Below are 56,010 nucleotides of genomic sequence, written 5' to 3'. Positions count from 1 at the left end.
CTGTCGATGTCGATTCAGGCGGCGAAGAAGCAGGGTAAATACGTCGGTATCTGCGGCCAGGGACCTTCCGATCATCAGGACTTTGCTGCCTGGCTGATGGAGCAGGGCATCGACAGCCTGTCGCTCAACCCGGATACCGTGGTGGAAACCTGGCTGAGCCTCGCTGAGCTGGACGCGGCCAAAGCGTAATCTGTTATACCTGCCTGGTGCCCGGCAACCGTCGGGCACCTGTCCCTTATCCCATCCCACTTTTCACAACATAAGATTGCCATAAACCCAGCGCTGACGGCGTTCGCCGCCGGGCCGCTCTGTTTATCGCTGAATTGCAGGCAAAAAAAAGCCCATCACAGGGGATGGGCAAAGACTACACACAGCAATTCTTCACTTTACTCAGGGGAAAAAGGTTGTTTAAAAATCAGTGGCTTGATTTAAAACATAGTGAACATGTTATTCACCGCAGCCGCTGGCGTCTTTAAGAATCCTCTTATTAGTTTAAAGCTGATAATCTTTCATTACGTTTTATGACCCATCCGGCACAGGAATCAGTGCGAAAAATAATCATTTTATCGGTGCGATCGGGCTTAAACGCTGAAAAGTGCGTTTTTTCTTAAAAATCACTAATGGAAAAAATTATTGTGCCGCGAAATTAAGTGGTACGGATTAATGAGTGTTAACCACGGCTGACTAATGCAAATCGCGATGGGTGCGGAGAGGGAAAAGCGGATAAGCAAACCGGGCCTGGGGCCCGGTTATGCGCCGGAAGCGCGTTACGGCTGCGGCTCTTCGTGTTCGGCCAGTGCTTCGATGGCCGTTTCCGGATCGTCATCCGGTGCCGGCGCTTCATGCATCCACACCGAAACCAGCCGGTAAGAGACCGCCAGCACGACCGGACCGATAAACAGTCCAATCATACCGAAGGCGATCAGCCCGCCGATGACGCCGGAAAGTATCAGAATCATCGGTAAATCAGCGCCCATGCGAATCAGCATCGGACGCAGCACGTTATCCAGCGTGCCGACCACGCAGCTCCACACCAGCAGCACCGTGCCCCAGGTGGTGTCGCCGCTCCAGTAGAGCCAGATAATTGCCGGCACCAGCACAATCAACGGTCCAAGCTGCACCAGGCAGGTAAGAATCATTAATACGGTCAGCAGCGTGGCATACGGAATGCCGGAAATCGCCAGACCGATGCCGCCCAGCACGCCCTGCACCAGCGCAGTCACCACCACGCCGAGCGCCACGGCACGGATCGCCTGACCGGCCAGCAGCACGGCGGCGTCACCGCGCCGTCCGCCCATGCGGTAGGCAAAGTGCCGGATGCCGAGACCAACCTGCTCACCGCGCCAGTACAGCAGCACGCTGAACAGCAGCATCAGGGCAAGGTGCAGCATGAAACGGCCAAAGTGTCCGGCCTGGGCGACAAAGAAGCCGGTGGTGCGACCAATATAAGGCTGGACCTGGCTCATGATCGCCGCGCCGCCGCCGTCGATCAGTTTATGGTAGCTGGAATAGAGTTTGCGTCCGGCATAGGGAATATCGCGCAGCCAGGCAAGATCCGGCAGCACCAGATGGCGCTGGGTCGCCCAGGCGATGACCGGCGCGCTGTTATCAATCAGGCTGCTGACCAGCAGCGCGATTGGAATAATAAACAGCAGCAACAGCAGAATCGTCATGGCAATCACCGCCAGCGAACGGCGACCCCACAGCAGTTGCTGCAGACGAATCATTAGCGGCCAGGTGGCAATCACCACCATGCTGGCCCAGGCGAAGCCGAGAATGAACGGCTGCACCACCCACAGACAGGCAATGATCATCAGCAAAATAAACATCAGCGAGAACAACATTTGCGGTAGATCCACACCGCGTTGCAGGCTTTTCATCACAACACAGACCTCAGTAATCCTTCAGGAGGGCGCTCCGCGGCGCCTTCACAATGATGATCTATTTCCTGAAAATTAAACAGAAAAAGCAGCGCGACGCGGCCGTTTTCCTGAAAAAACAGCGGGCGGCAAAAAAATGTGATACAACCAAGAGCTGAAAAAAATTAACCACGCAAACGTTTACAACATCCCGGTCACGAAATAATGATCCCACAGATTTCTCAGGCGCCAGGCCTCGTTCAACTGGTGCTGACATTCCTGCAGTCGCTGAAAGAACAAGGTTTTACCGGCGACACCGCGACCAGCTATGCCGACCGCCTCACGCTCTCCACCGATAACAGCATCTATCAGCTCCTGCCCGATGCGGCGCTGTTTCCGCGTTCAACGGCGGACGTGGCGCTGATTGCCCGACTGGCTGGTGAGCCACGTTTCAACAGCCTGGTGTTTACCCCGCGCGGCGGCGGTACCGGCACTAACGGGCAGTCGCTCAATCAGGGCATTGTGGTCGACATGTCGCGCTACATGAACCGCATCCTTGAGATCAACACCGAGCAGGGCTGGGTGCGGGTTGAAGCCGGCGTGGTGAAGGACCAGCTCAACGCCTGGCTCAGGCCGTACGGCTTTTTCTTCTCTCCGGAGCTGTCGACCAGTAACCGCGCCACGCTGGGCGGCATGATCAATACCGATGCCTCCGGTCAGGGATCGCTGGAGTATGGCAAAACCTCCGATCACGTCGAAGGCCTGCGAGCCGTTCTGCTGGGCGGCGAAATTCTTGATACGCGCGCCATGCCCACCGCGCTGGCGGAACAGCTGGCCACGACGCCGACCGCTGAAGGGCGCATCTATAAAGCAGTGCTTAACCGCTGCCGCGAGCAGCGTGAACTGATTCTGGCAAAATTCCCCAAACTGAATCGCTTCCTCACCGGTTATGACCTGCGCCATGTGTTCAGTGATGATTTGCAAACTTTCGACCTGACGCGCCTGTTGTGCGGTGCCGAAGGCACGCTGGCCTTTATCACCGAAGCCCGGCTGGATATCACACCTATTCCCAAAGTGCGCCGGCTGGTGAACATTAAGTACGATTCGTTCGATTCCGCACTGCGCAATGCGCCTTTTATGGTCGAGGCGCAGGCCCTGTCGGTGGAGACGGTGGATTCGAAAGTGCTGAACCTGGCGCGCGAGGATATCGTCTGGCATTCAGTCAGCGAGCTGATCACCGATGTGCCAGGCAAAGAGATGCTCGGCCTGAATATTGTCGAGTTTGCCGGCGACGATGCGGCGCTGATTGCGCAGCAGGTGACCACGCTGTGCGCGCGGCTGGATGAGCTGATGGCGCAGCAGCAGGGTGGCGTGATGGGCTATCAGCTGTGTGATGATCTGGCGGGCATTGAGCGCATCTATAACATGCGTAAAAAAGCGGTGGGTCTGCTTGGCAACGCCAAAGGGCGCGCCAAACCGATTCCGTTCGTGGAAGACACCGCCGTGCCGCCGGAGCATCTGGCGGATTACATTGTGGATTTTCGTGCACTGCTCGACAGCCACGGCCTGAGCTACGGCATGTTTGGTCACGTGGATGCCGGCGTGCTGCACGTGCGTCCGGCGCTGGACATGTGCGATCCGCAGCAGGAGATGCTGATGAAGCAGATCTCGGACGAAGTGGTGGCGCTTACCGCGCGCTACGGCGGTCTGCTGTGGGGCGAGCACGGCAAAGGCTTTCGCGCCCAGTACAGTCCGGCGTTCTTTGGCGAAACGCTGTTTAATGAGCTGCGTCGCATCAAAGCGGCGTTCGATCCGGATAACCGTCTCAACCCCGGCAAAATCTGTACGCCGCTGGGTAACGACGAACCCATGATGCAGGTCGATGCCGCCACGCGCGGCAGCTGGGATCGCCAGATTCCGCTGACGGTACGCAATGACTGGCGCGGCGCGATGGAGTGTAACGGCAACGGACTGTGCTTCAACTTTGACGTGCGCAGCCCGATGTGCCCGTCGATGAAAATCACCCGCAATCGTATCCATTCGCCAAAAGGACGCGCCACGCTAACGCGTGAGTGGCTGCGCCTGCTGGCGGAGCAGGGCGTTGACCCGCTTAAGCTGGAGCAGGCCTTGCCAGCACAGGGCGCCAGCCTGCGCAGTCTGATTCAGCGCACGCGCAATTCGTGGCATGCGAAGCAGGGCGAATATGACTTCTCGCATGAAGTGAAAGAGGCGATGTCCGGCTGCCTGGCGTGTAAAGCCTGTTCGACGCAGTGCCCGATTAAAATCGATGTGCCGAACTTCCGCTCGCGCTTCCTGCAGCTTTATCACACCCGCTATCTGCGCCCTGTCAGCGACCATCTGGTGGCGTCGGTTGAAAGCTATGCGCCGCTAATGGCGAAAGCACCGCGGGTGTTCAACTTCTTCCTGAAACAGCCGTGGATGCGCGACCTCAGCCAGCGCCACATCGGCATGGTGGATCTGCCGCTGCTCTCCTCGCCCAGCCTGAAGCAGCAGCTGAGCGGCCACCCGGCGATGCGGGTCACGCTGGAGCAACTGGAGGCGATGGATGCGGCCCAGCGCGAACAGCACGTGCTGGTGGTGCAGGATCCGTTTACCAGCTATTACGAAGCGCAGCTGGTGACCGATTTCATCCGGCTGATTGAAAAACTCGGCTACCGGCCGGTGCTGCTACCGTTCTCTCCTAACGGGAAAGCGCAGCACGTGAAAGGTTTTCTGCAGCGCTTTGCCCGCACCGCCGGCAAAACCGCTGAGTTCCTCAACCGGGTGGCGCAGCTCGGTGTGCCGATGGTCGGTGTCGATCCGGCCACGGTATTGTGCTATCGCGACGAATATCAGCAGGTGCTGGGCGAGCAGCGCGGCACGTTCAGTGTGCAGCTGGTGCATGAATGGCTGCACGGCGCGCTGGCCGGGCGCGACGTGCAGATCGCCAGCGGCGAAGCCTGGTATCTGTTTGCCCACTGCACTGAGGTCACGGCGCTGCCGTCAACGCCTAATCAGTGGCAGGCTATTTTTGCCCGTTTTGGCGCGAAGCTGGAGAACATCAACGTGGGCTGCTGTGGCATGGCCGGCACTTATGGTCACGAGAGTAAAAACCTGGCCAACTCGCTGGGCATTTATGAACTGTCGTGGCATCCGCAACTGCAGAAGCTGCCGCGTCAGCGCTGTCTGGCGACCGGCTTCTCCTGCCGCAGCCAGGTGAAACGCGCCGAGGGCAACGGTATGCGCCATCCGCTACAGGCTTTGCTGGAATTGATGTAAACAAATTGTAGGAGCCGTCACAAAGCTGGATTAGAATATCCAGCCTGCGTGGCGGACGAAATCACTTTGCAGGCGGGTCGCCTGGTCCCAGTCGCCGCTGAGCGCCAGTTGATGACACAAACGGGTCAGCGACAGGCGCGCCAGCTGGTAAGCCTGAATACGGAACAGGCGATCGCGATCGGCATTGCCCATCTCCTGCACTAAGCGGTGGTGCAGCTTGCCCATCGCGTGCAGGTAGCTGTGATCGTCGCCGTTCAGCTGGCAGATTTCGGCCATGTCGAGACAGGTATCGTTAAAACGACGCAGTTGTTCAATGGAACAATCGGTGCGGTTGAGCTTTGCCTGAGCCAGATAGAAGTCGACGGTGATATCGCGGATCGAAAACTTATATTCGTCGATTTTGTGTTGTAACCAGGCTGAGACGGAAAGCGTCATGTCGCCACCCAAAGTAGGTTAATGATAATCATTATCATATTAAACCGCGCCAGGAATGCAATTCCCGCCGTGAAATTTTATTGATTTCCTTTGCCTGTTACAAAAATCGGCAATAACAATCTCTTTACATTCAGCAAAGGCGTAACCTATCAATCAGAGCATAAACGTAAAAAGCGAACTGGAAAATTTACGGCTTATGAACAGGTTACGTTCTGACAGCGCGCGCGGGAATGGCGCGCACAAGCTGATGGGAAGGGACTATGCTTAATAAAGCAGCAGTAAAAAACAGCACGAGATGATTATCCCTGCAAAACAAGAGGTTGAAGTGATATGTGATATCACTACCATAGGGGGATAGCCTGAAAAGGCCCAGACTTACGAGGTAGCACTATGTCATCAGTAAATGCAGCGTCTTTTTCACCTGACGAATTCGTCTGGAAAGGGCTCACGCTGACCGAGTCGGCAGCGAAACAGATTCTCAGCCTGGTGGAACAGGACCCGGAAGTTAAGGGCCTGAAACTGGGTGTGAAACAGTCCGGCTGTGCCGGTTTTGGGTACGTTATGGACCTGGTGAAAGCGCCTGCCGATGACGACCTGCAGTTCGAGCAATATGGCGCAAAACTGTTTGTGCCGCTTCAGGCGATGCCGTTTGTTGACGGTACCGAGCTGGATTATGTCCGCGAAGGCCTGAACCAGATTTTTAAATTCAACAACCCTAAAGCTCAGCACGCCTGCGGGTGCGGTGAAAGCTTTGGCGTCGAGTAAGTGAAATATGTCACGACACAGCGAAGCATCTGACGATGTACAAACCTGGGAAGGCAGCCTGAACTATAAAGAAGGCTTCTTCACCCAGCTGCAAACCGACGAACTGGCACACGGCATCAATGAAGATGTGGTGCGTGCCATTTCGGCCAAACGTAACGAACCCGAGTGGATGCTGGAGTTCCGTCTCAAGGCGTTTCGCGCCTGGCTGGAGATGGAAGAGCCACACTGGCTGAAAGCGCACTACGACAAACTCGATTATCAGGATTACAGCTACTATTCCGCGCCGTCCTGCGGCAATTGCGATGACAGCTGTGCCTCTGAACCGGGTGCCACCCAGACGTCCGGCAGCGTCGCCTCCAGCGATTACCTGACCAAAGAAGTGGAAGACGCGTTTAACCAGCTGGGCGTGCCGGTGCGTGAAGGCAGAGAAGTGGCGGTGGACGCCATTTTCGACTCGGTGTCCGTGTCGACCACTTATCGTGACAAGCTGGCTGAGCAGGGCATTATTTTCTGCTCCTTCGGTGAAGCGATCCACGATCATCCGGAGCTGGTACAGAAGTATCTTGGCACCGTGGTGCCGCACAACGATAACTTCTTTGCTGCGCTCAACTCGGCGGTGGCGTCCGACGGTACCTTCGTCTACATCCCGAAAGGCGTGCGTTGCCCGATGGAGCTGTCGACCTATTTCCGCATCAACGCGGCGAAAACCGGCCAGTTCGAGCGTACCATTCTGATTGCTGATGAAGACAGCTACGTCAGCTACATCGAAGGCTGTTCAGCGCCGGTGCGCGACACCTACCAGCTGCACGCAGCGGTCGTCGAAGTGATCATCCACAAAAACGCCGAAGTGAAATACTCCACGGTGCAGAACTGGTTCCCGGGCGGAGAAGGCGAGGGCGGTATCCTCAACTTCGTGACCAAGCGTGCGCTGTGTGAAGGCGAGCACAGCAAGATGTCTTGGACGCAGTCCGAGACCGGCTCAGCCATCACCTGGAAATACCCGAGCTGCATCCTGCGCGGTGATTACTCAGTGGGCGAATTCTACTCCGTCGCGCTGACCAGCGGTCGCCAGCAGGCCGATACCGGTACCAAGATGATTCACATTGGTAAAAACACCAAATCGACCATCATCTCGAAAGGTATTTCGGCCGGTAAGAGCCAGAACACCTACCGCGGCCTGGTGAAAATCATGCCGACCGCGACTAACGCGCGTAACTTCACCCAGTGTGACTCGATGCTGATTGGACCGGACTGCGGTGCGCACACCTTCCCGTACGTGGAAACGCGCAACAACAGCGCGCAGCTTGAGCACGAAGCCACGACGTCGCGCATCGGTGAAGATCAGATGTTCTACTGTCTGCAGCGCGGCATTAGCGAAGAAGATGCGATCTCGATGATCGTCAACGGCTTCTGCAAAGACGTTTTCTCCGAGCTGCCACTGGAATTTGCCGTGGAAGCGCAAAAACTGTTAGCGATCAGCCTTGAGCACAGTGTCGGCTGATGCCACACGCGTTGCCGGAAGCAATGTGAAGGAAAGAGTATGTTAAGCATTAAAGATTTACAGGTTAGCGTTGAAGACAAAGAGATTTTGCGCGGTCTGAACCTTGAGGTTAAGCCGGGCGAAGTGCATGCCATTATGGGCCCGAACGGCTCCGGCAAGAGCACCCTGTCTGCCACGCTGGCCGGTCGTGAAGATTATGAAATCACCGGCGGTTCCGTGACCTTTAAAGGCAAGGACCTGCTGGAGCTGGAGCCGGAAGAGCGTGCCGGTGAGGGCATCTTCATGGCGTTTCAGTACCCGGTCGAGATCCCGGGCGTCAGCAACCAGTTTTTCCTGCAGACCTCAGTCAATGCGGTGCGTAAATACCGTGAGCAGGAAGAGCTGGACCGTTTCGACTTCCAGGACTTCATCGAAGACAAGATCAAGCTGCTGAAGATGCCGGAAGATCTGCTGACCCGTTCCGTCAACGTCGGCTTCTCCGGCGGTGAGAAGAAGCGTAACGACATCCTGCAGATGGCGGCGCTGGAGCCTGAGCTGTGCATCCTTGATGAAACCGACTCCGGTCTGGATATCGATGCGCTGAAAATTGTTGCAGAAGGCGTGAACAGCCTGCGCGACGGCAAGCGCTCATTCATCATCGTAACGCACTACCAGCGCATCCTGGATTACATCAAGCCAGATCACGTGCACGTGCTGTATCAGGGCAAAATCGTGAAGTCTGGCGACTTTACGCTGGTGAAACAGCTGGAGGAGCAAGGCTATGGCTGGCTTACCGACCAGGAGTGATAACGCGCTGCAGCAGTGGCATCACCTGTTTGAGTCACGCGGCGAACAGCGTTCGCTGCAGGCACAGCAGCACTGGCAGCAACTGATGCGTGTCGGCCTGCCGACGCGCAAGCATGAAAACTGGAAATACACCGCGCTGGACAGCCTGCTGGCACAGCAGTTCGTGCAGGCGGACGCGCCAGGCGTGAGCGCTGAGCAGGTGGCTGCGCTGGCGCTGCCGCTGGACGCGATTTGCCTGGTGTTCGTCGACGGTCGCTTCCAGCCTGAGCTGAGCGCGCGTGACACCGGTCTGTTTGACGTGCAGCACAGCCGTGCCGCTGAGCGACGTCTGTTACCGGCCGCAGTGCAGCCGGAGGTGTTCCTGCACCTGACGGAAAGTCTGGCGGAAGAGGTGACCTCGATTCGTCTGCCGCGCGGCAAAGCTGCGGCGCAGCCGCTCTATCTGCTGCACATTACCAGCGGCCAGGCGGATGCGCTCAACACGGTGCATCACCGTCACCATCTGGAGCTGGAGTCCGGCGCGGAAGCGCAGGTGATCGAGCATTACGTGACGCTGAATGGCAGCGCCCACTTCACCGGCGCGCGCTTTACCTTTGCGGTGGGCGACAATGCGCAGCTGAAGCATACCAAGCTGGCGTTTGAAGAGAGCAGCAGCTACCACTTTGCGCACAACGACATCGTGATTGGCCGTGACGCGCAGGTGAGCAGCACCAGCTTCCTGCTGGGTGCCGGTTTGTCGCGTCATAACACCAGCGTGCAGCTGAACGGTGAAAACACCCAGCTGTCGCTGAACAGCCTGGTGCTGCCGGTAGGCAGCGAAGTGGCGGATACGCGCAGCTATCTGGAGCACAACAAAGGCCACTGCCTGAGTCGCCAGCTGCACAAAACCATTTCGCGTGACAAAGGGCGCTCGGTGTTTAACGGCCACATCAAAGTGGCACAGCACGCGCTGAAAACTGATGGCCAGATGACCAACAACAACCTGTTGCTCGGTCGCCTGGCGGAAGTGGACACCAAGCCGCAGCTGGAAATCTACGCCGATGACGTCAAGTGCAGCCATGGCGCGACCATCGGTCGCATCGACGACGAGCAGATGTTCTATCTGCGCTCGCGCGGCATCGCCGAAGACGCGGCGCAGCAGATGATCATCCATGCTTTCGCCGCTGAACTGACGGAAGCGCTGGAAGATGACGCGCTGCGCCAGGTGGTACTGCAACGTATTACCGATCGTTTCCCGGGAGTTGAGTCATGAGTTTCGATCTCGAACGAGTCAGAGCGGAGTTTCCGATTCTGAGTCGTGAGGTCAACGGACATCCGCTGGCCTACCTTGACAGCGCGGCCAGCGCACAGCGCCCGCTCGCCGTGATCAACGCGGAAAGTCACTTCTATCAGCACGGCTATGCGGCCGTGCACCGTGGCATTCACTCGCTGAGCGCGCAGGCGACCAGCGATATGGAAAACGTGCGCGCCCAGGCGGCGCGTTTTCTGCATGCCGCGGCAGCCGAAGAGATCATCTTTGTTAAAGGCACCACCGAAGGCATCAATCTGGTGGCCAACAGCTGGGGCGGCAGTCAGCTGCAGCCGGGCGATAACCTGATCGTCACCGAGATGGAGCACCACGCCAATATCGTGCCGTGGCAGATGGTGGCCCAGCGCACCGGCGCGGAAATCCGTGTGCTGCCACTTAACGACAACGGCGAGCTGGCGCTGGAACAGCTGGCGGGGCTGATCGACAGCCGTACGCGCCTGCTGGCCGTGACGCATGTTTCCAACGTGCTCGGCACGGTTAACCCGGTGAAAGCCATCGTGGCGCAGGCGAAAGCCGCGGGCGTGGTGACGCTGGTAGACGGCGCTCAGGCTGTGATGCACCACCCCGTTGACGTGCAGGATATCGGCTGCGATTTCTACGTGTTCTCCGGCCATAAAATCTATGGGCCGACCGGGATTGGCGTGCTGTACGCGCGTAAGGCGCTGCAGGAGATCATGCCACCGTGGGAAGGCGGCGGTTCGATGATCGATCAGGTCATGCTGCCCACCGGCACCACCTGGAATGGCGCACCATGGCGCTTTGAGGCCGGCACGCCGAACACCGGCGGTATCATTGGCCTTGGCGCAGCGCTGACGTGGATCAGCGAACTCGGTCTGGAGACGATCCATCAGCGCGAGAGCCAGCTGATGCGTTACGCGCTGGACAAGCTGGCGTCGGTGCCGGACCTGGTTATTTACGGCCCGGCCGAGCGCAGCGGCGTGGTGGCGTTTAACCTCGGTAAGCACCACGCGTTTGACGTTGGCAGCTTCCTCGACCAGTACGGCATTGCCATCCGCACCGGCCACCACTGTGCCATGCCGCTGATGCGTCATTATGCGGTGCCCGCGATGTGTCGCGCCTCTTTCGCGCTCTACAACAGCGAAGAGGAAGCCGATCGCCTGGCGGCTGGCCTGACGCGCATTCATCGTCTGCTGGGCGGTTGAGCAGATTTCAGGAGTTATGCATGGCAAACCTGCCAGAAAAAGAGAAACTGGTGCGCAACTTCAATCGTTGCGCCAACTGGGAAGAGAAGTACCTCTACATCATTGAACTCGGGGCAAAATTACCAGAATCCTCTGAAAGCTTGCATCAGCCGCAGTACGTCATTTCCGGCTGTCAGAGTCAGGTATGGATTCGCATGACCCCACAGGCAGACGGCACCATTGCTTTTGAAGGTGACAGCGATGCCGCCATCGTTAAAGGCTTGATTGCCGTGGTATTTAGCCTGTATCAGGGCCTGAAAGCGCCAGAGATTCTGGCACTGGATGTCGCCCACTGGTTTGGCGAACTGGCCCTGACGCAACACCTCACCCCTTCGCGTTCGCAGGGGCTGGAAGCGATGATTCGCGCGATCCGGCATAACGCACAGTCTCTCAGCTAAGTTACACTCTCCAGACCCCGGCCATGACCGGGGTCTGTTCCATCCGACAAAGAGAAAATTGCATGAAACCTGCGCTTCGTTTAGCCGGTGCATTGCTGTTGTCCTGTTTCGGACTGTCTGCACCTGCGTTTGCTACGGAATACCCCCTGCCAGCCGCTGATAGCCGTTTGATTGGCGAAAACACCCTGACCACCGTCCCGGATGACAAACGGCCGCTGGAGAGCATTGCGGCGCGTTATAAGATAGGCATGCTCGGCATGCTGGAAGCCAACCCGGGCGTCGACCCCTGGCTGCCGAAAGCCGGAACACAGCTTACCGTGCCGCTGCAGATGCTGCTGCCGGATGCGCCGCGTGAAGGCATCGTGATCAACCTGGCCGAACTGCGTCTCTACTACTACCCCAAAGGGGAAAATCGCGTCGTGGTTTATCCGATCGGCATCGGCCAGTTGGGTGCTGCCACGCCGAGCATGGTGACAAGTATCAGCCAGAAAATCCCTAACCCCACCTGGACGCCCACCGTCAATATCCGTAAACGCTACGCCAAAGAGGGCATCACGCTGCCCGCGATGGTGCCTGCCGGGCCGGATAACCCGATGGGGCTGTTTGCACTGCGTCTGGCGCGCGGCAGCGGCCAGTATCTGATTCACGGCACCAACGCCGACTTCGGCATCGGGATGCGCGTCAGCTCCGGCTGTATTCGTTTGCGCCCGGACGATATCGAAGCGCTGTTCAACAGCGTGCCGCAGGGTACACGCGTACAGGTGATTAACCAGCCGATCAAATATGCCATCGAACCCGACGGCAAACGCTACATCGAGGTACACCAGCCGCTGTCGCGTAATGAACAGGACGATCCGCAGACCATGCCAATTGCGCTGAGCGCGCCGCTGAAAGCCTTTATAAAGAGTGCGAAGAGCGACAGTGCGCTGATTAAGGCGGCGATTGAACGTCGTTCAGGTATGCCAGTACTGGTGAGCAGTGGGGAACCGGTGAATGAGGCGACGCCGCTGCCGGCGGTACTGCAGACGCAGCAGGGGGCAACAGGCGGTGCGCAAGCCACCATCAGTCAGGCGCAGGGCGAAGCCGCTGCGACACCGTGATTCAGGGCCAGCGGACGGCAGAATCCGGACAAAAAAAATGGTGCCACAAGGGCACCATTTTTCAAACCAGAACTCTTACTTACGGTAAGAGTGAGCCTGGTTGTCCAGACGCTGGTTAGCGCGAGCTGCGTCGTCTTTAGCAGCCTGAACGTCAGAACGGATTGCGTTCACGTCGTTGCTCAGCTGGTCAACTTTAGCGTTCAGAGTCTGAACGTCTGAAGACAGCTGGTCGATTTTAGCGTTGCTTGAGCAACCAGCCAGCAGAGTTGAACCCAGGATTACCGCGCCCAGTACCAGTTTAGTACGATTCATTATTTATACCCTCTAGATTGAGTTAATCTCCATGTAGCGTTACAAGTATTACACAAAGCTTTTTAAGTTGAGAATAAATTTTTGATGAGAACATGCTTAAATTTGATCGTTCGCTCAAAGAAGCAGCGTTTCGCAGAACATGATGAAAATATTTAGCGAAAACAGAGAGATTTAATCGGATTAACCTTAATTCTGCGGGATATTGAATAGTTATTATCGATTGGAATTTTCCGCTTTCTGTCTCAGGCGCGGAATAAAAAAAGCGCCCCGAAAGGCGCTCTTTTAAATAAACATCACCGGCTCGATCAGAGTACGTGCACCGAAGCGGTGTTGGTGGTTCCGCTCGGTACCAGCGCACCCGAAACCATCACCACGACATCGCCTTTCTGCGCGTAGCCGCTCTGCAGCGCCATCTCTTTGCCGATGCGGTAGAAATCATCGGTCGAGGCGATTTCGCTCACCAGACGCGTTTCAATCCCTTTGCTGAGGATCAGCTGACGCGCAGTGGTCTGGTTAGTGGTCAGGGCCAGAATGGTGGCATCCGGGAAGTATTTACGCACGGATTTAGCTGACTTACCGCCTTCGGTCGCCACCACAATCACCGGCGCTTCCAGTTTCTCAGCGGTCTCAACGGCGCCACGGCACACTGCTTCAGTGATACGCAGCTTGCGCGAATCCTGCAGGGAATCGATGCGCGATTTCATCACGCGATCGGTACGCTCGCAGATAGTCGCCATGATGGTGACCGACTCCAGCGGGTATTTACCCTTGGCGCTCTCACCGGACAGCATCACCGCGTCGGTGCCGTCGAGGATGGCGTTGGCCACGTCGCCGGCTTCAGCACGGGTAGGGCGCGGGTTCTTGATCATGGAATCCAGCATCTGCGTCGCGGTGATTACCACTTTGCGCGCTTTATTACACTTCTTGATCATCATCTTCTGCGCGAAGATCACTTCTTCAACCGGGATTTCCACACCGAGGTCACCACGCGCGACCATGATGCCGTCAGAGGCTTCCAGGATCTCATCGAAGTTGTTCAGGCCTTCCTGGTTTTCGATCTTGGAGATGATCTGAATGTGCTCACCGCCGTGGGCTTTCAGGTGCTCACGGATTTCCAGCACGTCAGAACGTTTACGGATGAAGGAAGCCGCAACAAAATCCACGCCTTGCTCGCAGCCGAAGATCAGATCGCGCTTGTCTTTTTCCGCCAGTGCCGGCAGCTGAATGGACACGCCTGGCAGGTTGACGCCTTTGTTTTCGCCAAGGTCGCCATTGTTCAGCACTTTACACACCACGGTGTTTTCGGTGACTTCGGTGACTTCCATGCCGATCAGACCATCGTCGACCAGCACGGTGTTACCAATTTTCAGGTCTTCGGTGAAACCGGCGTAAGTAACGGCAACGCGCTCGCTGTTACCAATCACTGACTGATCGGTGGTGAAGGTGAAGGTCTGGCCAGCTTTCAGGGACACATCATTGCCACCGTCCAGTTTCATGGTACGGATTTCCGGGCCTTTGGTGTCCAGCAGAATCGCGGCCTGGCGACCGGTTTTTTCCATGACGGCACGCATGTTGGTGATGCGCTGACCATGTTCGGCATAATCCCCGTGAGAGAAGTTCAGGCGCATGACGTTCATGCCCGCTTCCAGCAGTTGAGTCAGCATCTCTTCGGATTCGGTTTTCGGACCGATAGTACAAACGATCTTGGTCTTTTTCATGTCAGATTTCTGTAAGTTGTGATGGATGATAAAGGTCGGGGTTCGATGCGCCTGGCACCGAAGTAAAAATCTGTTTGGTGTTGGTACGTTTGCCACAGAAGTAAGAATAGGTGACGACGGCTAAGCGTGCAGAGAAGTTATGCGCCGGGCGGAGAGACCGTAGCGACGGCGTTGCGCAAATGATGTAAGTGGCTGGCATAGGCACGTTAGCGCTGAAACCTTTCAGGTGGAACAACGCGGCATAGTATAGTCGCTAAGTATGCGAAAACCAATATAAAAGCAGAGGGAGAAAACCGACTCAGATCAAGGAAAGGCGAGTTGCGCAAGGGAGATAACAGCAAAAGTGGTGCGCTCTAATGGACTCGAACCATCGACCCCCACCATGTCAAGATGGTGCTCTAACCAACTGAGCTAAGAGCGCATTTCAGAAATCTGGTGCGTCCGAGTGGACTCGAACCACCGACCCCCACCATGTCAAGGTGGTGCTCTAACCAACTGAGCTACGGACGCACTTGGTGCGCTCTAATGGACTCGAACCATCGACCCCCACCATGTCAAGGTGGTGCTCTAACCAACTGAGCTAAGAGCGCAACACGCTGTCAGGGCGACAGCGGGGACGAATATTAACGGCAGGCCGTGATGCTGGCAAGCGGAAAAGTGATTTTTCCTGACGACTGACCAGCAACTGTGCTATGCGTCGTTTTTTTCGCCATTGCGGGCCAAATAAACGCCCGCTCAGCCACTTAGCGCGCGGCGCGCGCCAGAATCACCTGCGCCGGTAAACGCTGCAGACGGCGGATGCGCCAGATCATCATCACCGCCGCCGACGTCAGACCGACGATAAATCCGCACCAGAAACCGGCCGGCCCCAGCGGTGCCACCACCCAGTCGGTCAGCGCCAGCACGTAACCCACCGGCAGCCCCAGCACCCAGTAGGCGATCAGGGTAATAAAGAAGATCGAGCGCGTGTCCTTATAGCCGCGCAGGATACCGCTGCCGATCACCTGAATCGAATCCGAGAACTGGTAGATGGCCGCCAGCAGCATCAGCTGCGCCGCCAGGGTAATCACTTCCGGATTCGCGGTATAGAGCGCGGCAATATCGTGGCGGAAGGTCACGGTAAACAGCGCGGTGATCGCCGCCATGGTGATACCCACGCCCTGACCGGTCCACGCGGCGATGCGGGCCTGTTCGGCCGAGCCCTGGCCCAGACGGTAGCCGACGCGAATGGTGGTGGCGACGCCGAGCGACAGCGGCAGCACAAACATCAGCGAGCTAAAGTTGAGCGCGATCTGATGACCAGCGACTTTCACAATGCCGAGCGGCGACACCAGCAGCGCCACCACGGCAAACAGCGTGACCTCGAAAAACAGCGCCAGCGCGACCGGTAATCCCAGCGTGAACAGGCGCGTCAGGATGGTGCGCGACGGTGGCGACCAGCGGTTATGCATGCGAATATCGCGCATGGCCGGCATGCGCTTCAGCCAGAAGCGCATCACCAGATACATCACCCAGTAAACCGACGCGGTGGCGACGCCACAGCCCACGCCGCCCAGCGCAGGCATACCGAAATGGCCGTAAATAAACACATAGTTCAGCGGAATGTTGGTCAGCAGGCCGAGGAAACCCAGCAGCATCGCCGGCTTGGTCTTCGACAGCCCTTCACACTGATTACGTGCCACCTGGAAAAACAGGTAGCCCGGTGCGCCCCACAACAGCGCGTGCAGATAACCTTCTGCTTTGGCCGCCAGCTGAGGATCAATGTCATGCATGGTGTGAATCAGGTAGCCGGCGTTCCACAGCACCACTATAATCAGCAGCGCCACGCCCGCCGCCAGCCAGTAACCCTGGCGCACCTGTTCTGCGATGCGTTCGCGTCGCCCGGATCCGTTGAGTTGCGCAACGGTTGGCGTCAATGCCAGCAGCAGACCATGACCAAACAAAATGGCGGGAAGCCAGATAGAGGTGCCGACAGCAACGGCGGCCATATCCGTGGCGCTCACCGCACCGGCCATTATGGTATCCACAAATCCCATCGCGGTCTGTGCCACCTGAGCAAGGATGACCGGGATCGCGAGGGCCAGCAATTGACGCGCTTCTGTTAAATACTTCTGCACGTATCACCTGCGTAATTTAAGAAGAGAGCGGGGCGGAATCCCCAAAGAATGCGCGACCTAGTGTAGCGGTAGCCCGCACTTCCGCCAAACATTGATCGCATTTGGCTGCGCCATTTGTGTAAAGTTTGCGCGCCGGCAAATTAAACCTTGCGGCGCAAGCTGTGATAAACTGCCACAAACTTCGCAGAGGCTGAAATTATGTTTACCGGAATTGTGCAGGGCACGGCAGAAATTGTCGCCATTGAAGAAAAAGAGTTGTTCCGCACCCACACCGTGCGCTTGTCTGCTGAGCTGCTGCCCGGCCTGGCGCTGGGCGCCTCGGTAGCGCACAACGGGTGCTGCCTGACGGTGACCGCCATTGACGGCGATCGCGTCAGCTTCGATCTCATCAAAGAGACGCTGCGCATCACCAACCTTGGTGAATTACAGGTTGGTGACATCGTGAATATTGAGCGCGCCGCGAAATTCAGCGATGAAATTGGCGGACACCTGATGTCCGGCCATATTATGACCACCGCCGAAATCTGTAAAATTATCCAGTCAGAGAATAACCGCGAAGTGTGGTTTAAATTACAGGACGCTGAGCAGATCAAATATATTCTGCATAAAGGATTCGTCGGCATCGATGGTATCAGCCTGACAGTCGGTGATGTCACCAAAAGTAAGTTCTGCGTGCATCTGATCCCGGAAACGCTGGAGCGCACCACGCTGGGCGCGAAGAAGCTGGGGCACCGGGTCAATATCGAAATCGATCCGCATACCCAGGCGATTGTCGACACCGTCGAACGTGTGCTGGCGCAGCGTGATGCCGCGGCTGCGCTGGTGGCACAAACGCTGCCGGACGCGGAGTAATCGCGAATAAAAAAGGCGCGGTAAGCGCCTTTTAGCATTGCACGGAAATCAACGCGCCACGCGCAAACCGCCTTCGGCGCCGCGGCTGAAAACTACCTGCCACAGCTGAATATCCCGCGCGCGAAACGCACCGGCGCAGGCGTTGAGGTAATAGCTGAACATCCGTTCGAAACGCTCGCCATACTTCTCCGCCAGCTGCGGCCATGCCGCCTGGAATCGCTCGTACCAGGCCATCAGCGTAGTGTCATAATCCGCGCCAAAGTTGTGCCAGTCTTCCATGATGAAGTGGGATTCGCTGGCATCGGCGATCTGCCGTACCGACGGTAAACAGCCGTTGGGGAAAATGTATTTATCGATCCACGGGTCGACGTTCATGTCGGTTCTGATCGCCCCAATGGTGTGCAGCAAAAACAGGCCTTCCGGTTTCAGGTTACGATCAACCACATCGAAGTAGGTGGCATAGTTTTTCGGCCCGACGTGTTCGAACATGCCCACCGATACGATGCGGTCAAACTGCTGGTTCAAATCACGGTAATCCTGCAGCAGAATGGTCACATCCAGACCGGCACAGCGCTGCTGCGCCATTTTCTGCTGCTCGGCAGAGATAGTCACGCCATGCACTTTCACCCCGTAATGACGCGCGGCGAATTCCGCCAGTCCGCCCCAGCCGCAGCCGATATCCAGCAGCGTCATGCCCGGCTCAAGCTGCAGCTTGCGGCAGATCATATCCAGCTTGTCCTGCTGTGCCTGCTCCAGCGTTTCCGCGCTTTTCCAGTAGCCGCAGGAGTACTGCATAAACGGATCGAGCATCAGTGAAAACAGATCGTTGCCAAGATCGTAGTGCTCTTTACCAACAATCCAGGCGCGTTTCTTTGACTGCAGATTGGTGAGGCGCGCCGCAGCAATGCGCAGCGTGTCTTTAAAATGGTGCGGTAACTGCTTATCCAGATGATGTTTCAGCACGCGGTGGAAGAACATATCCAGACGTTCACACTCCCACCAGCCGTCCATGTAGCTTTCACCGAGGCCCAGCGATCCTTCCTGCAGGACCCGTTTGAAAAAATCCGCATGTCTGACCTGAATATCCCAGGGGCGTGTGCCGTTGATGTGAATGTCCGCCCGCTCCAGTAATTCATGGGCGATACGAAACCATTGGTTTTCTTCAAGGCTCACTTCTTCTATACACGATGAACTCATAGCTTCTCCATCACCTTTCCGATTTGAACCTGAGAAAAAGAATAGTCAAATTCCTCAGGCCTGTGAGAGAACTCACGGAAAATCCGTGCGCCAGATAGCCGACGTACTACAGAGGTATGAATCTGAATAGAAATGTCTGCCACAACTCCGGAGGTGAATATCGTGCAGACGCCATCCCAGCGACAGTGTCGCTAAAAAATACGCTCATTATGTTATTGATTTGTTGCAGAAATGCTGACCCACTGAGTATATGCTCACGCAGGTCAGTATTCAATGGCTTATCGTTAGTTTGCTAACGATAATCGTTGCCTTAGCAATTATCTTCGCAGGGACGGGAAGCGTGAGCAATATCACTTTGTGCGCTGGCGCTGCGCTGCCACAGGAAACCGGCCCAGGCGAGAATCACCGTGGCCACCATGACCAGTGTGGTATGTAACAGCGCCTGCTGCAGACCGGCGGAAACAATCAGGCTGGCGAGGAAGCATAAGCCCAGCTGCAGCAGATTCTGCAGGCCGGCCGCTTTGCCGGTGGCCTGCGGGAACGGGGCGAGGGCGCTGGACACCACAATCGGGTAAATCGCGCCATTGGCCAGCGCCATGCCGCAGAACGGCAGCAGCAGAGCCACCAGCGGCGGCGTGGTGATCAGCGCCACCGCAAACAGGCCCAGAATGCTCAGGCTGTAAATCATCAGCAACCACGGCAGCAGCTGCGCACCCTGAAAACGGTTCAGCAGTGCGCGACAGCCAAATCCGCCCAGCAGGAAGGCGATGGTCTGCGGAATATAGCTCAGGCCAATGTCCGCCGGGCTCAGACCCGCGGCGGCGAGGATAAACGGCGAGCCGGTCAGCCAGGCGAAGAAACTGGCGGAGCAGGCCGCATAAATTAGTACGTTACCGCTGTAAATACGCGTCGCCAGCAGCGTCAGCCAGCCCGGCTGTGGCGCGCTGTCGTGGCGCGCACGCGGCGCGCTGGCCAGTTTCAGCGTGCCGAACAGCAGCACCAGCGTCACCAGCGTGAGCGCGAGGAAGATGGCGCGCCAGTGAAAATGGGCCATCAGCCAGGCGCCCAGCAGCGGCGCCAGCGCCGGTGACAGCGCCACCAGCGGCATAATCGTGGCAAACACTTTGTTGGCTTTGGCCTGCGGATAGCGGTCAACCACCAGCGCCTGCCAGCTCACCGCTGCGGCGCACACGCCTACCGCCTGCACAAAGCGCAGCACCAGCATCAGCCAGACGTTAGTCACCCACAGCATGGCAAGACAGCTCAGCGCAAACAGGCTCAGGCCCGCCAGTAAAATCGGCTTACGGCCGAAGCGGTCCGACAGCACACCCCACAGCACCTGCGCACAGGCAAAGCCGCCCAGAAACAAGCTCAGGCTGGCGCTGATGGTGCCCGGTGCGGAAGCAAAGTCGCGCTGCATGGCGCCGAAGGCGGGTAAATACATATCGGTGGCCAGGAAGCCGAGCATGCTCAGCACGGCAAGGTAAGGCAGAAATCCTTTGGATGACAGCATGGTTTTTCTCATTCGGCAGGTTGAACGGCGGGGAGTGTAAAAGGGTGCAGCGGGCTTTGTGAAACGCTAATATTTGCAGGGTGCTGTTAAAATTTTTGATGGGAAAACTATGTGGTCGGAATATGCACTTGAGGTGGTGGACGCGGTAGCGCGCACCGGCAGTTTTAGCGCGGCGGCGCAGGAGCTGCACCGCGTGCCCTCTGCCATCAGCTATACCGTGCGCCAGCTGGAAGGCTGGCTGGCGGTACCGCTGTTTGAGCGGCAGCATCGCGAAGTGGTGCTGACGGCAGCAGGCGAGCATTTTGTGCGTGAAGGGCGTTCTGTTATCAAAAAAATGCTGGCCACGCGCCGTCAGTGTCAGCAGCTGGCTAACGGCTGGCGCGGTCAGCTCAGTATCGCGGTAGATTGCATCGTCAAACCGCAGCGCACCCGCCAGCTGGTAAAGGATTTTTACCGCCATTTCCCCGATATGGAGCTGATCATCAGCTACGAAGTATTTAACGGCGTGTGGGACGCGCTGGCTGATGGGCGTGTCGATGTGGCGATTGGTGCCACCCAGGCCATTCCGGTCGGCGGCCGCTTCGCCTTTCAGGATATGGGCGCGCTCAACTGGCGCTGTGTGGTAAGTCCGCAGCATGCGCTGGCCCGCAGCCCGCAGCTGGACGACGAAACCCTGCGCGCCTGGCCGTCGCTGGTGCTGGAAGATACATCGCGCGCGCTGCCGCGCCGCATGACGTGGACGCTGGATAACCAGCGGCGTCTGGTGGTGCCGGAGTGGGAAACCGGGCTGGATTGCCTGCAGGCTGGGTTGTGCGTGGGCATGGTGCCGGGGCACCTGGCGCGCCCGCTGCTGGACAGCGGCGCGCTGGTGGAGCTGGCGTTGCCGCAGCCGTTTCCGGACAGCCCGTGTTGCGTCAGCTGGTCTGAGCAGCGCGCGTCACCGGCGCTGGCGTGGTTGCTGGAATATCTGGGCGATGCGGAGACGCTGAACCACGAGTGGCTCAGCGAGAAGGCGGCTTAACGGCGGTAATCGCGGAACGGGCCATCGGCCACGGAGCGGCGCTCAATCAGCGTGGGCTGAACTTCAATGGTCTGCGGCTCTTCACGTTTGCTGGTGATGCGGTCCAGCAGCATCTCCAGTGCCTTTTCCCCCAGCTGCGCTTTCGGCTGGTGCACGGTTGTCAGCGCCGGAGTGAAGTAGCGCGCGTTGCGCACATTGTCATAGCCAATTACCGAAATATCCTGCGGCACGCGCAGTCCCATCTCGTCGGCCGCGCAAATCGCGCCCATCGCCATGATATCGCCGCCGCAGAACACCGCCGTCGGGCGCTGTTTCTGGTTCAGAATCTGCTGCATCGCCTGATAACCTGACTCCGGTTCGAAGTCACCCTGCACAATCCACTCGGGACGGACGCTGATGCCCGCTTCCTGCATCGCCTGCAGAAAACCCGCATGACGTCCGCCACCGGTGTTGCGTTCCATCTGGCCGGGGATGGCACCGATATCGCGATGGCCGCGCTCAATCAGGTATCGTCCGGCGAGGTAACCGCCGTGGAACGCATTGTCCTGCACGGTATCGGTAAAGTCCCCGCGCGATTCGCCCCAGTCCATGACCACCATCGGGATATTGCGGTTCTCTTCGAGCATCTGCAGCAGATCGTCGGGATATTCGGAGCACATGACCAGCAGGCCATCGACGCGCTTTTGCGCCATCATCGAAAGATAAGCGCGCTGTTTTTGCAGATCGTTATGCGCGTTGCCGAGAATCAGCGTGTAACCACGCTCAAAGCAGTGATTCTCCACGGCTTCAATAATTTCGGCGAAGTAGGGCGCTTCGCTGGAGGTCGCCAGCAGGCCCAGCGTCTTGGTGTGATTCACCTTCAGGCTGCGGGCCACCGCGCTCGGTGAATAGTGCAGCGCTTTAATCGCTTCCCATACGGCGTTACGCGTCTCTTCCGCGACAAAACGCGTTTTGTTGATGACATGCGAAACCGTGGTGGTTGAGACCCCGGCGCGTTTCGCCACATCTTTAATGGTTGCCATGAAAATGGTACTCCTGGGATTATCGCAACTTACTGATAAGTATATTGTTAAACGTTTGCGTCTGCTAATGGTTTTGCGCCCTGAATATCAGGGCTAATCTGCTTAATCGGGCAGGGAAACATCCTTCAGCAGGCTGTCAATGCAGCATGCGCTAAATCTGTTGCGCAACGAAAGGCGGCGATTCTAGCAAGCCGGGGCGGATAACACGAGATTTTTGCCCATCACTGTGCGAAAATTATTTAACCATGCAATCTGTGTGACTAAGGAGTTGTGATGAGTACCGATTTAAAACTGGCATTGACCACCACCGCCGCTGCTCTGCTGATGATTATTGCCTTTAGCTTTACCGCCATTCTGCATTAATAAAAAAGCCGGTGCTGCTGAACAGCCACCGGCTTTTTTGTTGCGCAACGCTGAGGTTAGCGCACGGTTTTCGGCGTCATCATACGGCGTGCGCCAACGTAATGCTTCTGCCAGTAATCCTCGCCCAGCGCGCTAATCTGAATGTCCTTACCGGTGCGCGGAGACTGAATGAATTTACCATTGCCCAGATAAACCCCGACATGGTCGGCGGTGCCGCGGTTGTTGATGCGGAAGAACACCAGATCGCCTTTCTCCAGCATCTCGCGCTTGATCGGCGCGGCGTCGCGCAGGTGATACATCTCATTGGCGGTGCGGGGAAATTTAAACTTCACCAGATCTTTGTAGGCGTACCACACTAAACCACTGCAGTCGAAACCGGTGTGCGGTGAGGTGCCTCCCCACTGATACGGTTTACCCAGCTGGCCCATCAGTTTCGTCATCGCGGTTTCACGTGCTTTTTGATAGCGCAGGCGGTGGGCTTTGCTCATTTTAATGCCGCTCAGCTGCTGCACTTCATCATCAACGGCAACGTCACGCGATTTTTTCGCCAGCCGCTGATGACCATATTTTTTCGCACTGAGCTTAAGTGAGGATTTGCGCTGGGTGGTGTGCTGAAGTACCGTTTCGCTTTTCTGCTGTTTTTTCAGCCTGAACTTCTGTACCGACGTCAGGCGTGACTTTTTGCTGGTGGTTTTCACCGGGCGTCGTTTGCGACGCTCATCTTCACGCGCGTTCTTTTTCTCCGCTTTCTGCAAACTGGCATTAACCGGCGCATGCGGAGAAGCCGCCGCCACATTAAAGAACAGTTGGGCAAAAGCCAGTATGAAAAGCGTAATCAGTAAACGCATAGTCCGGTTACAGGTTAAGCCGTCGGCAGGAAGCCAGACCGCGGTAAAGTTAGAAAAATCTGATCGACGATCAGCACCGGGGCAATTCTAATCCACTTTTTTTGCAAAAGGTAAGGTCTTTTTCCATTAATCTGTCACGGTACTGAAAGTGGGGCAAAAATGAGCGATTTCAGCTGTTTAACCCAGCGGAATTATTGCTAATTATTAATTGATTAATGCTTATTAATGATATGAAAATGTTATTCGTGGCGCGCGAACTTAACAAACATGGCGATATGCGCCGGCTAAGGCAAAATCCCGTTTTCAGTCGCGGGGCGAAGTCGCTACAATAAACAAACACGAAGTGAAGGATTAAGGAAGGCAAAAATGAGTACTGTTGAAAAAATTCAGCGCCAGATCGCAGAAAACCCGATCCTGCTGTACATGAAAGGTTCGCCGAAACTGCCAAGCTGCGGTTTCTCTGCGCAGGCGGTACAGGCGCTGTCTGCCTGTGGTGAGCGCTTTGCGTACGTAGACATTCTGCAAAATCCGGATATCCGCGCTGAGTTACCGAAATACGCCAACTGGCCAACTTTCCCGCAGCTGTGGGTGGATGGCGAGCTGGTCGGCGGCTGTGACATCATCGTTGAGATGTTCCAGCGCGGCGAACTGCAACCGCTGATCAAAGAGACCGCTGAGAAGCACAAAGAAGCAGAATAAGCAAAAGGCCGACAGCAGTGTCGGCTTTTTTTTGGCTGCGGTCTGACGGGCCTCAGGCCGAGGCATCGTCTTCGGCCGGCTCTTCACTCACCGCCAGCGGCCAGCCGCCGAGGCGTTTCCAGCGATTCACCAGTTCGCAAAATAGCGTGGCGGTCTGTTCGGTATCGTACAGTGCCGAGTGCGCCTGAGTGCTGTCAAAATCTATCCCCGCCGCTTTACAGGCCTTCGCCAGTACCGTTTGTCCCAGCACCAGCCCGCTCAGCGCGGCGGTGTCAAAGGTGGCGAACGGGTGGAACGGGTTACGCTTCATGCCGGTGCGCTCTGCCGCCGCCATCAGAAAATTATGATCAAAGGTGGCATTGTGCGCCACGATAATCGCCCGGTTACAGCCACTGTCTTTGGTACCTTTGCGCACCATTTTGAAAATGGCGTGCAGCGCCTCATATTCACTCACCGCGCCGCGCAGCGGATTGCTGGGGTCGATGCCGGTAAACGCCAGCGCTTCGGGATTGAGAATCGCCCCTTCGAACGGCTCCACGTGGAAATGCAGGGTTTCATCACGGTGCAGCCAGCCATCCTCATCCATTTTTAACGTGGTGGCGGCGATTTCCAGCAGCGCATCGGTTTGCGCATTAAAACCGGCGGTTTCAACGTCAATCACCACAGGATAAAAACCACGGAAGCGTTGATGGAGAGCGTTTAAGGCGTTTGATTCAGACATCAGGATCTCATTGCAGGAAATGGGGCAGCGCGCATTATGGCAAAAATCGGCGCAGGGTGCAGCAGGAGAGGGAAGTCAGCCCGCAAATTAGCAGGCTGACTAACGGCATTAGTTGCCGAGGCCGTGACCGGCGTGTTGGTTTTCGATCAGCTCGATTTTGTAGCCGTCCGGATCTTCCACGAAAGCGATGATGGTGCTGCCGCCTTTGACCGGGCCGGCTTCACGCGTGACGTTACCGCCCGCCTGACGGATGCGGTCGCAGGTCGCCGCGACATCATCCACGCCCAGCGCGATGTGGCCGTAGGCATTGCCGAGGTCATATTTATCCACGCCCCAGTTGTAGGTCAGCTCAATGACCGCACCTTCGCTCTCTTCGGTGTAACCCACGAAAGCCAGGGTGTATTTGTATTCGGTGTTTTCGCTCTGACGCAGCACGCGCATGCCCAGCACGCGGGTGTAAAAATCGATGGAGCGCTGCAGATCGCCAACGCGTAACATAGTGTGAAGTAAACGCATAACATCCTCTTTTCAAAAGTCATCAGGGAACCCGCTTAGTATAGCGAGGGAATGCCCTGAAGAAAGCACGCGGCCGCACATCCGCTGCGGCCGCGTTTGACTTACAGTGTCGGGTAGTCGGTGTAACCTTCCGCGCCGCCGCCGTAGAAGCTCTCCGGGCGCTGCGGGTTAAGCGGTGCATCCTGCTGCAGGCGCGCTACCAGGTCCGGGTTGGCGATGAAGTCACGGCCAAAGGCCACCGCGTCAATCAGGCCACGCGCAATCAGATCGTCCGCTTTTTCCACGGTGTAGGCACCGGCACCGATAATCACGCCCGGGAAGGCGGCACGCACTTTCTGGCGGAACTCATCGGTGTAAGGCTTACCGCCCGCCCAGTCTGGCTCAGACAGGTGCAGGTAGGCGAGGCCGCGCTTGCCCAGTTCGCTGATGTACCACAGTGCCGCTTCTTCTTCATCCGGACCGTTTTCCAGATTCTGGAAGGCGCCGATTGGCGAGATACGAATACCAATGCGATCGGCTGACCAGTTAGCAATTGCCGCATCGACCACTTCCAGCGCGAAACGGCCGCGCTTCTCAATCGAACCGCCGTATTCATCGGTACGCTGGTTAGAACCCGGTGCGAGGAACTGATGCATCAGATAGCCGTGCGCAGAGTGCAGTTCCAGCAGATCAAAGTCGGCGTCGCGCGCATTGGCTGCCGCCTGACCGAAGTCTTTAACGATCTGCTGAATTTCTGCCACGCTCAGTTCACGCGGCAGGGAGGTATCTTCGCGATACACGCTGCCGTCGGCGGCGCGCAGCGAGGTGCGGGTGCCAGCGGCGATCGCGGACGGTGCGACCGGCGCTTTGCCATCCGGCTGCACGCTATTATGCGAGATGCGGCCGGTGTGCCACAGCTGAACGGCGCTGTGACCGTGCGCGGCGTGAATGCCTTCGTTAATCATTTTCCACGCAGCAATCTGCTCCGCGGTGTGTAAACCCGGCGCACCGGCGTAGCCTTTCGCCTGGAACGAAACCTGGGTGGCTTCGGTAATGATCAGACCCGCGCTGGCGCGCTGCTGATAATACTCCGCCATCAGCGGGGTAGGAATATCGCCCGGTTCAATGCTGCGCAGACGCGTCAGCGGCGCCATAAATACACGGTTAGGTACGGTAATCGCGCCCACTTTCAGCGGGGTGAACAGCTGTTTACTCGCCATGATGACTCCTGTAATAGACCGGTCGTCTAGAAATTGCCGTTTTTAAAAATCAGCGGTGATTAAGCCACTGTTCGATGGTGTCGAGCGCCAGGCTAATCGGCCCGGGCTCACGTGAAATCTTGCTCTGCAGGCTGGCTCCCAGCCACAGCAGATAACAGCGTTGCGCCAGCTGCTGCGGGCTTTGCCCATAGGGCAGCGGCTGTTCGGCTGCGACCTCCGTCAGACAGCGTGCGTAAGCGGCCGTGATGGCCGTAGCCCCGCGCTGCAGCGCATCGCGCATCGGCTCTGACAGATCGCACACTTCGCCGGAAAGCTTAACGCCCAGACAGCCGACGATGTGACCCTGCTCAATAAACAGCCGTTCCGCGTAGCGAAAATGCTGCAGTAAGCGTTCGCGTGCAGTAACGCCGGGCTGGGTCAGCTGCTGTTCAACCTGCTGCTGATAGTTGACGAAATAGCGCTCCAGCAGCGCCACACCGAACGCTTCTTTTGAGCGGAAGTAGTGATAAAACGAGCCTTTCGGCACTTCCGCCAGCGCCAGCATTTCGCTCAACCCCATGCCGGTGAAACCGCGCTGCAGGCAGACCTGCTCGCCGGTGGCGAGCAGATGTTCACGGGTTTCGTTGCGTTGCACTGTCTTGTTCATGGCAGGCAGAGTATTAGACCAGTCGGTCTAATGCAATCCTCAGGCGCGATTCTGGCACGATTTGATCATATCCAGCTGTGGCTGATACTGCTGCGTCTGGATGTTGAACAGGCCGAGCACCGTGTGGAACAGATTATCCTGCGACACCGCTGTCTCTGCCGCCTGCTGGCGCAGACAGGCCTGATCAATGTGATACGCCGCGGCGTAGCCCGGCGACATCCACAGCAGCAGCGGGATGTGCGTCTGCTGCGACGGCGCAAACAGGTACGGCGCGCCGTGCAGGTACATGCCGTGTTCGCCCAGCGATTCGCCATGGTCGGACAGGTACACCAGCGCCACGTTAAAGCGATCGCTCAGGCCTTTCAGCTTATCGATGGTGCGACTCAGCATATCGTCGGTATACAGCAGCGAGTTATCGTAGGTGTTGACCAGCGCCTGGTGGTCGCAATCCTGAATCTGATTGCTGTCGCAGGTCGGCGTAAAGCGCTGGAACGCGGCCGGATAGCGCTTAAAGTAAGCCGGACCGTGGCTGCCCATCTGGTGCAGTACGATGATGCCGTCATTGTGCAGGCTGTCGACATAGTTATCAAAGCGATGCAGCAAGACGTCATCGAGGCAGAAGCCATCGTGGCAGTATTGTGGCAGCTGCCACTGCGTCATATCGGTATGCGGCACGCGGTCGCAGGCACCTTTGCAGCCCCCGTCGTTTTCGCGCCACAGCACGCTGACTCCGGCATGGGCCAGCACATCCAGCACGCCTTCCTGATGATGGGCGAGGTTCGCGTCATAGTGCTCGCGTGGCATATTCGAGAACATGCACGGCACCGAAATGGCGGTTTCCGTGCCGCAGGAGCTGGCGTTGGGATAATAAATCACCTGCTGCTTTTTCAGCTGTGGGTTGGTGTCGCGCGCATAGCCGCCGAGGGAGAAGTTCTCCGCGCGCGCAGTTTCGCCCACCACCAGCACCACCAGCGTCTTTTTCGGCTCGGCGGTGATTAGCGGCCCTTTCTGCGCATCTTCGCCAATCTTCACCAGTGCCTGGCTGCCCTGCAGATAGCGCTGATCGACATAATGGCCGGTGCCACTGACAATATTGGCTGGGGTGATCATCTTCACCAGGCCTTTGTTATTGCGGATCAGCGAAGCGTAGTCTTTGTAGAACAGCACAGCCATCAGCAGAATCACCAGTACGGCACCGAGCGCACTGGCGAGGCGCTGCAGCAGGTTCCACCACCAGCGCTGGCGATTGCTGATACGGACGCTGCACACCAGCGCCACCGGAAGAATGCCCATCAGCAGCATCCAGATGACATAGTTGCGGCTCATCAGCGCGCCGGTTTCCTGCGCATTCGACTCAAACACGTTTTCAATCATGTTGGTGTCGATGACCGTACCAAAGCTGTGCATAAAGTAGTTGGCGGCGGCGCTGGCGAGAATCAGCACAATCAGCAGCGGTTTGCGTATCCACGGCCAGGCCAGCAGCGAAAAAAGCAAATAAAACGCCGCGACCAGCACCACCGGCATGCTGGCGGCGAACAGGTAATCATGCACGCGGGTGTAGGGGATAATTTCCCACGCGCGCAGTAAAAACAGGGCATTGAGGACAAAGGCAAAGAACAACGCGGCCAGTAAATTAAAACTGTTGTCGTGACACTGTAACTTAGAGGTCAGTTTCATGGAGACTCATCGGAATAACGGAATATGACAATCGTATGAATTGAAGATGAGGAAAACCTTAACCGCGTCTCCTTACCTGATTGATTCCCTGACTATTGCCACGGTGTCGGAAGCTGGCGTGGTTGTCGCTGTGTACAGTACCAGTAATAACGGTTTATGCCTTGCACTATGTCACTAAGCTGTTATCAATAAGAGTGGATAGGTTCATTGCGGAGGTGATGTGGCTGAGCAATTAGAGTTTTTTCCGGTTCCGAGCCCCTGTCGCGGTATCTGCCAGAGCGATGCGCGCGGCTATTGCCGTGGCTGTATGCGCAGCCGGGAGGAGCGTTTCAACTGGATGAAATTCAGCGATGCGCAAAAACGCGAGGTGCTGCGCCTGTGTCGTCAGCGCCTGTTGCGCCTGCAGCGTCAGCAAAAAGTGGATGAAAATCCTGATCCACAGCAACCGGAGCTGTTTTAAGAAAACGCGACCTGCGCATTTGGTTATACTCGCGCTTTCGCTATTGCGCAGAAGGGAGTTTAACCATGTTACAACCGCACGCTATTGCCCCACAGGGACCCGCTTTTTCGCCGCTGATTGCCGGTTACTGGCGGCTGATGGAGTGGGGTATGACGCCGCAGCAGCTGGTGCAGTTTATTGAGCATCATCTGGCGCTGGGCATCACCACCGTTGACCACGCCGACATCTATGGCGACTATCGCTGTGAAGCCGCGTTCGGCGAAGCGCTGCGCCTGGCACCGCAGCTGCGCCAGCAGTTGCAAATCGTCACCAAGTGCGGCATTGCCACCCGCGCGAAACCCGAGCATAAAATCGGTCACTACATCACCGAAGCCAGCCACATCCTGCACAGTGCGGAAAATTCGCTGCGCCACTTTGCCACCGATTATCTCGATCTGCTGTTGATTCACCGTCCGGATCCGTTAATGGATGCGGATGAAATCGCCGACGCCTTCCTGCAGCTGCATCAGAGTGGCAAGGTGCGTTATTTTGGCGTGTCCAACTTTACCGCTGCGCAGTTCACGCTGCTGCAATCCCGTCTGCCGTTTAGCCTGGTCACCAATCAGCTGGAAATCTCACCGCTGGAGCAGTCGGCGCTGCTCGACGGCACGCTCGACCAGTGCCAGCAGACGCGTATGCGCCCGATGGCGTGGTCGTGCCTCGGTGGCGGCCGCCTGTTTAACGATCCGCACTACCAGCCGCTGCGCGATGAGCTGGAACAGGTGCGTCAGGAGATCGGTGCCAGCAATATCGAGCAGGTGGTCTATGCCTGGGTAATGAAGCTGCCCAGTCGTCCGCTGCCGATTATCGGTTCCGGTAAAACTGCGCGCGTCAGCGACGCGGTGAAAGCCTGTGAACTGACGCTGGATCGCCAGCAGTGGTTCCGCATTCGCAAGGCGGCACTCGGCTACGATGTGCCCTGAAGCGTAAATCTGCGTCAAACTACGGCAGCCTGGGCAAAAGCGGTCCAGGCTTAGAGGGAATCTGAACCGTAAGGAGACGTTATGAAAAAAACCATTATGGCCGTGCTGACGCTGGTGTGTGCTGCCGGTGCACACGCGGCGTCAGAAGACGTGACGCTGCATCAGGTGACGGCGCAGGGTATCGGTGAGTCGATCGGTAAGGTGACCATCAGCGAAACCCCGTATGGCCTGCAGTTCGCGCCGGCGCTGAGCGGGCTGAAACCCGGCATTCACGGCTTCCACGTCCACGCCAAAGGCAGCTGTGAGCCCGGCGAATCCGCCGGCAAAACCGTGGCGGCCGGCGCGGCGGGCGGTCACCTCGATCCGCACAACAGCGGCAAGCACCTCGGTCCGTACGCTGACGGTCACCTCGGCGATTTGCCCGCGCTGTATGTCACCGACGACGGCAAAGCCAGCTATCCCGTGGTGGCGCCTCGTCTGAAATCGCTAAGCGAGATCAAAGGCAAAGCGTTGATGGTGCACGTCGGCGGCGATAATCATGCTGACCATCCGCAACCGCTTGGCGGTGGCGGGGCACGTCTGGCCTGCGGCGTGATCTGAGTACCGGGCGGCGACGGGCCTGACCCGCCGCCGCGCAGAAAAATTCTGACCCATTTTCCTGCTACTCAGCAGCAACATTCCATCCTATGATGTTGATTCAGGAACGGAACCGCTCAGGGGCAGGCATGAAAACGCGTGGGATTTTGCTGTTGTGTTTAGCGCTGGTGGGCTGCGATCGCCCGAATGATACCCAGCTGCGACTGGAGGCCAGCCGTCAGCTGCAGCGAGATATAGATACCAATCCGCTGCGCGCCAGTTGTGAAAATATTGCCCGCGGCCGCGAATGGCTGACGCAGCATACCCTGCAGCGGCTGCAAGCCAAAGGCTGTCAGAACGTCCTGCGCAGCGCCACCGAAACCAATTTCACCCATACCGAAATCCGCCGTCACAGCATCACCGTGGTGTGTGGCGGCATTCAGGGCACCAGTTTTACCGGCAGCACGCTGGCACGGCGCTTTATCTACTCGTCGGACGAGAAAGCGCTGGTGATCGAACCGATGTCCGAGCAGGATAAAACCCGCTTTGAAGGGCAGAAGACCCTGCAGCAGCTGCACGATGACTTTGATCGGCAGTTTACCCAGTACTGTGAATGATCAATCCGGCACCGCCTGACGCAGCTGCGCCAGCGAACAGCGCAGGCGCCACAACATACCCGCCAGGGTATTCGCGTCGCTCTCCGGCTGCCCCTGAAGCTGATCTATGGCCTGCTGCAGCGTATCCAGCGCGGTCTGCAGCGAGTCGTGACGCACACCGCGCAAACTCATAATGCGCTGCAAGTCCTGCAGACTGCTGTCGCGCAGCTGCGCCAGCGCCGGTGAGCGGGGTTGCCAGGCGCGCAGCTGCCAGACAATGTGCGAACAGTTCAGCAGCACCACGCCCCAGCGCAGCAGCCACAGGCGCGCCTGCTCATCACGGCTGTGGCTCAGCTGGCTGATGTGATGATAAATCTGCGATTCAAACCGGCTTTCACTCAGGCGCGGCTGGCGACGTAGCTGATCGAGAAAAGCGTGGCGCAGCGCCCGGATATGGCGTCGGCTGCGGCGCGCATCAGAACCCGGCTGTAACACCTGAAACGCCAGCCACGCCAGCAGGACGCCACACACTTTTGCCAGGTTATCGTTAAGGAAGCTCTGGAAATCCCAGTCTGGCGGATTACTTACCGCGATAAACGATCCCATAAACACAATAAACTGGCCCCAGAGCGCGGCGCGTTTCTTCTGCTGCAGCTTAAACAGTTGCAGCGTCAGCAGCAGCGGGAACAGCAGCAGCAAAAACTGCCACAGCGCGCTGATTTGTACCATCAGACCAAACTGCAGCACAAAGCTGAACAGCGACAGCCACAGCAGCGTTTTCAGCAGCAGCGACACGCTGCCGCCGGGCGAAGGCGATGACGAGTAGAGCACGCAGGCAATAGCGGTAAGCGTCAGCGCGGCGGCGCCAGCGTCCCACTGGGTCCCGATCCAGAACGCGCAGCCCAGCATGATCACGCTAAACGTGCGCAGCGCACTCCAGCCAGCTTCGGCACTGTCGCTGGCACGTGCCAGTGCCGGCGCGTACGGCGGCTGGAAACGGGTGTCAGCGTCGGCGCGCTCAATCAGGCGAATCCAGCGCTCCACATTCAGCCACACCCAGCAGAAGTAGCGCAGCCGCTGGACAAAAGCACGCTGGCGGAAATCACCGTGCACGTCCGGCGTGATGCTGCGCAGAATCTGCGCCAGACGGTATTTATCACACTGCGGCTGCGCCAGTTCGTGCAGCAGCTGTTGCATTGCGCTGTACAGCACCGGCGGCGCGTCGGGCCAGTTAAGCAGCATGCGCCGCAGGCTGGAGAGCACGCTGGTCAGGCGCAGCTGCTGATGCAACACGTAGTTAAGCACGTTATTTTGCCGGCGGAAGCGATAGTGGCTCCAGAAGGCCTGAATGCGCAGCAAATTCATGGTAAGGATCTGGCTGATCACCGTTTCGTGGGCGGTGCGCACATTTTCCGTGCTGCTCTGCTGCAACAGCAGCACCGCGTGGTCAAGCAGGCGGGTGTGCATCTGGCGCAGCGATAGCATCAGTGCGCTGCCGTCCGAGGTGCTGGGCAGGATCATCATCATCAGCCCGGCGCAGAGAATCCCGACGATCACTTCGCACACGCGCGCCTGGGTGATGTCCCACAGCTGGCTGACGTCGCTAACGTTAACGCTGCTGAAGGCGATAATCGCGGCGGTGTAACCGGCCAGTGAAAAGGCGTAGGCCACATTGTTTTGAAAATGGCTGGCGACCCAGGTGCAGAGCGCCAGCCAGCCGGCCATGAAAAAGGCAAACAGCCACGGTTCGTTGAGCGTATGACCGGCAATCAGCAGCGCGGCGCTGGCACCGAGCAGGCTGCCGACGATGCGGCCCAGGCTTTTGCTGATGGCGCCGCCGACGGTGGGGAAACTCACCACCGCGGCGGACGTCATGGCCCAGTAAGGCTGATCCAGCTGCAGCGCATACGCCAGGGTGAGCGCCAGACACATCGCGATTGCATTACGTAACGCATAGCGCCACTCGCCGCCGGTTGCCTTTATCCACGGCAGATTGTGCCAGGCCAGCCACTGCAGATTCATGCCGGCCTCAGTGCGCGACAGAGATGGTGCAGGTGGTACCGGCCACCAGCGGCACATTATCCGGTACCGCGTTTAGCCGGATACGCACCGGGACGCGCTGCGCCAGCCTGACCCAGGGCACGTTGGGTTTGATATCGGGCACCAGACCGCCGTCGCTGGCGATGCTTTGATCGTAAATGGCACGCCCGATGCTCTCCACCTGGCCCTGCAGTCGTGCGCCGTTGCTATACAGCACGATTTGCGCCGCCGCGCCGGGCCGGATATGGCGCAGTTTGGTCTCTTCGAAATAGCCCATCACATAGTAAGAGTGGCTGTCGACCAGCGCGAACAGCGGCTTACCGGCGGTCGCGTAATTGCCGGCACGCAGCGTCAGGTTACTGACCCAGCCGTCGGTCGGTGCCGTCACTGTGGTTTGCTGCAGGTTCCAGCGCGCCTGATCGAGCATCGCCTGTGCGGCTTTCGCTGTGGCGGCCGCCGCATTCGCGTTGAGGCGCGCCGCGTCCATATCTTCAGCGGAGATCACGTTACGCGGCAGGCTGGCACGGCGATCCGCCTCATGCTGCGCTTTGGCGAGGTCGGCCTGCGCCTTCGCCAGCTGGGCCTGCGCATTGGCCAGCGCAATCTGCCACGGCACCGGATCCAGCGTCAGCAGCACCTCGCCTTTATGCACGAACTGATTGTCGCGCACGGCCAGCGTGCTGATACGGCCGGAGACCTCGGGCGTCACGTCCACCAGTTCAGCGCGCACTTTGCCATCGCGCGTCCACGGGGCCTGCATGTAGTAGTTCCACATCCACCAGCCTGCGAGCAGCGCCAGGGTAAACACCACAAGGGTAGAAAAGTACTTAAAGGGGTTGAATTTCATGGTGATTTATCCGAGGCTCAGTATCCACAGTGCGCCGCTCACGCACAGAACAAACAGTGAGAGATCCATTAAGGTGGGGTGCCAGACATCGCCGGAGTAGATCCAGCCGCGCAGCAGCGGATGAATCAGCAGCCAGAAAAAGAAGCCCAGCAGCACCGCTTTGAACAGCGGCGGGAAGAACAGTGAGGCACCGAATACCAGATCGGTCAGCGGCGCCGTCGCGGTGAGCGCAAAGATTGACACGTGGCATCATCCTTTTTACCCGGGCACGGTTAAATCAAGTGTAGACAGCGGGCGTGCCGTCTGGCCCGGGATTTGTAATTTGTCCTGTAAACTCGCAGAATAGTGTAAAATCTGGCTTGATAGCTAGCAAGCTAATTATAAGGAGATGAAATGGATACGCCGCTTGGAACAGATCTGTCTCGCCTGGTGCGCATCTGGCGCGCGTTGATCGACCAGCGTCTGAAGCCGCTTGAGTTGACACAAACCCACTGGGTGACGTTGCACAATATTCATCAACTCCCGCCAGAGCAGTCGCAGATTCAGCTGGCGAAAGCCATCGGTATTGAGCAGCCGTCGCTGGTGCGTACGCTGGATCAGCTGGAAGAGAAGGGGCTCATCACCCGCGCCACCTGCGCTAACGATCGCCGCGCCAAGCGCATCAAGCTGACCCGTCAGGCTGAGCCGATCATTGAGCAGGTCGAAAACGTGATCGACGCGACGCGTGACGACATCCTCTCCGGCATCAGTCTCGAAGAGATCAATCAGATGGTGACGCTGATTGCCCGGCTGGAAAAAAACATTCTCGAGTTGCAGAACCGCGAGAAATAAAAAAACCGACGCACTGGCGTCGGTTTTTTTTATCTGTGCGCTTAGCGCGGAGAGACGGTGACCTGGCTGCCGTTGGAGGCCATCACTACGCGCTGGCCGACCGAGTAACGGCTGGCGGACTGCTTCTGCACCACCATAATGGTATTGCCGTCATCCTTACGGATCTCCAGCTCTACACCGTCAGATTTGTTGAGCGCACCCTGCACGCCCTGACCGGCTACGCCGCCCAGTACCGCACCGCCGGCCGTTGCCAGACTGCGCCCCGCGCCGCCGCCGATGGTGTTACCGAGGAAACCACCCAGCACCGCACCGCCAATGGCACCGATCACATTACTGTCATCGCCGCCCTGAATTTTTACCGGACGCACGGATACCAGCGTACCGTATGAGACGCTTTGAACCTGCTTGGCTTCGCTGGCGCTGTAAACATCGCCGGAAAGGGTATCGTTATTAACACAGCCAGCCAGCGTGATACCCGCCAGGGCTACGGCTACGAAACGCTTAATCATGAGAAAGCTCCTTAATGCAAAAAAACGCCATATTCTCGTCCTGTACTGCAACAGTATAAGTCAGAAAATGGTCAATTGACGCGATGTCCGAACAATATGCGGCTGGGCCGAAGCATAGACCACCGCCCATCAACAAAAATTCAATTGCCGGATGAAAATAGTTTGCTGCCGGAATGCGTGTCGCAGCGCAGTTGAAAAGCGGAAATTTATCATAGAATTAGCCCCGGTAATTTGCCAGGCTAAACACAGATGCATTGCAGGCCCGCAAACGGGTAAGGAAGCGCTATGAAATCAGGACGCTATATCGGCGTGATGTCCGGCACCAGCCTGGACGGCGTAGACGTCGTGCTGGCCGCGATCGACCAGCATATGGTGGCGCAACAGGCCAGCTACTGCCATCCCATCCCGCTGGCGCTGCGTCAGCAGGTGCTGGAAATTTGTCAGGGACAGACGCTGACGCTGTCGCAGCTCGGTCAGCTTGATACCCGGCTCGGCCAGCTGTTTGCGGAAGCCGTACTGACGCTGATGCAGCAGCAGGCGCTGGAGGCCAGCGATATCATGGCGATTGGCTGCCACGGCCAGACGGTGTGGCACGAGCCGCAGTCGGCGGCACCAAATACGCTGCAAATTGGCGACAATAACCAGATCGCTGCCGCGACCGGCGTCACGGTGGTGGGCGATTTTCGCCGCCGCGACATGGCGCTGGGCGGCCAGGGCGCACCGCTGGTACCGGCTTTTCACCAGGCGTTGCTGATGGACAGCGTTGAACGGCGCATGGTGCTGAATATTGGCGGCATCGCCAATCTGTCGCTGCTGATCCCCGGTCAGCCGGTGCGCGGCTTTGATACCGGGCCAGGCAATATGCTGATCGATGCGTGGATCTGGCGCCACAAAGGCCTGCCGTTTGATAAAGATGCCGGCTGGGCGCGCAGTGGCCAGGTCGTGCCCGCGCTGCTGGAGCAGATGCTCGGCGATCCGTGGTTTGCGCTGCCGCCACCCAAAAGCACCGGTCGGGAATACTTCAACCTGGGCTGGGTGGAACAGCAGCTGCAGCGCTTCCCGGCGCTGGCCCCGCAGGATGTGCAGGCAACGCTGTGCGAGCTGACCGCGCTGACCATCGCCCATCAGGTACAGCTCAACGATGGCTGCGATCGTCTGCTGGTGTGCGGCGGCGGCAGTCGCAATCCGCTGCTGATGGCGCGGCTGGCCGCGCATCTGTCTGGCACCGAGGTGGGCACCACCGATCAGGCCGGTATCAGCGGTGATGATATGGAGGCGCTGGCCTTTGCCTGGCTGGCGTTCCGCACCCTGTCCGGGCTGCCGGGCAATCTGCCGGCGGTAACCGGCGCGCGCGAAATGAGCGTGCTGGGTGCCATCTATCCCGCCAATCCCCACGCAATACGTTAAGGAGCAAACATGAAAAAGATGATCGTGCTGGCCGGCACCCTGACCTTACTCAGCGGCTGTAGTATCTGGCATAAACCCGCACCCGCGCCAGAGACGTTACATTACCAGTGTGGCACGCTGCCGCTGACGGTCACTCTGGACAACGCGAAGCAGCAGGTGAGCTTTATTCTGGACGGCAAACCGCTCACGCTGACCCAGACGGTGTCTGCCTCCGGCGCGCGTTACAGCGATGGCACCTACGTTTTCTGGTCAAAAGGCAATGGCGCCTTTGTTGAACGCAACGATAAAATCGTGATTAATGATTGTGAACTGCAGAACGCGGATGCCTCCGCACAGTAAGAGAGAACCGGGATACCAGCATGAGCGACAGTGACAGCTTGCAACACATTGCCCACCTGCGGCGGGAGTACACGCGCGGCGGGCTGCGGCGCAAAGATTTGCCAGATACTCCTCTGGCGCTGTTTGAGCAGTGGCTGCAGCAGGCGTGCGCCGCGCAGCTACCCGATCCCACCGCCATGACGGTGGCGACGGTGGACAGCAGCGGCCAGCCCTATCAGCGCATCGTCCTGCTTAAACACTACGATGAGCAGGGCATGGTGTTTTACACCAACCTCGGCAGCCGTAAAGCGCTGCAGCTGGCGGACAATCCGCGCATTTCCCTGCATTTCCCCTGGCACTTCCTTGAGCGTCAGGTGATGGTGCTGGGCGAAGTGGAGAAACTGTCGCCGCTGGAAGTGCTGAAGTACTTCCACAGCCGTCCGCGAGACAGCCAGATTGGCGCCTGGGTATCGAAACAGTCGAGCCGGATTTCCGCGCGCGGCGTGCTCGAAGGCAAGTTCCTTGAGCTGAAGCAGAAGTTTCAGCAGGGGGAAGTGCCGCTGCCGAGTTTCTGGGGCGGATTCCGCGTCAGATTCCACACCATGGAGTTCTGGCAGGGCGGCGAACATCGCCTGCATGACCGCTTCCTTTATCAGCGTGATGGCAGCGGCTGGACAATCGACCGTTTAGCACCGTAAAACTGCGTTTTATCCCCTTTCAGCGCTGGCGCACGGCTCGTCAGCGCTTTATGCTATAGCCCTCATTTTTTTCGTATCCGCACGTCAGCGGACAGCTGTGTACCAGCATAGGTGCAGTCTGATCAATTTGGAGTCAGTGATGACCAGCAGTAACCTGATACAACAATTGCAAGAGAGAGGCTTAGTAGCCCAGGTAACGGACGAGGAAGCGTTAGCAGAGCGGCTGGCGCAAGGGCCAATTGCACTCTATTGCGGCTTTGATCCCACCGCTGATAGCTTGCACTTGGGCCATCTGGTGCCGCTGCTGTGCCTGAAACGTTTCCAGGATGCCGGCCACAAGCCGGTGGCCCTGGTCGGCGGTGCCACCGGCCTGATCGGCGATCCCAGCTTTAAAGCGGCCGAACGTAAACTCAACACCACGGAAACCGTTAACGAGTGGGTAGAGAAGATCCGCAAACAGGTTGCGCCTTTCCTCGATTTTGACTGCGGCGACAACAGCGCCATCGCGGCCAACAACTATGACTGGTTTGGCGGCATGAATGTGCTGACCTTCCTGCGCGATATCGGTAAGCACTTCTCGGTCAACCAGATGATCAACCGTGAAGCGGTGAAAATGCGCCTGAACCGTGAAGATCAGGGCATCTCCTACACCGAGTTTTCCTACAACCTGCTGCAGGGTTACGACTTTGCCGAACTGAACAAGCGCTACGACGTGGTGCTGCAGATTGGCGGCTCCGACCAGTGGGGTAACATCACCTCCGGCATCGATCTGACGCGTCGTCTGCATCAGCAGCAGGCGTGGGGACTGACTGTGCCGCTGATCACCAAATCGGACGGCACCAAATTTGGTAAAACCGAAGGTGGCGCGGTATGGCTGGATGCGAAGAAAACCAGTCCGTACAAGTTCTACCAGTTCTGGATCAACACCGCCGACGCGGACGTCTATCGCTTCCTGAAGTTCTTCACCTTCATGAGCATTGAGGAGATCAATGCGCTGGAAGAAGAAGACAAAAACAGTGGCAAAGCGCCGCGCGCGCAGTATGTGCTGGCAGAGCAGGTGACGCGTCTGGTGCACGGCGAAAGCGGTCTGAGCGCGGCGAAGCGCATCACCGACAGCCTGTTCTCCGGCAGCCTGAGCGACATGACCGAAGCGGACTTTGAGCAGCTGGCACAGGATGGCATGCCGACCATTAGCCTGAATGCGGACGACGATCTGCAACAGGCGCTGGTGGCGGCGGAACTGGTGCCGTCACGCGGCCAGGCGCGCACCATGATTGGCTCCAACGCGGTGTCTGTCAACGGTGAGAAACAGTCTGATGCCGAGTATCGTTTCAGCGACAGCGACAAACTGTTTGGTCGTTACACGCTGCTGCGTCGCGGCAAAAAACACTACTGCCTGATTAGCTGGCAGTAAGGTGCAAGGGCCGGTCTCCGGCCCTTTTTTATGGCAAGCAGTACAGGGCAATAATGAAAAATATCCTCGCAATCCAGTCTCACGTGGTTTATGGCCACGCCGGTAACAGCGCGGCCGAATTCCCGATGCGACGCATGGGCGCCAACGTCTGGCCGTTAAACACCGTGCAGTTTTCCAATCACACCCAGTATGGTCACTGGACCGGCACCGTGATGCCCGCCACCCATCTGACCGATATCGTCAGCGGGATCGCCGCCATCGATCGTCTGAAAACCTGCGATGCGGTGCTGAGCGGCTATCTCGGCTCGGCGGAGCAGGGCGAACAGATCCTGGAAATCGTGCGTATGGTGAAGGCGGCGAATCCTGACGCCTGGTATTTCTGTGACCCGGTGATGGGCCATCCGGAAAAAGGCTGCATCGTTGCGCCCGGCGTGGCGGAGTTTCATTGCAAGCAGGCGATGCCGGCAAGCGATCTTATCGCGCCGAACCTGCTGGAGCTGGAGATGCTCAGTGGCCAGACGGTCGCAAACGTGGAGCAGGCGGTGGTAGCCGCTCGCGCATTGATTGCGCAGGGGCCGCGCGTGGTGCTGGTGAAACATCTGGCGCGCGCCGGACGCCGTAGCGATCGCTTTGAAATGCTGCTGGTCACCGCCGATCAGTGCTGGCACATCAGCCGTCCGCTGGTGGATTTTGGTGTGCGTCAGCCGGTGGGGGTTGGCGATCTGACCAGTGGCCTGCTGCTGGTTGACCTGCTGCACGGCAAATCGCTGCAGGATGCGCTGGAACATGTCACGGCGGCAGTATATGAAGTGATGCTGAAAACCCACGAGATGGGCGAGTATGAACTGCAACTGGTGGCGGCGCAGGATGCGATTGCGCAACCCACGCAGCACTTTGCGGCAGAACAGCTATAATCGCTGCTAATCAACAGGCCGGCCAGCACGCCGGCCTGTGGCGTCAGACCAGACCTTCAGCCTTCAGTGCGGCCTGAACCGCCGGCCGCGCGGCCACCCGCGCAAACCATGCCTCCAGCGCGCTCAAACCTTCCAGATTCAGTTTGATGGCTTTTGCCCAGCGCGTAACCACAAACAGATAGACATCGGCGACGGTGAAGCGTAACCCCATCAGCCACTGTTTATCCTGCAGCGCGTCGTTAACGCGCTGAAATTTCTGCTCCAGCTGTGCACGCACTATAGCTTTGTACTCTTCCGGCGTATCCGGACGGAACAGCGGGGAAAAGGTTTTGTGCAATTCGCTGCTGATGTAGCTCAGCCACTCCAGCGTGTGGTAGCGCGTCAGGCTGCCGGTCGGTGCCAGCAGGTTGCGATCCGGCTTGAGATCCGCCAGATACTGCACAATCGCCACGCCTTCCGTCAGTATGCTGCCGTCATCAAACTGCAGCGCGGGAACCTGTCCTTTGGGGTTTATCTGCCAGTAATCTTCTCCGCGCTCGGTGACTTTCTTCTGCAGATCGACATTGACCTGCGTAAAATCCAGCCCGCATTCGCGCGCAACGATATGCGGCGAGAGCGAACAGGCACCGGGCTTACAATAGAGTTTCATCATGGCCTCTCCTGATGAGTTGTTGTGATGTCAGCAGCATAAAACTGCCAGAAATTTTTACCAGTGACAGCGATCAGGAATTGCGGGCGGGCGCGGGAAATTCAGCGGCCGCCTGCAGTCGCGGCGGCAGTGCCGTGAGCGCGAAATCCCAGAAACAGCGTACCTTGGGCGCCATGTTTTTCACCCGCTGCGCCACCAGATGCACCGGCAGCGGTGCCGGCTCCCACTCGCTCAGCAGGCGGATCAGCGTGCCAGCCTGCAGTTCATCTATCACCTGATAAGACAACAGACGGCCAATGCCCTGGCCACTGCGCAATGCATCCAGCTGGCTGGCGATATCATTGACGCGCAGGCGTGGGGTGATGCGCACACGCAGGTCGTGCGCGAAGCGCCACTCACGGGTATGGCGCACGCCTGCCACCAGCGCATGCATGCTGAGCTCAGCCGGATGGGCTGGGATTCCGGCCTGGCGAAGGTAGTCCGGGCTGGCGACCAGCATCGAGCGTACGCTGCCGACGTTGCGCGCCACCATCGACGAATCCTGCAGCTCGCCAATGCGCACCGCAATATCCAGCCCGTTTTCAATCAGGTCCTGATAGCTGTCGCTAAGAATCAGTTCGATTTGCATTTCCGGATGCTGTTGCAGAAAGGCATTGACCAGCGGCATCACGTGGCGACGGCCACACATCACCGGGGCGGTGATGCGCAGCAGGCCGTGCAGTCCGCTGTGGTGGGCGCTGTCGAGCGCGCTCTGGTAATCGTTAAGCAAGCGCTGCGCCTGCTCAAACAGCTGCCAGCCGCTCTCGGTTGGAGCCAGCTGGCGCGTGGTGCGTTCAATCAGGGTGGTGCCAAAACGTGCTTCCAGCGCATTCAGCGTGCGGGTAATGACCGGCGGCGAACGCTGCAATACGCGCGCCGCGCCAGCCAGGCTGCCCTGCTGAATCACCGCAACAAACACCTGCAGCTCGTCAAATCTGTCCATGAGCCATTCCCGATCTCAGCCGTGCAAGGCGAGCATAAAAAGCGTGTTGCTTAAACTACAGCGGAAAGCGGGGGTTGTGAAGGGGGATAAAAAAAGCCGGGCTTAGCCCGGCTCAGAAACGATTACTGGTTAGCGCTGGCGCGCTTCAGTTCTGCCTGCGCGTCATCCTGCGTCATGCGGTTGAGCAGCGGGGCGGTAATCAGCATCAGCAGGGCGATTACGCCAGTGGCGATACCAATCTGCTGGAACACCTGGCTATACACGGCCAGTGAGGCGTGAGGATCGGTGACGTTTTCCGGCACCGCCATCAGGTTCGCTACCTTACCGGCAATCATCGCGGCGCCAGCGGTGGTGAGGAACCAGGAGCCCATAATAAAGCCCATCAGACGCTGCGGCACCAGCTGCGCCACCATCGCCAGGCCGAGACCAGAGATCATCAGCTCACCGATACTTTGCAGCGCATAGCTCAGAATCAGCCAGTTCACCGAAACGATACCTGCCTGGTTCGCGAATTTCGCGCCAAACGGCAGCACCAGGAACGCTGCAGAGCACAGCACCATGCCAATGGCAAACTTGTGCGGCATCGGCAGCTTATCGCCAAGCTTGTTATAGACTGCCGCCAGAATCGGGCTGGCCACCATGATCCAGAATGGATTGAGCGCCTGGAACTGTTCCGGCTCAAAGGTAATACCGAGAATCGCGTGCTCGACGTTACGGATGGCGAAGAAGTTCAGCGAGGTTGGCATCTGCATATACAGCACGAAGAACACAATAGCTTCGACCATCAGCAGGAATGCAACGATCATTTTGCGGCGTGCCGCACCGTGCAGCGCAAAGGCTTCTTTGGCAAACACCAGCACGATACCGATCGCGATCACGCCCAGCGTCATGCGGGCAATGCTCTGATGATGCAGCAGCCAGGTGGCCAGCGCGATCAGCGCAACCACGCCGACAAGGGTCATCAGCAGCTTACCGACCTGCAGCGGCGCAAAGTCTGGTTTGGAGCCATAATTCTTCACCAGACGCTGGCAGAACAGGAAGTTCAGCAGGGTGATCACCAGGCCCACCACCGACAGCGAAAACGCCGCGCCCCAGCCATATTTGGCCGCCAGCCACGGAGTCAGCATCATGGAGAACAGCGAACCGATGTTGATCGACATGTAGAACATGGTGAAGGCACCGTCGATGCGCGGATCGTCTTTCTCGTAGCAGGTCGACAGCAGTGAAGAAGGGTTAGCCTTGAACAGCCCGCTACCCACGGCGATGGTCGCCATGCCCACATACACCATGGTGGTGTCATGACCGGAGAAGGCAATCATCGCATAGCCCAGCGCCAGCACAATGACGCCGAGAATAATCACGCGTTTGGTGCCGAGCACTTTGTCGCCCAGCCAGCCGCCAATGGCAACCAGGCCGTAAACCAGTGCGCTGAACGAGGTGAACAGGGTGATGGAGTCCGCTTCGGACATCCCCAGCTGTTTCACCAGATAGACCGCCATGATGGCTTGCAGACCGTAGTAGCCAAAACGCTCCCACAGTTCGATGGAGAAGATCAAATAGAACGCTTTCGGCTGACGGAAGGCGTTAAGGCTTACCGCCTCATCAGTGTGTTTGTTTGCAGTTGACACGTATACCTCAGTTTATACATCGCCTGTTTTACAACAGGAATTAAGTCTGCGTCGGGCTGGGTAATCCCGCGCAACATTGTTATTAGAAAGGAAAAACGGCGCCTAATTTGGCTGAATCAGGCCAACAGGGCAAGCATTTTCTGCACGCTGAAATACTTGTTACAGGCAGGGTTATAACCAGGATAATAACTTGTAAATCAGTGTTAAATATCACTGCGTGACATTATAGCAGGATAATTGTTCTTGTTGCAGATCGGTTGATGGATTTTCCTGAGATAAACTGCTTTTCCTGCTCCGGGCAGGACATAATATTATCCAGCCCATTAAGCTGGATGATTCCCCTGATTTTTGCCGAAGAAGTAAGCGCAATTGTCTGATTGTTGAGCACAATACGCAGCTGACGGTTCGCCGCAGGCTAATTTGTTGATCCTGCGCACAAAATTATCAATTAATTAGAAATGTAAAAAAAGAAAACGATTGCCGCTCTCCCGTTTGCCGACAATTTCACCACTTAATCGCGGCTTTCATTGTATAAGCTCTGCAACGCCCCCGGCGGCAGCGACCTGTTGCGCCAGGCAGGGGGAGGATGGATAGCCGATCGCCAGCCCTTCGACAGCCTGAAGAAATTGCTGTAACCTCGTTTTTTCCCTGCAAGGAACTCATCATGAAGCAGTCCGTTCGTGTCGCTCTCGTGGGCGATTACCGTGCCAGTGCCGTCGCGCATCAGGCCATTCCTCCTGCCATTCAGCTTGCCGCCGCCACACTCTCCCTTGACGTAACCGCCGATTGGATCGCCACGCCGGAAATCGATCTGCCGCGTCTGCACGACTATGATGCCGTCTGGGTAGTGCCTGGCAGTCCCTTCCTGAATGATGCCGGCGTGTTCGACGTCATTCGCTGGGCGCGCGAAAGCGGTAAACCCTTTTTAGGCTCGTGCGCCGGCTTTCAGTATGCGGTAGTGGAGTATGCGCGCAACGTGCTGGGCTGGGAGGATGCTGGCCATGCCGAGACCGACCCTGACGCGCGCTGGGTGATTGCGCCGCTGGCCTGCTCGCTGGTGGAACAGCGCGGTGAGGTGACGTTTGAGCCGGGTTCGCGTATTGCTCAGGCCTACGGCGCGCTGCAGAGTAACGAAGGCTATCACTGCAACTTTGGCGTTAACGCTGAGTTCAGCGAGGCGCTGGCCACGCGCAATCTGCGCATTACCTCATGGGATTTGCAGGGGGATGTGCGCGGGGTAGAGCTGACCGATCATCCGTTCTTTGTCGCCACGCTGTTCCAGTCTGAACGTGCTGCGCTTCAGAACCGGCTGTCGCCGCTGGTGGTGGCGTGGCTGCAGGCGGCGCGATAACGATTATTGCTGAGAGTACGGCGCGCGATGTCGCGCCGTTGTTAGCCCGCAGTCAGTCGGTCTTTTCCGCAAATTCACACAAATCTTCAATCAGGCAGGAGCCGCAGCGCGGTTTACGCGCCACGCAGGTGTAGCGACCGTGCAGAATCAGCCAGTGATGGCAGTCAACCTTAAAGTCGGCCGGCACCACCTTGAGCAGCTTCTGCTCCACTTCCTCAACGTTTTTACCCGGCGCAAAGCGGGTGCGATTGCTGACGCGGAAAATGTGGGTATCCACGGCAATGGTGGGCCAGCCAAAGGCGGTATTGAGCACCACGTTGGCGGTTTTACGCCCGACGCCGGGCAGGGCTTCCAGTGCCGCGCGGTCTTCCGGCACCACACCGCCGTGCTGCTCCAGCAGAATGCGGCAGGTTTTGATGACGTTTTCCGCTTTGCTGTTAAACAGGCCAATGGTCTTGATGTACTCTTTAACGCCTTCCACGCCGAGCGCCAGCATTGCCGCTGGCGTATTGGCCACCGGATAGAGTCGGGCGGTGGCTTTGTTGACGCTGACATCGGTTGCCTGTGCCGACAGCAGCACAGCGATCAGCAGCTCAAACGGTGAGCTGAAATTCAGTTCGGTGGTCGGATGGGGATTGGCGTCACGCAGCCGCGTGAGGATCTGCAGGCGTTTATCCTTATTCACACAGCCTTCCCGGTTTCGCCCTGCGGCGCGGCAGCAGCAGCCTCCAGCTGACGTGCGGCGCGCTGCTTCATTTTCTGATCGATCAGGTATTTGCCGGCCAGCAGCATACCGAGGCCGATAAACGCACCCGGCGGCAGCATCGCCAGCAGCATCGGTGAATCAAAATGCACCACTTCAATGCGCAGCGCTTTAGCCCATGGCCCCAGCAGCTGGTCAGCGCCGTTGAACAGCGTGCCGTTACCAATCAGTTCACGAATCGAACCCAGCGTCACCATTGCGCAGGTAGCGCCCATGCCGATGGCAAAGCCATCCAGCGCGGAGAGGGGAATGCTGCTTTTCGATGCCACCGCTTCCGCACGTCCCACCACAATGCAGTTGGTGACGATCAGCGGGATAAAGATGCCCAGCGACTGATACAGGCCATAGGCATAGGCGTTGATCAGCATCTGCACGCAGCTCACCACCGAGGCGATGATCATCACGTAGATCGGAATACGAATTTCACCCGGCACCCAGCGGCGCGAAGCGGAAATCGCACTGTTGGTGATGGTCAGTACCAGCGTGGTTGCCAGTCCAAGGCCCAGTGCGTTAGTGGCGGTTGAGGTCACCGCCAGCAGCGGACAGAGCCCCAGCAGCTGCACCAGCGCCGAGTTATTCTTCCACAGTCCGCCAATCAGTAAATTTTTCGCTTCACTCATGGTGCATCTCCACATTCAGGCAGCGAAGCGAGCTTCGCTGGCAGCGTTTCAATCAGCAGCGCCGTGCGTTTGGTGGCGTTGACCACCGCGCGCGGCGTGATGGTCGCGCCGGTAAACTGGTCAAATTCGCCACCGTCTTTTTTCACCGCAAAGGCTTTATCGTCGGCACCGTGCACCACTTTGCCGTTAAAACTGTTGATCCAGTCGGAAATTCGCAGCTCAATTTTATCACCCAGACCCGGCGTCTCATGATGTTCAATTACGCGTACGCCCAGCACTTTGCCATGGAAATCAGCGCCGACCAGCATCTGTATTGCGCCAGAATAGCCGTCGGGGGCAGTGGTCTCAAGTGCGGCGGCCACCGGTTGATCTCCTTTGCGCGCCACATACAGATGATGCGGTTTGTCGTTGCCGAGCGCGCGGGCATCGGTCACCAGCAGACACTCCTGCTGAATATTGTTGTCGTACAAATCGGTGGGCACCACCTGGTCGAGCAGGTTTTTCTGCTGCAGCGCGGTCTGGTGATCGACCGTCGGTTTGGTGACATAGTTGACCACCGCCGTCACGCCGGTGGTGATCACGGCAAACATGCCCAGCGTGAACGCGTTTTTACGAATGGTTTCGATCATCATCAATCCCTGCGATGTCCATACACGCGCGGCTGCGTGTAGTAGTCAATCAGCGGCACGCAGATGTTAGCGAGCAGCACCGCGAAGGCGACGCCATCCGGATAGCCACCGAAGCTGCGAATCAGCCACACCAGCAGGCCAATCAGCGCACCGTAAATCAGCCGGCCACGGTTGGTGGTGGACGCGGTGACCGGATCGGTGGCAATAAAGAACGCACCGAGCATGGTCGCCCCGGAGAACAGATGCACCAGCGGCGAGTTCAGCGACTGCGGCGCGAACAGCCAGCCGAGCGTGGCGCACAGCGCCAGCGACAGCAGGAAGCTGAACGGGATATGCCAGCGGATGGCGTTCTTCGCCAGCAGCAGCATGCCGCCGAGCAGATAGCCGAGATTGACCCACTGCCAGCCGAGGCCGGCCAGTACGCCGCCATAAATCGGCTGGGCCAGCAGCTGTTCGGCGCTGTGCCCGGCGCGCAGGCCGGTTTTAAAGGTATCCAGCGGCGTAGCCTGGCTCACGCCATCCACACCCAGCTGCAACTGCTGCATGGTGTCACCGGCCAGCGTGTGGCCGGTAAAAATCATACTGAGTGAGTCCATCAGGCCAGGTTTAATCGCCTGCAGTACGTCCGGCGGCAGCCAGCTGGTCATCTGCACCGGGAAGGAGATCAGCAGTACCACATAACCGACCATGGCCGGATTGAACGGGTTCTGGCCGAGGCCGCCGTACAGTTGCTTGGCGATAACCACGGCAAATACGGTACCGAGCACCACCAGCCACCACGGCGCCAGCGGCGGCAGGCTGATGCCCAGCAGCAGCGCCGTCAGCAGGGCAGAGTTATCTGCCAGCGTCGGCACTACCGGCGCGTGACGCAGGCGCAGAATCACGCCCTCGGTGATCCATGCGGTAGCGATTGCCAGCAGCACCTGAATCAGGAAACCGATGCCAAAGAAATACCATTGTGCCGCCATACCGGGCAGCGCGGCCAGCACCACCAGCAGCATGATGTTGCCGGTGCTGCGGCGGTTATGGGTATAAGGCGAACTTGCAATACGAAAAGCCATTTAGTCCTCAGTCGTCGAAGGCTGCTGCTGCGCTTTACGCGCTTTGGCACGGGCGACCGCTGCGGCAATCGCCGCTTTGCGTGGGTCGGCGGAGTCAGGAGAGGCAGCAGCCTCCACTTCAGGGGATGCGGCGGGCGCGTCGGCTGTCTGCTGCGCTGCGGCCGCGGCTTTCTTCGCTTTGGCACGGGCGATAGCGGCTTCGACTGCGGCTTTGCGCGGATCGACCTCAGCTGCGGGTGTTTCCGCTGCTGGCTCAGCATCAGCCGGCGTCTGCGCGGCCGCGGCTTTCTTCGCTTTGGCACGCGCAATAGCCGCCTCGACTGCGGCTTTGCGCGGATCGACCTCAGCCGCTGGCGTTTCCGCTGCCGGCTCAGCATCAGCCGGCGTCTGCGCGGCCGCAGCTTTCTTCGCTTTGGCACGCGCAATAGCCGCTTCGACTGCGGCTTTGCGCGGATCGACCTCAGCCGCTGGCGTTTCCGCTGCCGGCTCAGCGTCGGCCGGCGTCTGCGCCGCCGCCGCTTTCTTCGCTTTGGCGCGCGCAATAGCCGCCTCGACCGCCGCTTTGCGCGGATCGCTTTCTGCGGTCGTGGTGTCAGCGGCTGGCCGTGCCGGCGCGGCCACTTTTTTCGCTTTAGCACGCGCAATGGCGGCTTCCACGGCGGCCTTGCGCGGGTCAATGGCCTGGCGGCTTAGCGGTTCGGTTTCAGCCTGCTTCTCGGCCTGCTGCGCCAGCGCCTGCGCATGGCGCGCTTCGCGTTCGGCCGCTTCCTGTTCCGGCGTTTTCGCCTGACGCGCTTTCACGCGCCCGGTTGCCGCTTCCAGCTCGGCTTTATCGCTGCGCGCAACCCGCTGTTTGGCCTGCTCGTGGCGCGCTTCCCGCGCCAGTTTTTCCCGCTCAAGGCGTGCCTGACGCGCTTCAAACCGTGCTTTGGCTTCGGCGGTGCGTTTGGCCTCCAGATCGATGGCGCGCAGTTCGGCTTTTTCCTGACGGTAATACTGCACCAGCGGAATATTGCTGGGACAGACATACGCACAGGCACCGCACTCAATGCAGTCATCAATGTGATGGGCGCGCGCTTTGTCATGATCGCCACCCTGACTGTACCAGTACAGCTGCTGCGGCAGCAGTTTTGCCGGGCAGGCGTCAGCGCAGGCGCTGCAGCGGATGCAGGACTGTTCTTCCTGTGGTTGCCCCATCTCGCTGGCCGACGGTGCCAGAATACAGTTGGTGATCTTCACCACCGGCACGTTGAGGGACGGCAGGGTAAAGCCCATCAGCGGCCCGCCCATGATCACCATCTGGCGCGCACCCGGCGTGAAACCGACCTGTTGCAACAGATGGCTTACCGGGGTACCAAGACGGCCCCAGACATTACGCGGCCGGGCAATGGCCTCGCCGGTCAGCGTCACCACGCGTTCCGTAATCGGTTCGCCATCGACAATGGCGCGCTTCACCGCCCAGGCGGTGCCGACGTTCTGCATCAGCACGCCAATGTCGGTGGAGCGTCCGCCGTGCGGCACTTCCCGCCCGGTGAGAATTTTGGTCAGCTGTTTGGCGCCGCCGGAAGGGTACTTGGTTGGGATCACCCGCAGCTGCAGCTCGCGGTCACCGGCCAGCGCCTGTTTCAGCGCGGCAATCGCCTCCGGCTTATTGTCTTCAATGCCAATCAGCACGCGCTCCGCCTGCAGCACCCAGGCGAGGATGCGGCAGCCCTCCAGCACTTCCGCCGCACAATCCTGCATCAGGCGATCGTCCGCCGTGATGTAAGGTTCGCACTCGGCGGCGTTGATGATCAGCGTGTTGACGCCGCGCAGTCCGCCGCGCAGTTTGGTGGCGGTCGGGAAGCCCGCGCCGCCGAGGCCTGCAATACCGGCATCGTGGATGCGTTTCACCACCGCATCCCGGCCCAGCGCGCGATAGTCAGGCTGCGGATCGAGCGGCATCCAGCGATCTTCGCCATCGGCGCGCAGGAAAACGCACAGCTCGGACAGGCCGGAAGGGTGCGCCGTCATGTGTGGCGCGATGGCTTCAATGGTGCCGGAAGTGGGCGCGTGCACCGGCAGCATCCGGCCGCTGCCAAAGGTCAGCGGCTGGCCGCGCAGCACCTTATCGCCCGGCGCGACACAGATTTCGCCTTCGTGGCCGATATGCTGTTTCAACGGAATAATGAACTGTTCAGGCAACGGGAGCTGGCTGAGCGGCGTGCCGCTGGACTGGGTTTTCATTTCCGGCGGGTGAATGCCACCTTCGAAATCCCACAGCTTCTCTTTGCGCAGCAGCGATAACAGATTAAGCATGATGTTCTACCGGGATCACCCGTACAGGTATGGTGTCGAGATCCCACTTCCAGTTGGCCGTGGTGGTGGCAACCGGGCGCATCTCAATACAGTCGGTGGGACAGGGCGCGACGCACAGGTCGCAGCCGGTGCAGACATCGCTCAGCACGGTGTGCATGGCGCGCGTCGCACCGACGATGGCGTCAACCGGACAGGCCTGAATACATTTGGTGCAGCCAATGCAGTTGGCTTCGTCAATCCACGCCACGGTGCGAACCGGCGTCAGCACCTCCGCGCCGCCGTCCAGCGGCTGCGGTTCAACGTTGAGCAGTTCGGCCAGCTTCAGCATGGTCTGTTCGCCGCCCGGCGCACATTTATTAATGGCTTCACCGTTATTGCCCACCGCATCGGCGTACGGACGGCAGCCGGGATAGCCACACTGGCCGCACTGGCTCTGCGGCAGAATCGCATCGATCTGCTCAACAATCGGGTCTTCTTCTACTTCAAAGCGGCGCGAGGCGTAGCCCAGCAGGGCACCAAACACCAGTGCCAGCGCCGCCAGAACAGCAATAGCAATCCAAATCGCGGTCATATCAGAATTTCACCAGACCGGTAAAGCCCATGAACGCCAGCGCCATCAGGCCAGCGGTGATCAGGGCAATGGAGTTTCCTTTGAACGGTGCCGGCACGTTGGCCAGCACCAGACGTTCACGCATGCCAGCGAACAGCACCATCACCAGCGAAAAGCCGAGTGACGCACTGAAGCCGTACAGCGCCGCCTGCAGGAACGTGTGGTTGAGGTTGACGCTCAGCAGCGGCACGCCCAGCACCGCGCAGTTGGTGGTGATCAGCGGCAAAAAGATACCGAGCAGGCGATACAGCGACGGGCTGGTTTTACGCACCACCATTTCGGTGAACTGCACTACTACCGCAATCACCAGGATATAGGCCATGGTACGCAGGTACACCAGATCGAGCGGCAGCAGAATCAGGTGATTCACCAGCCAGGCGCAAATCGACGCCAGCGTAATGACGAACGTGGTGGCAAGTCCCATGCCAATGGCCGTTTCCAGTTTTTTTGACACGCCCATAAAAGGGCAAAGGCCGAGGAATTTGACCAACACGAAGTTGTTCACCAGCACTGTGCCAATAAAGAGCAGTAAGTAATCGGTCATTTTTTAACCTGGGAAGCCGAAAGGCGTTTATTATCCGGAATTGAGAGGTGCATCTCAACCTTTGCGCGATTCGTGCGCTGGCTGAGAGCACTCAGAATTAAATTCCTGACGAAAAGAGCGTCATCAGGGCTGAATAAAGGTCTGTTTGACCCGCTGTGAGCGTTTGAAGTAGGGCACAAAGACCGCCGCCGAGAGCAGGGCCAGCAGCAGTGTCTGGATCGCTTTCCCATCAGCCACCGGCGTAAAAGCGAAGGTTTTCAGCGCCAGCAATACGGTCATCAGCAGCCAGAGAATGTAGTGACGTGGCAGACGGCGCGAGCGCTGACAAAAGATCCAGCACACCCAGATGCTGTACAGCCACACCGCGGCGGCGGTGAGTAAGGACACCAGCCACTGCGTCATTAAAATACTGGCGTGAGAAAACAGCGTGGTGCGCAGTTCCGTGTCAAACAGCGGCCGCAGATAGAGCGCCACCACCAGCGCGCTGGTCAGCATCGTCATAATCAGCCAGGCAAGCGGCAGCAGCAGCCAGCCGGCAATACGCGGCGGGTTTACCGATTCGGACATGTTGTTCATCCTGATGTAAGAAAAAAGACGAGGCAGAGCGTACCATGTCCAAACGGGTCACGCCCGATTCGGACAGCGCACCAGGGGCAGAAACAGAGATAAGCGCGCTTTACACCACGTAGCGCCAGACGGATTTCGGCACACAGCCGAGGTCATACAGACGGCCACCTGAGGCGAGTTCAGCACGGCGGTGATCGGCGGCGCGGTACATATTAATGATCTCGTTATCATCAGTGAGCGAATAATTGAGGTGATCGTAGAGTTTTTCCAGACTCTCAAGATTATTCACTTTACGAAATTTCAGCAGGTAATCGAGCGCAGTCATGATTGCCATAAAAGATAGAGAACGGGGAAGTGCTCAAGTATAGGGAGCACGCGGCCAGAGTCCAGACACCGCGGTTAAAAAAATTCAAAATTCAGACAACGTGCGCTAATTCGCTCATCAAATGGGACTTTTTTACGCTTTTATCTTTTTTAACGCGCATTTTCCTGCGCGTCAGGCGCGTTTTTGGCCCCGTTAACCGGGGGCTGGTGAGAAAATTTAACAGCTGCCTTAAACGGTATTCCAGACGCTATTTTTCGCACTTTTGTTGCGCTTATTTTGAAACGCAGCAGGCGCGAAAAAGCGATTTATCTGTAACGGGTGACGCACAAGGGTGCAGCTGTGATGAAACGTCAAATCGCAAGTGTGCGAATTATCACAAAACAGAACATTGCCTGCCGCCCGCATGAATAACCATTCTTTACGTGTCCGTTGTAATCGTTTCCAGTGCCTGCGGTCATAACCGCTTCTGTTTATTACAGTTATTTAACCTCCGCTGACATAAAGTTCAGGCGTTTTGTCCATAAGCTGAGTCAGCTGCCTGACACGCTGATACGCGTAACCCCTTTAATTCATTCTGTTTTGTGAGGTGTGTCGCGCTTGTTTTAGCGCAATTGCGCCAGGCTTGAAGCGCGTTTGTACCCCTACAGCACACTCCCTTCAGAGGAATGAAAATTATGTGGAAACGTTTACTCTTGACCACCATGGTCAGCGCCGCACTCAGCACATCGGTTCTGGCTGCCGACATGACGGTGGGCTTCTCACAGGTCGGTTCTGAATCCGGCTGGCGTTCAGCCGAAACCAACGTGGCAAAAAGTGAGGCGCAAAAGCGCGGTATCACCCTGAAAATTGCCGATGGTCAGCAGAAGCAGGAGAACCAGATCAAAGCGGTGCGCTCGTTCATCGCTCAGGGCGTTGATGCCATCTTTATCGCGCCAGTGGTACAGACTGGCTGGGAACCGGTGCTGGAAGAGGCCAAAGACGCCAAAATTCCGGTGTTCCTGCTGGACCGCGCCATCGTGGTGAAAGATAAATCGCTGTACATGGCGGTGGTGACGGCCGACAACGTGCTGGAAGGCAAACTGATTGGTGACTGGCTGGTGAAAACCGTCGGTGACAAGCAGTGTAACGTGGTGGAACTGCAGGGTACCGTTGGTGCCAGCGTAGCGATCGACCGTAAGAAAGGCTTTGCCGAAGCCATCGCCGGCCACAACAACATCAAAGTGATTCGCTCGCAGTCCGGTGACTTTACCCGCAGTAAGGGTAAAGAGGTGATGGAGAGCTTCATCAAAGCCGAGAACAACGGCAAAAACATCTGCATGGTGTATGCGCATAACGATGACATGGCGATCGGCGCCATCCAGGCAATTAAAGAAGCCGGCCTGAAACCGGGCAAAGATATTCTCACCGGTTCGATTGATGGCGTGCCGGATATCTATAAAGCGATGCTGGCCGGCGAGGCCAACGCTAACGTTGAGCTGACGCCGGACATGGCTGGCCCGGCGTTTGACGCGCTGGAGAAATTCAAAAAAGACGGCACGCTGCCGCCGAAAATCATCAAAACCGAATCAAAACTGTTCTTACCGGCTGACGCTCAGGCGGAGCTGGATAAGAAAAAGGGCATGGGTTACTGATCCCCGCAACCGCCCTTCGGGGCGGTTTTTATGACGTAAGCGAGGCAGAATCTGATGAGCAGCTACGATGAAACACCCCTGCTGAGCCTCAACGGCATCAGCAAAGGCTTTCCCGGCGTCAAAGCGCTGGATAACGTGTCGTTCAGTATCCGCAAGGGCGAAATTATGGCGCTGCTGGGTGAGAACGGCGCGGGGAAATCGACCCTGATTAAAGTGCTGACCGGCGTCTACACGCGGGATGCCGGCACCATTACCCTCAACGGCGCGGTAATTGCGCCGCACAGTACCGCCGATGCGCAGCAGATGGGCATTGGCACCGTTTATCAGGAAGTGAATCTGCTGCCGAATATGTCGGTGGCGGATAACCTCTACATTGGCCGCGAGCCGCGCCGCTTCGGCATGATCGATCGCAAGCGCATGGTGCGCGACGCCGATGCGCTGATGCGCAACTACGGCTTCGCGCTGGATGTGACGCGTCCGCTCGGCCACTACTCGGTGGCGATGCAGCAGATCATTGCGATCTGCCGCGCAGTCGATCTCTCCGCGCAGGTACTGATTCTGGATGAACCAACTGCCAGCCTTGATGCCAGCGAAGTGGAGATGCTGTTTACCCTGATGGCGCAGCTGAAAGCCAAAGGCATGAGTCTGATTTTCGTCACCCACTTTCTCGACCAGGTGTACCGTATTACCGACCGGATTACCGTACTGCGCAACGGCCAGTTTATCGCCACGCGGGACACCGCCTCGCTGCCGCAGATTGAGCTGATCAAGCTGATGCTGGGGCGAGAGCTGCTGGAAACCGCACTGCAGCGCCAGGGCAGCACGTTACGCAGCAATCAGCCGGTGGTGTCGTTTGAGGATTACGGCAAGAAAGGCACCATTGAACCGTTTAGCCTGCAGGTACGGCCGGGCGAAGTGGTGGGGCTGGCCGGGCTGCTCGGCTCCGGGCGCACCGAGACCGCCGAGGTGCTGTTTGGTATCCGCCGTGCCGATCGTGGTACCGCCACCATCAAAGGCAAAGTGCAGCACATCCGCACGCCGGCCAAAGCCTCGCGTCTCGGCATGGGCTTCTGCCCGGAAGATCGTAAAACTGACGGCATCATCGGCGCAGCTTCGGTGCGGGAAAACATCATTCTGGCGCTGCAGGCGCAGCGTGGCTGGCTGCGGCCGATCAAACGCCGTGAGCAGCAGGCGATAGCCGAGCGTTTTATCAAGAGCCTGGGGATTCGCACACCGCACGCCGACCAGCCGGTGGAGCTGCTGTCGGGTGGCAACCAGCAGAAGGTGCTGCTGTCACGCTGGCTGGTGACTAAACCACAGTTTCTGATTCTGGATGAGCCGACGCGCGGTATCGACGTGGGCGCCCACGCCGAGATCATTCGGCTGATAGAATCCCTGTGCGCCGACGGACTGGCGCTGCTGGTCATCTCCTCTGAACTGGAAGAGCTGGTGGGCTATGCCGATCGCGTGCTGATCATGCGCGATCTGAAGCAGGTCGCCGAAATTCCGCTGGAGCAACTGTCGGTGGCGTCGATTGTCAACGCCATCGCGGACGGAGGAGCACAACATGCTTGAATCGCCTATGACACACGAAAAACCGGAACGGCGGAAGCCGAAGCTGCCGCCGGGCATGCCGCAGATCGTCGCGCTGATTCTGGTGCTGCTGATCGACAGCCTGGTGGCGAATAACTTTTTTGCTATTCACATTCAGGATGGCCGGCTGTT

Annotated in this window: 57 protein-coding genes, 3 tRNA genes and 1 other RNA gene (2 of these 61 only partly in view); 27 read left to right on the top strand and 34 right to left on the bottom strand. The window is 58.1% G+C overall.

What is annotated here, in order from left to right; translation table 11 throughout:
- Positions 1-189: the 3' portion of a phosphoenolpyruvate synthase gene (ppsA, locus tag C1N56_RS10875; protein WP_031279179.1), read on the top strand. Its footprint begins 2,199 nt before the window's first position; the window shows 189 of its 2,388 coding nt (coding positions 2,200-2,388); its start codon lies beyond the left edge, outside the window; its stop codon occupies positions 187-189.
- 140 nt (positions 190-329) lie between these two features.
- Here ppsA and rprA read toward each other — a convergent pair.
- An RNA gene (gene rprA / locus C1N56_RS10870) (antisense sRNA RprA) lies at positions 330-437 on the bottom strand.
- Between the two features lie 330 nt (positions 438-767).
- On the bottom strand, positions 768-1,880 hold the full coding sequence (gene ydiK / locus C1N56_RS10865) for an AI-2E family transporter YdiK (RefSeq protein WP_021506235.1): 1,113 nt from the start codon (positions 1,878-1,880) through the stop codon (positions 768-770).
- 204 nt (positions 1,881-2,084) lie between these two features.
- On the opposite strand from ydiK, the gene C1N56_RS10860 reads away from it, so the two are divergent.
- Positions 2,085-5,138: a D-2-hydroxyglutarate dehydrogenase YdiJ gene (locus C1N56_RS10860; protein WP_394516651.1), complete on the top strand. Its 3,054-nt coding sequence runs from the start codon at positions 2,085-2,087 to the stop codon at positions 5,136-5,138.
- 30 nt (positions 5,139-5,168) lie between these two features.
- On the opposite strand, the gene C1N56_RS10855 is transcribed toward C1N56_RS10860, so the two are convergent.
- The gene (locus tag C1N56_RS10855) at positions 5,169-5,573 is read right to left on the bottom strand and encodes a hypothetical protein (protein ID WP_058769696.1); all 405 of its coding nucleotides are present in this window, start codon (positions 5,571-5,573) and stop codon (positions 5,169-5,171) included.
- 390 nt (positions 5,574-5,963) lie between these two features.
- On the opposite strand from C1N56_RS10855, the gene sufA reads away from it, so the two are divergent.
- The 7 genes from sufA to C1N56_RS10820 all read left to right on the top strand — a co-directional run bounded on the left by sufA (position 5,964) and on the right by C1N56_RS10820 (position 12,634).
- Positions 5,964-6,338 carry a Fe-S cluster assembly scaffold SufA gene (gene sufA, locus C1N56_RS10850; RefSeq protein ID WP_010616252.1) on the top strand — a complete coding sequence of 125 codons (375 nt, stop codon included), beginning with the start codon at positions 5,964-5,966 and terminating at the stop codon, positions 6,336-6,338.
- A gap of 7 nt (positions 6,339-6,345) precedes the next feature.
- Positions 6,346-7,839, top strand: coding sequence for a Fe-S cluster assembly protein SufB (gene sufB, locus C1N56_RS10845; RefSeq protein WP_021506232.1), 1,494 nt, complete (start codon positions 6,346-6,348; stop codon positions 7,837-7,839).
- A gap of 39 nt (positions 7,840-7,878) precedes the next feature.
- A complete protein-coding gene (sufC, locus tag C1N56_RS10840) occupies positions 7,879-8,625 on the top strand; it encodes a Fe-S cluster assembly ATPase SufC (protein ID WP_021506231.1) in 747 nt (248 codons plus the stop codon).
- Positions 8,600-9,877 carry a Fe-S cluster assembly protein SufD gene (sufD, locus tag C1N56_RS10835; protein ID WP_394516650.1) on the top strand — a complete coding sequence of 426 codons (1,278 nt, stop codon included), beginning with the start codon at positions 8,600-8,602 and terminating at the stop codon, positions 9,875-9,877. The genes sufC and sufD overlap by 26 nt, the downstream gene beginning before the upstream one ends.
- Positions 9,874-11,097, top strand: coding sequence for a cysteine desulfurase SufS (sufS, locus tag C1N56_RS10830; protein ID WP_058769697.1), 1,224 nt, complete (start codon positions 9,874-9,876; stop codon positions 11,095-11,097). Before sufD ends, sufS begins: the two co-directional genes overlap by 4 nt.
- 20 nt (positions 11,098-11,117) lie before the next feature.
- On the top strand, positions 11,118-11,534 hold the full coding sequence (sufE, locus tag C1N56_RS10825; RefSeq protein ID WP_021506228.1) for a cysteine desulfuration protein SufE: 417 nt from the start codon (positions 11,118-11,120) through the stop codon (positions 11,532-11,534).
- Between the two features lie 62 nt (positions 11,535-11,596).
- Positions 11,597-12,634 (top strand): L,D-transpeptidase family protein, encoded by a 1,038-nt coding sequence (locus C1N56_RS10820; RefSeq protein ID WP_058780649.1) that lies wholly within the window; start codon positions 11,597-11,599, stop codon positions 12,632-12,634.
- A gap of 75 nt (positions 12,635-12,709) precedes the next feature.
- Here C1N56_RS10820 and C1N56_RS10815 read toward each other — a convergent pair whose 3' ends face one another.
- The 6 genes from C1N56_RS10815 to C1N56_RS10790 form a co-directional block, all read right to left on the bottom strand.
- A complete protein-coding gene (locus tag C1N56_RS10815; RefSeq protein ID WP_007374746.1) occupies positions 12,710-12,946 on the bottom strand; it encodes a major outer membrane lipoprotein in 237 nt (78 codons plus the stop codon).
- A 305-nt stretch (positions 12,947-13,251) separates the two neighbouring features.
- Complete coding sequence (gene pykF, locus C1N56_RS10810) at positions 13,252-14,664, bottom strand: pyruvate kinase PykF (protein WP_021506226.1); 1,413 nt, start codon at positions 14,662-14,664, stop codon at positions 13,252-13,254.
- Between the two features lie 344 nt (positions 14,665-15,008).
- A tRNA-Val gene (locus C1N56_RS10805) sits at positions 15,009-15,085 on the bottom strand.
- Positions 15,086-15,097: 12 nt separating this feature from the next.
- Positions 15,098-15,174 (bottom strand) — tRNA-Val (locus C1N56_RS10800).
- A gap of 3 nt (positions 15,175-15,177) precedes the next feature.
- Positions 15,178-15,254, bottom strand: a tRNA-Val gene (locus C1N56_RS10795).
- 153 nt (positions 15,255-15,407) lie between these two features.
- Positions 15,408-16,781 (bottom strand): MATE family efflux transporter, encoded by a 1,374-nt coding sequence (locus C1N56_RS10790; RefSeq protein ID WP_394516649.1) that lies wholly within the window; start codon positions 16,779-16,781, stop codon positions 15,408-15,410.
- 198 nt (positions 16,782-16,979) lie between these two features.
- Between C1N56_RS10790 and C1N56_RS10785 the strand changes: the two genes are divergently transcribed.
- On the top strand, positions 16,980-17,633 hold the full coding sequence (locus C1N56_RS10785) for a riboflavin synthase subunit alpha (RefSeq protein WP_394516648.1): 654 nt from the start codon (positions 16,980-16,982) through the stop codon (positions 17,631-17,633).
- 48 nt (positions 17,634-17,681) lie between these two features.
- On the opposite strand, the gene cfa is transcribed toward C1N56_RS10785, so the two are convergent.
- A complete protein-coding gene (gene cfa / locus C1N56_RS10780; protein ID WP_021506223.1) occupies positions 17,682-18,830 on the bottom strand; it encodes a cyclopropane fatty acyl phospholipid synthase in 1,149 nt (382 codons plus the stop codon).
- A gap of 310 nt (positions 18,831-19,140) precedes the next feature.
- The gene (gene punC / locus C1N56_RS10775) at positions 19,141-20,343 is read right to left on the bottom strand and encodes a purine nucleoside transporter PunC (protein WP_394516647.1); all 1,203 of its coding nucleotides are present in this window, start codon (positions 20,341-20,343) and stop codon (positions 19,141-19,143) included.
- A 109-nt stretch (positions 20,344-20,452) separates the two neighbouring features.
- On the opposite strand from punC, the gene punR reads away from it, so the two are divergent.
- Complete coding sequence (gene punR, locus C1N56_RS10770; protein WP_058757686.1) at positions 20,453-21,364, top strand: DNA-binding transcriptional activator PunR; 912 nt, start codon at positions 20,453-20,455, stop codon at positions 21,362-21,364.
- On the opposite strand, the gene purR is transcribed toward punR, so the two are convergent.
- Positions 21,361-22,386 (bottom strand): HTH-type transcriptional repressor PurR, encoded by a 1,026-nt coding sequence (gene purR / locus C1N56_RS10765; protein ID WP_021506220.1) that lies wholly within the window; start codon positions 22,384-22,386, stop codon positions 21,361-21,363. The two genes, punR and purR, sit on opposite strands and share 4 nt — an antisense overlap.
- Positions 22,387-22,659: 273 nt before the next feature.
- Here purR and C1N56_RS10760 point away from each other — a divergent pair, with 273 nt between their 5' ends.
- Positions 22,660-22,749 carry a cytochrome bd-I oxidase subunit CydH gene (locus tag C1N56_RS10760; protein WP_021506219.1) on the top strand — a complete coding sequence of 30 codons (90 nt, stop codon included), beginning with the start codon at positions 22,660-22,662 and terminating at the stop codon, positions 22,747-22,749.
- 56 nt (positions 22,750-22,805) lie between these two features.
- On the opposite strand, the gene C1N56_RS10755 is transcribed toward C1N56_RS10760, so the two are convergent.
- On the bottom strand, positions 22,806-23,597 hold the full coding sequence (locus tag C1N56_RS10755; protein ID WP_058757687.1) for a C40 family peptidase: 792 nt from the start codon (positions 23,595-23,597) through the stop codon (positions 22,806-22,808).
- Between the two features lie 366 nt (positions 23,598-23,963).
- Here C1N56_RS10755 and C1N56_RS10750 point away from each other — a divergent pair, with 366 nt between their 5' ends.
- Complete coding sequence (locus C1N56_RS10750) at positions 23,964-24,296, top strand: Grx4 family monothiol glutaredoxin (RefSeq protein ID WP_021506217.1); 333 nt, start codon at positions 23,964-23,966, stop codon at positions 24,294-24,296.
- Positions 24,297-24,348: 52 nt separating this feature from the next.
- Here the strand turns inward: C1N56_RS10750 and rnt are convergent, their stop codons facing one another.
- The 5 genes from rnt to eptA all read right to left on the bottom strand — a co-directional run bounded on the left by rnt (position 24,349) and on the right by eptA (position 29,055).
- Entirely contained in the window at positions 24,349-25,017 is a 669-nt protein-coding gene (rnt, locus tag C1N56_RS10745) for a ribonuclease T (RefSeq protein ID WP_021506216.1), read from the bottom strand.
- A 108-nt stretch (positions 25,018-25,125) separates the two neighbouring features.
- Positions 25,126-25,533, bottom strand: coding sequence for a lactoylglutathione lyase (gene gloA / locus C1N56_RS10740; RefSeq protein WP_394516646.1), 408 nt, complete (start codon positions 25,531-25,533; stop codon positions 25,126-25,128).
- A gap of 101 nt (positions 25,534-25,634) precedes the next feature.
- Positions 25,635-26,732 (bottom strand): alkene reductase, encoded by a 1,098-nt coding sequence (locus C1N56_RS10735; RefSeq protein WP_125309682.1) that lies wholly within the window; start codon positions 26,730-26,732, stop codon positions 25,635-25,637.
- Between the two features lie 49 nt (positions 26,733-26,781).
- Positions 26,782-27,378: a TetR/AcrR family transcriptional regulator gene (locus C1N56_RS10730; RefSeq protein WP_031279165.1), complete on the bottom strand. Its 597-nt coding sequence runs from the start codon at positions 27,376-27,378 to the stop codon at positions 26,782-26,784.
- A gap of 39 nt (positions 27,379-27,417) precedes the next feature.
- Positions 27,418-29,055, bottom strand: a complete 1,638-nt coding sequence (gene eptA / locus C1N56_RS10725; protein WP_394516645.1) for a phosphoethanolamine transferase EptA — start codon at positions 29,053-29,055, stop codon at positions 27,418-27,420.
- Positions 29,056-29,275: 220 nt separating this feature from the next.
- Here eptA and C1N56_RS10720 point away from each other — a divergent pair, with 220 nt between their 5' ends.
- The 4 genes from C1N56_RS10720 to C1N56_RS10705 all read left to right on the top strand — a co-directional run bounded on the left by C1N56_RS10720 (position 29,276) and on the right by C1N56_RS10705 (position 31,670).
- Positions 29,276-29,515: a DUF1289 domain-containing protein gene (locus tag C1N56_RS10720; RefSeq protein ID WP_394516644.1), complete on the top strand. Its 240-nt coding sequence runs from the start codon at positions 29,276-29,278 to the stop codon at positions 29,513-29,515.
- A gap of 65 nt (positions 29,516-29,580) precedes the next feature.
- A complete protein-coding gene (locus tag C1N56_RS10715; protein ID WP_021506210.1) occupies positions 29,581-30,477 on the top strand; it encodes an aldo/keto reductase in 897 nt (298 codons plus the stop codon).
- A gap of 81 nt (positions 30,478-30,558) precedes the next feature.
- Positions 30,559-31,077, top strand: coding sequence for a superoxide dismutase family protein (gene sodC, locus C1N56_RS10710; RefSeq protein WP_021506209.1), 519 nt, complete (start codon positions 30,559-30,561; stop codon positions 31,075-31,077).
- 125 nt (positions 31,078-31,202) lie between these two features.
- A complete protein-coding gene (locus tag C1N56_RS10705) occupies positions 31,203-31,670 on the top strand; it encodes a hypothetical protein (RefSeq protein ID WP_021506208.1) in 468 nt (155 codons plus the stop codon).
- Here C1N56_RS10705 and C1N56_RS10700 read toward each other — a convergent pair whose 3' ends face one another.
- The 3 genes from C1N56_RS10700 to C1N56_RS10690 are packed head-to-tail and all read right to left on the bottom strand — an operon-like array spanning position 31,671 to position 34,779.
- On the bottom strand, positions 31,671-33,671 hold the full coding sequence (locus C1N56_RS10700; protein WP_394516643.1) for an FUSC family protein: 2,001 nt from the start codon (positions 33,669-33,671) through the stop codon (positions 31,671-31,673). It lies immediately after the preceding gene.
- Between the two features lie 7 nt (positions 33,672-33,678).
- Positions 33,679-34,536 (bottom strand): efflux RND transporter periplasmic adaptor subunit, encoded by an 858-nt coding sequence (locus tag C1N56_RS10695; RefSeq protein ID WP_394516642.1) that lies wholly within the window; start codon positions 34,534-34,536, stop codon positions 33,679-33,681.
- A gap of 6 nt (positions 34,537-34,542) precedes the next feature.
- Positions 34,543-34,779 carry a DUF1656 domain-containing protein gene (locus C1N56_RS10690; protein ID WP_021506205.1) on the bottom strand — a complete coding sequence of 79 codons (237 nt, stop codon included), beginning with the start codon at positions 34,777-34,779 and terminating at the stop codon, positions 34,543-34,545.
- Between the two features lie 150 nt (positions 34,780-34,929).
- On the opposite strand from C1N56_RS10690, the gene slyA reads away from it, so the two are divergent.
- On the top strand, positions 34,930-35,367 hold the full coding sequence (gene slyA, locus C1N56_RS10685) for a transcriptional regulator SlyA (RefSeq protein WP_010618966.1): 438 nt from the start codon (positions 34,930-34,932) through the stop codon (positions 35,365-35,367).
- A gap of 41 nt (positions 35,368-35,408) precedes the next feature.
- Here slyA and slyB read toward each other — a convergent pair whose 3' ends face one another.
- Entirely contained in the window at positions 35,409-35,876 is a 468-nt protein-coding gene (gene slyB, locus C1N56_RS10680) for an outer membrane lipoprotein SlyB (protein WP_021506204.1), read from the bottom strand.
- Positions 35,877-36,161: 285 nt separating this feature from the next.
- On the opposite strand from slyB, the gene anmK reads away from it, so the two are divergent.
- From anmK to pdxY, 5 genes are all read left to right on the top strand, one after another.
- A complete protein-coding gene (gene anmK, locus C1N56_RS10675; protein WP_058780636.1) occupies positions 36,162-37,283 on the top strand; it encodes an anhydro-N-acetylmuramic acid kinase in 1,122 nt (373 codons plus the stop codon).
- A 9-nt stretch (positions 37,284-37,292) separates the two neighbouring features.
- Entirely contained in the window at positions 37,293-37,622 is a 330-nt protein-coding gene (locus C1N56_RS10670; RefSeq protein ID WP_241797856.1) for an MliC family protein, read from the top strand.
- Positions 37,623-37,642: 20 nt separating this feature from the next.
- Positions 37,643-38,299 carry a pyridoxamine 5'-phosphate oxidase gene (pdxH, locus tag C1N56_RS10665; protein WP_021506201.1) on the top strand — a complete coding sequence of 219 codons (657 nt, stop codon included), beginning with the start codon at positions 37,643-37,645 and terminating at the stop codon, positions 38,297-38,299.
- A 139-nt stretch (positions 38,300-38,438) separates the two neighbouring features.
- Positions 38,439-39,713 (top strand): tyrosine--tRNA ligase, encoded by a 1,275-nt coding sequence (gene tyrS / locus C1N56_RS10660; RefSeq protein ID WP_058780635.1) that lies wholly within the window; start codon positions 38,439-38,441, stop codon positions 39,711-39,713.
- Between the two features lie 53 nt (positions 39,714-39,766).
- The gene (gene pdxY / locus C1N56_RS10655; RefSeq protein WP_058776274.1) at positions 39,767-40,627 is read left to right on the top strand and encodes a pyridoxal kinase PdxY; all 861 of its coding nucleotides are present in this window, start codon (positions 39,767-39,769) and stop codon (positions 40,625-40,627) included.
- Between the two features lie 43 nt (positions 40,628-40,670).
- Here pdxY and gstA read toward each other — a convergent pair whose 3' ends face one another.
- From gstA to dtpA, 3 genes are all read right to left on the bottom strand, one after another.
- Positions 40,671-41,276: a glutathione transferase GstA gene (gene gstA / locus C1N56_RS10650; protein WP_031279159.1), complete on the bottom strand. Its 606-nt coding sequence runs from the start codon at positions 41,274-41,276 to the stop codon at positions 40,671-40,673.
- A 73-nt stretch (positions 41,277-41,349) separates the two neighbouring features.
- Positions 41,350-42,258 (bottom strand): LysR family transcriptional regulator, encoded by a 909-nt coding sequence (locus C1N56_RS10645; protein ID WP_058776276.1) that lies wholly within the window; start codon positions 42,256-42,258, stop codon positions 41,350-41,352.
- A gap of 122 nt (positions 42,259-42,380) precedes the next feature.
- On the bottom strand, positions 42,381-43,886 hold the full coding sequence (gene dtpA / locus C1N56_RS10640) for a dipeptide/tripeptide permease DtpA (protein WP_058757699.1): 1,506 nt from the start codon (positions 43,884-43,886) through the stop codon (positions 42,381-42,383).
- A 664-nt stretch (positions 43,887-44,550) separates the two neighbouring features.
- On the opposite strand from dtpA, the gene C1N56_RS10635 reads away from it, so the two are divergent.
- On the top strand, positions 44,551-45,237 hold the full coding sequence (locus C1N56_RS10635) for a CTP synthase C-terminal region-related (seleno)protein (RefSeq protein WP_394516641.1): 687 nt from the start codon (positions 44,551-44,553) through the stop codon (positions 45,235-45,237).
- Between the two features lie 52 nt (positions 45,238-45,289).
- Here the strand turns inward: C1N56_RS10635 and nth are convergent, their stop codons facing one another.
- The 9 genes from nth to ydgT form a co-directional block, all read right to left on the bottom strand.
- Positions 45,290-45,922, bottom strand: coding sequence for an endonuclease III (gene nth / locus C1N56_RS10630; RefSeq protein ID WP_058769714.1), 633 nt, complete (start codon positions 45,920-45,922; stop codon positions 45,290-45,292).
- Entirely contained in the window at positions 45,919-46,620 is a 702-nt protein-coding gene (locus C1N56_RS10625; protein ID WP_058769715.1) for an electron transport complex subunit E, read from the bottom strand. The genes nth and C1N56_RS10625 overlap by 4 nt, the downstream gene beginning before the upstream one ends.
- Positions 46,617-47,249, bottom strand: a complete 633-nt coding sequence (gene rsxG / locus C1N56_RS10620) for an electron transport complex subunit RsxG (RefSeq protein WP_031279157.1) — start codon at positions 47,247-47,249, stop codon at positions 46,617-46,619. The genes C1N56_RS10625 and rsxG overlap by 4 nt, the downstream gene beginning before the upstream one ends.
- A 2-nt stretch (positions 47,250-47,251) precedes the next feature.
- On the bottom strand, positions 47,252-48,310 hold the full coding sequence (gene rsxD, locus C1N56_RS10615) for an electron transport complex subunit RsxD (RefSeq protein WP_394516640.1): 1,059 nt from the start codon (positions 48,308-48,310) through the stop codon (positions 47,252-47,254).
- Positions 48,311-50,608: an electron transport complex subunit RsxC gene (gene rsxC / locus C1N56_RS10610; protein ID WP_394516639.1), complete on the bottom strand. Its 2,298-nt coding sequence runs from the start codon at positions 50,606-50,608 to the stop codon at positions 48,311-48,313.
- Entirely contained in the window at positions 50,601-51,179 is a 579-nt protein-coding gene (rsxB, locus tag C1N56_RS10605; protein ID WP_021506189.1) for an electron transport complex subunit RsxB, read from the bottom strand. The genes rsxC and rsxB overlap by 8 nt, the downstream gene beginning before the upstream one ends.
- A gap of 1 nt (position 51,180) precedes the next feature.
- A complete protein-coding gene (rsxA, locus tag C1N56_RS10600) occupies positions 51,181-51,762 on the bottom strand; it encodes an electron transport complex subunit RsxA (protein WP_010618951.1) in 582 nt (193 codons plus the stop codon).
- A gap of 123 nt (positions 51,763-51,885) precedes the next feature.
- Positions 51,886-52,329 (bottom strand): DUF2569 domain-containing protein, encoded by a 444-nt coding sequence (locus tag C1N56_RS10595; RefSeq protein WP_058758460.1) that lies wholly within the window; start codon positions 52,327-52,329, stop codon positions 51,886-51,888.
- A 109-nt stretch (positions 52,330-52,438) separates the two neighbouring features.
- A complete protein-coding gene (ydgT, locus tag C1N56_RS10590) occupies positions 52,439-52,654 on the bottom strand; it encodes a transcription modulator YdgT (protein ID WP_010618950.1) in 216 nt (71 codons plus the stop codon).
- Positions 52,655-53,328: 674 nt separating this feature from the next.
- Here ydgT and ytfQ point away from each other — a divergent pair.
- The 3 genes in view from ytfQ to ytfT are tightly spaced (at most 54 nt apart) and all read left to right on the top strand, a layout consistent with a single transcriptional unit that may run on beyond the window.
- Positions 53,329-54,285, top strand: coding sequence for a galactofuranose ABC transporter, galactofuranose-binding protein YtfQ (gene ytfQ, locus C1N56_RS10585; protein ID WP_021506185.1), 957 nt, complete (start codon positions 53,329-53,331; stop codon positions 54,283-54,285).
- Positions 54,286-54,339: 54 nt separating this feature from the next.
- Positions 54,340-55,860 (top strand): sugar ABC transporter ATP-binding protein, encoded by a 1,521-nt coding sequence (locus tag C1N56_RS10580; protein WP_021506184.1) that lies wholly within the window; start codon positions 54,340-54,342, stop codon positions 55,858-55,860.
- Positions 55,853-56,010, top strand: partial view of a galactofuranose ABC transporter, ATP-binding protein YtfT gene (gene ytfT / locus C1N56_RS10575; RefSeq protein WP_394516638.1) — the beginning only. It continues 859 nt past the right edge of the window; only the first 158 of its 1,017 coding nucleotides appear in the window; the start codon lies at positions 55,853-55,855; its stop codon lies beyond the right edge, outside the window. Before C1N56_RS10580 ends, ytfT begins: the two co-directional genes overlap by 8 nt.

This window comes from Pantoea sp. SGAir0175 (assembly GCF_043547855.1).
The sequence above is the reverse complement of the archived record's forward strand: the minus strand, read 5'-3'. Positions and strand labels throughout refer to the sequence as shown.

Excerpts from the sequence above, each read along its gene's own strand:
- ydiK (WP_021506235.1), bottom strand. The coding sequence starts at position 1,880 with ATGAAAAGCCTGCAACGCGGTGTGGATCTACCGCAAATGTTGTTCTCG.
- C1N56_RS10860 (WP_394516651.1), top strand. The coding sequence starts at position 2,085 with ATGATCCCACAGATTTCTCAGGCGCCAGGCCTCGTTCAACTGGTGCTG.
- C1N56_RS10855 (WP_058769696.1), bottom strand. The coding sequence starts at position 5,573 with ATGACGCTTTCCGTCTCAGCCTGGTTACAACACAAAATCGACGAATAT.
- sufA (WP_010616252.1), top strand. The coding sequence starts at position 5,964 with ATGTCATCAGTAAATGCAGCGTCTTTTTCACCTGACGAATTCGTCTGG.
- sufB (WP_021506232.1), top strand. The coding sequence starts at position 6,346 with ATGTCACGACACAGCGAAGCATCTGACGATGTACAAACCTGGGAAGGC.
- sufC (WP_021506231.1), top strand. The coding sequence starts at position 7,879 with ATGTTAAGCATTAAAGATTTACAGGTTAGCGTTGAAGACAAAGAGATT.
- sufD (WP_394516650.1), top strand. The coding sequence starts at position 8,600 with ATGGCTGGCTTACCGACCAGGAGTGATAACGCGCTGCAGCAGTGGCAT.
- sufS (WP_058769697.1), top strand. The coding sequence starts at position 9,874 with ATGAGTTTCGATCTCGAACGAGTCAGAGCGGAGTTTCCGATTCTGAGT.
- sufE (WP_021506228.1), top strand. The coding sequence starts at position 11,118 with ATGGCAAACCTGCCAGAAAAAGAGAAACTGGTGCGCAACTTCAATCGT.
- C1N56_RS10820 (WP_058780649.1), top strand. The coding sequence starts at position 11,597 with ATGAAACCTGCGCTTCGTTTAGCCGGTGCATTGCTGTTGTCCTGTTTC.
- C1N56_RS10815 (WP_007374746.1), bottom strand. The coding sequence starts at position 12,946 with ATGAATCGTACTAAACTGGTACTGGGCGCGGTAATCCTGGGTTCAACT.
- pykF (WP_021506226.1), bottom strand. The coding sequence starts at position 14,664 with ATGAAAAAGACCAAGATCGTTTGTACTATCGGTCCGAAAACCGAATCC.
- C1N56_RS10785 (WP_394516648.1), top strand. The coding sequence starts at position 16,980 with ATGTTTACCGGAATTGTGCAGGGCACGGCAGAAATTGTCGCCATTGAA.
- cfa (WP_021506223.1), bottom strand. The coding sequence starts at position 18,830 with ATGAGTTCATCGTGTATAGAAGAAGTGAGCCTTGAAGAAAACCAATGG.
- punC (WP_394516647.1), bottom strand. The coding sequence starts at position 20,343 with ATGCTGTCATCCAAAGGATTTCTGCCTTACCTTGCCGTGCTGAGCATG.
- punR (WP_058757686.1), top strand. The coding sequence starts at position 20,453 with ATGTGGTCGGAATATGCACTTGAGGTGGTGGACGCGGTAGCGCGCACC.
- purR (WP_021506220.1), bottom strand. The coding sequence starts at position 22,386 with ATGGCAACCATTAAAGATGTGGCGAAACGCGCCGGGGTCTCAACCACC.
- C1N56_RS10760 (WP_021506219.1), top strand. The coding sequence starts at position 22,660 with ATGAGTACCGATTTAAAACTGGCATTGACCACCACCGCCGCTGCTCTG.
- C1N56_RS10755 (WP_058757687.1), bottom strand. The coding sequence starts at position 23,597 with ATGCGTTTACTGATTACGCTTTTCATACTGGCTTTTGCCCAACTGTTC.
- C1N56_RS10750 (WP_021506217.1), top strand. The coding sequence starts at position 23,964 with ATGAGTACTGTTGAAAAAATTCAGCGCCAGATCGCAGAAAACCCGATC.
- rnt (WP_021506216.1), bottom strand. The coding sequence starts at position 25,017 with ATGTCTGAATCAAACGCCTTAAACGCTCTCCATCAACGCTTCCGTGGT.
- gloA (WP_394516646.1), bottom strand. The coding sequence starts at position 25,533 with ATGCGTTTACTTCACACTATGTTACGCGTTGGCGATCTGCAGCGCTCC.
- C1N56_RS10735 (WP_125309682.1), bottom strand. The coding sequence starts at position 26,732 with ATGGCGAGTAAACAGCTGTTCACCCCGCTGAAAGTGGGCGCGATTACC.
- C1N56_RS10730 (WP_031279165.1), bottom strand. The coding sequence starts at position 27,378 with ATGAACAAGACAGTGCAACGCAACGAAACCCGTGAACATCTGCTCGCC.
- eptA (WP_394516645.1), bottom strand. The coding sequence starts at position 29,055 with ATGAAACTGACCTCTAAGTTACAGTGTCACGACAACAGTTTTAATTTA.
- C1N56_RS10715 (WP_021506210.1), top strand. The coding sequence starts at position 29,581 with ATGTTACAACCGCACGCTATTGCCCCACAGGGACCCGCTTTTTCGCCG.
- sodC (WP_021506209.1), top strand. The coding sequence starts at position 30,559 with ATGAAAAAAACCATTATGGCCGTGCTGACGCTGGTGTGTGCTGCCGGT.
- C1N56_RS10705 (WP_021506208.1), top strand. The coding sequence starts at position 31,203 with ATGAAAACGCGTGGGATTTTGCTGTTGTGTTTAGCGCTGGTGGGCTGC.
- C1N56_RS10700 (WP_394516643.1), bottom strand. The coding sequence starts at position 33,671 with ATGAATCTGCAGTGGCTGGCCTGGCACAATCTGCCGTGGATAAAGGCA.
- C1N56_RS10695 (WP_394516642.1), bottom strand. The coding sequence starts at position 34,536 with ATGAAATTCAACCCCTTTAAGTACTTTTCTACCCTTGTGGTGTTTACC.
- slyA (WP_010618966.1), top strand. The coding sequence starts at position 34,930 with ATGGATACGCCGCTTGGAACAGATCTGTCTCGCCTGGTGCGCATCTGG.
- slyB (WP_021506204.1), bottom strand. The coding sequence starts at position 35,876 with ATGATTAAGCGTTTCGTAGCCGTAGCCCTGGCGGGTATCACGCTGGCT.
- anmK (WP_058780636.1), top strand. The coding sequence starts at position 36,162 with ATGAAATCAGGACGCTATATCGGCGTGATGTCCGGCACCAGCCTGGAC.
- C1N56_RS10670 (WP_241797856.1), top strand. The coding sequence starts at position 37,293 with ATGAAAAAGATGATCGTGCTGGCCGGCACCCTGACCTTACTCAGCGGC.
- pdxH (WP_021506201.1), top strand. The coding sequence starts at position 37,643 with ATGAGCGACAGTGACAGCTTGCAACACATTGCCCACCTGCGGCGGGAG.
- tyrS (WP_058780635.1), top strand. The coding sequence starts at position 38,439 with ATGACCAGCAGTAACCTGATACAACAATTGCAAGAGAGAGGCTTAGTA.
- pdxY (WP_058776274.1), top strand. The coding sequence starts at position 39,767 with ATGAAAAATATCCTCGCAATCCAGTCTCACGTGGTTTATGGCCACGCC.
- gstA (WP_031279159.1), bottom strand. The coding sequence starts at position 41,276 with ATGAAACTCTATTGTAAGCCCGGTGCCTGTTCGCTCTCGCCGCATATC.
- C1N56_RS10645 (WP_058776276.1), bottom strand. The coding sequence starts at position 42,258 with ATGGACAGATTTGACGAGCTGCAGGTGTTTGTTGCGGTGATTCAGCAG.
- C1N56_RS10635 (WP_394516641.1), top strand. The coding sequence starts at position 44,551 with ATGAAGCAGTCCGTTCGTGTCGCTCTCGTGGGCGATTACCGTGCCAGT.
- C1N56_RS10625 (WP_058769715.1), bottom strand. The coding sequence starts at position 46,620 with ATGAGTGAAGCGAAAAATTTACTGATTGGCGGACTGTGGAAGAATAAC.
- rsxG (WP_031279157.1), bottom strand. The coding sequence starts at position 47,249 with ATGATCGAAACCATTCGTAAAAACGCGTTCACGCTGGGCATGTTTGCC.
- rsxD (WP_394516640.1), bottom strand. The coding sequence starts at position 48,310 with ATGGCTTTTCGTATTGCAAGTTCGCCTTATACCCATAACCGCCGCAGC.
- rsxC (WP_394516639.1), bottom strand. The coding sequence starts at position 50,608 with ATGCTTAATCTGTTATCGCTGCTGCGCAAAGAGAAGCTGTGGGATTTC.
- rsxB (WP_021506189.1), bottom strand. The coding sequence starts at position 51,179 with ATGACCGCGATTTGGATTGCTATTGCTGTTCTGGCGGCGCTGGCACTG.
- rsxA (WP_010618951.1), bottom strand. The coding sequence starts at position 51,762 with ATGACCGATTACTTACTGCTCTTTATTGGCACAGTGCTGGTGAACAAC.
- C1N56_RS10595 (WP_058758460.1), bottom strand. The coding sequence starts at position 52,329 with ATGTCCGAATCGGTAAACCCGCCGCGTATTGCCGGCTGGCTGCTGCTG.
- ydgT (WP_010618950.1), bottom strand. The coding sequence starts at position 52,654 with ATGACTGCGCTCGATTACCTGCTGAAATTTCGTAAAGTGAATAATCTT.
- ytfQ (WP_021506185.1), top strand. The coding sequence starts at position 53,329 with ATGTGGAAACGTTTACTCTTGACCACCATGGTCAGCGCCGCACTCAGC.
- C1N56_RS10580 (WP_021506184.1), top strand. The coding sequence starts at position 54,340 with ATGAGCAGCTACGATGAAACACCCCTGCTGAGCCTCAACGGCATCAGC.